A 55,860-nucleotide genomic window follows, 5' to 3' on the forward strand; every position below is an offset into this window, starting at 1 on the left:
TTGGTTTTTCCCCCCGCTTGTCCAGCCGTTGTCGGCCGGGCATGCAGAGAAGATTCCGGTCTGCGCGGTGCACCCCCAGGTCCCGAACAGGTGCCACCCGGTTGCGGACGGCCCGAACAGCGCGACTTGAGGATTTCGCCGCTCGAAAACCTCGCCATACAGGTGATACCGGACACGAAACGGGGCGCTTGGCCGGGCGACGCGGTCAGTCAGACCGCGGCGTCCCGCGCCGGCAGAAGCACCCGCGCGCCAGGCACCGGGGGGTTAGGTCAGTTCGCCTTCCAGCAGGCCCATCGTGTATTTGTCGTACCAGCGGCCGTCGCGGCGGAAGACCTCGCGCAGCCGGCCCTCCTCCACGAAGCCCACCTTCTTGTACACCTGCCGAGCCGCGTGGTTGTCCGCCACCACCGTCAGCGTGATCTTGTGGAGGCGCATCTTGTCGAAGCCGTACCGGCACGCCCGGCGGACCGCGTCCGTGGCGTAGCCCTTGCCCCAGCAGTCCTTCTCGCCGAGATAGATGTCCAGGTCGGCGTTGCCGGTCTCGGGCTCGGCGCCGTGCAGCCGGACCAGGCCGACGAGCCTGCCGTCGGCTATCGCCTCGATGCCGAGGAGCACGTCGCCGTAGTCGTTGGCCGGCCGCTCCTGCAGGAACGCCCGCACCCGGGTCAGCGGCTGCGCGTAGTTGTCGTTCATCCAGCGCATGACCTCGGGATCGTGGTTCCACCGCCAGAGCGCGTCGGCGTCGGACGGCTCCATCGCCCGCAGTTTCACCAGGTCACCCACGACGAACAAGGACTGCCTCCGATCGGTGTTACGGACCCCGCCAGTATCAGCACGGGTTCAAGGCCGCGATCCGCGGGTAGGGACAGGTGGTGAAGATAGGCCTGCGGCTCACCACGGCGGCCATCCTCGCGCTTCTCGCGCTGGTGCCGTTCGCGCTGCTCGCGGTCCTCGTCGCCCGCGGCTGGACGCCGCTGCACGACCTCGACGTGGCCGTCACCGACACCCTGCACGAATGGGCGCTGGGCCACCCCGGCTGGACCCGCGCGACCCGGTGGTGGACGACGATCTTCTCACCCAACCCGCTGCGGCTGGCGGCGCTCATCCTGGTGATCTGGCTGGTCCGGCGCCGCTCCCGCCGGCTTGCGCTGTGGGTGGCGATCACGATGGTGGTCGGCGGGGTGCTCGGCCCGTTGCTCAAGCTGCTGGTCGGCCGGATCCGGCCCGAGTTGCTCGACCCGGTGGCCCGCGCGGCCGGCCAGTCGTTCCCGTCCGGGCACGCCCTCAACGCGACCCTGACCGCCGGCGTGTTCGTGCTGGTGCTGCTTCCGATGGTCCGGGAGGGCAGGCGGTGGCTGCTCTGGGGTGCGGCGATCGTGCTGGCCGTGCTGACCGGTCTCACCCGCGTCGTGCTCGGCGTGCACTGGACCAGCGACGTCGTGGCGGGCTGGCTGCTCGGGGTGGCGGTGGTCGCGGCGACCGCGGCGGCGTTCACCCCGCTGCGGCCCGGCACGGTGGTCGAGGAGGGCCTTGATCCTCAGCTGGCCGGCACGGACGGCGAGCCGCCGCGCCGGTGATGCCGGCGCGGCGGCCCGGGGTCAGTTGCGCCTGCCGATCATGCCGTGTGGGTCGAGCACGTATTTGCGTGCCGCGCCCTGGTCGAAGTCGCGGTAGCCCTGGGGTGCCTGGTCGAGCGGGATCGGCGTCGCGTTGACGTTCTTCGCGATCTGGACCCGGTCGTGCAGGATCGCCATCATGAGCGCCCGGTTGTACTTCATCACCGGGCACTGGCCCGTGACGAACGAGTGCGACTTGGCCCAGCCGAGGCCGAGCCGGATGGACAGCGAGCCCACCTTCGCCGCCTCGTCGACCCCGCCGGGGTCGCCGGTGACGTAGAGGCCGGGAACCCCGATCGCGCCGCCGGCCCTGGTGAGGTCCATCAGCGAGTTCAGGACGGTCGCCGGCATCTCGGTCTCGGCGTTCGCGCCGTGGCCGCGCGCCTCGAATCCGACCGCGTCGACGGCCGCGTCGACCAGGGGCTGGCCGATCGCCGGCGCCGACCGGCCGAGGATCTGCTGCACCTGCTCCGCCGGGTCGGCCTGGGCGACGTTGACGGTCTCGCAGCCGAAGCTGCGCGCCTGTTCCAGCCGCTGTTCGTTGAGGTCGCCGACGATGACGACGGCGGCGCCGAGCAGGAAGGCCGAGGTCGCGGCGGCGAGGCCGACCGGGCCCGCGCCGGCGATGTACACGGTGGATCCGGTCGTGACGCCGGCGCTGACGCACCCGTGGTATCCGGTGGGGAAGATGTCCGTCAGCATGGCAAGGTCGAGGATCTTCTCCAGGGCCTGGTCCCGGTCGGGGAATCTCAGCAGGTTCCAGTCCGCGTACGGCACCATGACGTACTCGGACTGGCCGCCGACCCAGCCGCCCATGTCGACGTAGCCGTACGCCGAGCCGGGCCGGTCCGGGTTCACGTTGAGGCAGACGCCGGTCCTGCCTTCCTTGCAGTTGCGGCACCGCCCGCAGGAGATGTTGAACGGCACCGAGCAGATGTCGCCGACCTTGATGTACTCCACGTCCGGGCCGGTGTCGACGACCTCCCCGGTGATCTCGTGCCCGAGCACGAGCCCCTCGGGGGCGGTGGTGCGCCCGCGGACCATGTGCTGGTCGCTGCCGCAGATATTGGTGGCGACGGTCTTGAGAATCACGCCGTGCGGCGTCCTGCGGCCGACGTTGGCCTTGTTGACGCCGGGGCCGTCCTTCATTTCGTAGGTCGGATAATCACTGTCTCGGACTTCGACGTCGCCCGGGCCCCGATAGACAACCGCTTTGTTGCCTGTCATCTCGTTGCGCTCCATTCCTGATCGAACTCGACTGTGGCCGGGTTTTTTCGGTCAGGCGCGTCACCTCCTCTCGACCGCAGGGTGACTGCGGGCGGGGCAGGCGAGCGATCGGGTCGCGGGGCTACGGTTGCCGGACACCGCCGATGAACGGATGCGGGTCTACGACGGGATTGCCACACCGCCTCCCTCGCCATGTTTCCCGGGACGCAGGGGAAAGAAAACCATCGATACTGACAAGACGCGTCGATAGTCGCATTACTGGCATACCGGGGCGCGGGCTACCGGGTCCTGGCCAGGCGGGCGACGGCGCGTTGCCTGAGCGCGAAGCCCTCCTTCGCCACGTCGCGCAGGCGCGCGACCATCGGCGAACGGGAGCGGCGTGCCCACGGCACCGGCACCTCCGTGGTGCCGTACTTGGCCTTGTAGGAATTGCCGCCGACGAAGTCGAACTCGGTGACGCCCCGGCCCTTGGCCCAGCGCAGCGCGTGCCAGATGAGTGCCTCGTTGGGGCGCAGATGCTGGTGTTCCCGGTAGCTCGCGCCGCCCCAGAAATACATGGTGCGGTGATACCAGGGCAGGACCGCGGTGGCGATGCACCGGCCCTCGCCGTCGCGGGCCCGCAACAGCAGAATGCTGCCGGCCGGGGCGAGATTCCGGATCAGTGAGCGGACCCGCTCGATCGAATAGGTGGGCACCAGATTCTGCTTGGCGAATACGTCGCGTAATTGATCGTAGAATTCATCGGCGAATGTCGGATCGTCGCCGGACGCCTCTTCGATGACCACTCCGGATTTTCCGGCCTTGCGGATGTTGCGGCGGCAGGCGCTCGCCATGGCGCCGAAGAGGTCGTCCTCGGCCGGGCTCAGATCGATCACCGCGGTCGGCGCGGCGGCCCAGCGCAGGCCGAGCCCCTCGAGGTCCGCCTCGGTGAGGCCGCGGTCGCGGATCTCCAGGTGCGCGGCGCCGAGATCGCCGAACGCGAACGGCATCAGGGCCTCCAGCGCGGCGCGGCGCGGAATCGACGATTCCAGGTTGAAGCCCACGTAGGAGGTGGTCCAGCCGGCCATCGGGCTGCCCAGGATGCGCAGGCCGTACCGCTTGGTGAGCAGGCCGGTGAAGTGCCCGACGGTGCCGGTGCCGTCGGTGATCGTGGCGAGGACCGGCTCGGCGCGTTGCGACTGCGCCACGAACCGCAGCCACGGCTCGGTGTGAAAGATCAACCGGTCCGGATAGGTGGCCCGGTCGGACCAGAGCGCGGGCGTCGGCTCGACCCGTTGTAGTCGAAGCATGTAATCCTCCCTTGTGGCGGATGATGCCCCGCGGGAAGCTCATTCCGCAAGGACCGTTCAGGCCCTTCTCGAATTGACGTGAGCATTCCTCATGTTCCCTATGACAATTGCTACTGACGCCACCCACCATCCATTTGCAAGAGTGAGTTGGTCGACAAAGCAGACGAGCGGAGGGGTGCCCAGCGTGGAGTCGCAGACCCGCATCAAGCGCCGCCTGAACGAGTTGGGGCTGCGCAGCCGGCTCCGGGCCCGGCCGCGGGCACAGGGCCGGGTGCTGGCGCCGGCCGGGATGTTTCGCCGCCTGCCGACCACCGCGGGGCTCTACTTCCCCTTCTACCACGACGTGCCGGCGGGCTACGCCGGCGACCTGCGCCGGCACCTGCGGACCTTCAAGCGGCTCGGGCCGATGGTCTCCTGGGACGAGGCGCTTGACGTCCTGGCCGGCCGGCGCGAGCTCAACGGGCCGATGTTCTGCCTCTCCTTCGACGACTGCCACCCCACCTGGCTCGACGTGGCCGCGCCGATCCTGCGCGACCTCGGCGTGCCGGCCACCTTCTTCCTGACCACCGGCATGGTCGGCAGGCCCGGCAACCTCACCTGGCAGGACTGCCGCGACCTGCTCGCGCAGGGATACCACTTCGGCTCGCACACGATCACCCACCAGCGCCTGTCCGATCAGGACGACGGCGCCGCGCTCCGCGAGATCCGCGACTCGAAGCACGAGATCGAGGACAGGCTCGGCGCGACGGTGCGCGACTTCGCGGCCCCTTACGGCAGCCTCGTCGACTTCGGCGACCGCGAGCTCGACGCCGTACGCGAGGCCGGTTATCGCAGCTTCGCCACGACGCTGCGGGCACCGATGCACCCGGGTGACTCGCCGATGTTCATCCAGCGTCAGGGCCTGCACCCGGCCTGGCCGATCTGGGCCGTCAGGACGCGCGTCCATGACTGACGCCCGCATCTACCTGTCACCGCCGGACGTCAGCGGCATCGAGCGCAAGCTTCTGCTGGAGGCGTTCGACTCCAACTGGGTGGCGCCCGTCGGCCCGGACCTCGACGCGTTCGAGGCTCAGGTGGCCGGCCTGCTCGGCGTGCGGCACGCGGTGGCGCTCAGCAGCGGCACCGCGGCGCTGCACCTGGCGCTGGTCGCCGCCGGCGTGCGCCGCGGCGACACCGTGCTCGTCCCGTCGTTCACGTTCGCCGCGACCGCGAACGCGGTGATGTACCTCGGCGCCCGGCCGATCTTCCTCGACAGCACGCCGGAGAGCTGGAACGTCGACCCCGGCCTGGTCGCCGGCGAGCTGCGCGACCGGGCGGTCCGCGGCCAGGTGCCCCGGGCGGTCGTCACCGTCGACATGTACGGCCAGTGCGCCGACTACGAGCCGCTGCTCGAGGCGTGCGACCGCTACGGCGTCGCGCTGATCGAGGACGCGGCCGAGGCGCTCGGCGCGTCGTACCGGGGCCGCCCGGCGGGCTCGTTCGGCCTGGCCGGGGTGCTCTCCTTCAACGGCAACAAGATCGTCACCACTGGCGGCGGCGGGATGCTGGTCACCGACGACGACCGGGTCGCGGCGCAGACCCGGCACCTCGCCACCCAGGCCCGCGAGCCGGTGGCGCACTACGAGCACCGCACGGTCGGCTACAACTACCGGCTGAGCAACCTGCTCGCGGCCGTCGGACGCGGCCAGGTGCAGCGCCTCGACGACCTGGTCGCCGCCCGCGCGGCGACGGCCCGCTACTACCGCGCCGCGCTGGGCGACCTGCCCGGGCTGACCTTCATGCCGGTCGCGGAGTACGGCAAGCCCAACTGGTGGCTCACCTGCCTGCTGGTCGACGCCGGCGAGTTCGGCGCCGACCGCGACCGGATCCTCGCGCACCTCGCCACGCTCAACATCGAGGCGCGCCCCACCTGGAAGCCGATGCACCTGCAGCCGGTGTTCCGCGACTGCGCGATGCGCGGCGGCGAGGTCAGCGCCGACCTGTTCCGGCGTGGCCTGTGCCTGCCGAGCGGATCCGCACTCACCGACGACGACCGGCAGCGCGTGGCGGACGCCGTCCGCGCGGTGATCCGGTGACGGCCGAGCAGGAGGGTGACGGCGGGATGCGCATCGTCTACATACACCAGTACTACTGCAACCCGCGGATGACCGGCGGCATCAGGTCCTACGAGCAGGCGCGCAGGCTCGTCGCCCGCGGGCACGAGGTGCACGTCATCACCACCGACATCACCCCCGGCAAGCGCTCGCTCGGCTGGCGGCAGACCGACGACGACGGGGTACGGGTGCACTGGTTCTCGGTGCCGTACTCCAACAACATGTCCTATGCCCGGCGGCTGCGCGCCTTCGCCGAGTTCATGGCGCTGGCGGCGGCGAAGGCCGCCGGGCTGAAGGCCGACCTGGTCTTCGCCACCAGCACCCCGCTGACCGTCGCCGTCCCCGGCATCATCGCGGCCCGGCTGCGCCGCGTGCCGTTCGTCTTCGAGGTCCGCGACCTCTGGCCCGAGGTGCCCATCGAGATGGGCGCGCTGCGCAACCCGGTGCTGCGCGGCCTCGCCGGCGCCCTGGCGAACCTCGCCTACCGCAACGCGGCGGAGGTCGTCGCCCTCTCCCCCGGCATGGCCGCCGGCGTCACCGCCCGCCGCCCGGGCACCAGCACCACGGTGATCCCCAACGCCGCCGACCTGGACCTGTTCGAGGTGCGGCCCGAGGCCGTGCGGCGCTTCCGCGACGAGCACCGCTGGCTCGGCGACCGGCCCCTGATCGTCTACACCGGCGCCCTCGGCGCCGTGAACGGCGTCGACTACCTGGTCCGGGCCGCCCTGCGGATGCGCGACATCGACCCGGACGTGCAGGTCCTGATCGTGGGCCACGGCAAGGAGTGGGAGGACACCCGGCAGCTCGCGGCCGGGCACGGCCTGCTCGACGCGAGCGTGCACATGTGGGAGAAGGTGCCCAAGGCCGACCTGCCGGTGATCCTCGGCGCGGCCACCATGTCGACGAGCTTCGTCCGGCCCATCCCCGCCCTCTGGGAGAACTCGGCGAACAAGTTCTTCGACGCGCTCGCCGCCTCCCGGCCCATCGCCATCAACTACGGCGGCTGGCAGAGCGAGCTGTTGCGCGAGACCGGCGCGGGTCTGGTGCTCGACCCCTACGACGCCGACGCGGCGGCCGGCCTGCTCGCCGGGCACGTCCGCGACGAGCCCTGGCTCAAACAGGCGCGCGAGGCCGCGCACCGGCTCGCGGTGGAGCAGTTCTCCCGCGACCTGCTCTTCGCACGCTTCGAGGCCGTGCTCAACCGTGCGGCGGCCACCGGGCGACGGGGCCGGGCCGCCGCCCGTGCGGCCCTGTCCGAGCAGTCGTGACGATCGGGAGAGGGCAGACGTGGAACTGCGGGAGTACGTACGGGCCTGCCGGCGCCGTTGGGTGTGGATCGTCGTGCCGGTGCTGCTCGCCGCCGGTGTCGCCGCGGGCCTGACGCTCACCGGGAAACCCGCGTACCGGTCGTCCATGATCTTGTTTGTCACCACCGGCGCCGGCGACCCGGACGCCAAGGCCAGCCGGCTCAACTCCTACATCGCCCTGCTCACCGGGCCGCGGGTGGCCGAGAGCGTGGTCAAGGACCTGGGCCCGGAGTTGAGCGCCGCGCAGGTGCAGAAGAGCCTCTCCGCGCAGGTGCAGGAGGGCACCGACCTGCTGGTCGTCTCCGCGACCGACTCGTCGGCCGAGCGCAGCAAGTCGATCGTCACCACCGCTACCGCCGTCCTGATCGGCCTGGCCCGGCAGCTGGATCCGCCGGTCGCCGGCGAGGGCCCGCGGCCGTCCGTGTCGATCGCCCAGAACCCGGTCACGGTCCGCCAGCCCGGCAACCTGTCCCGCAACATCGGCTTCTCGGCGGTGCTCGGGCTGCTGATCGGCGCGGCCGCGGTCGCGGTGCGCGAGGCGACCCGCAGGACCGTCACCGACGAGGACGACCTGCGCCGCCTCGGCCTCGGCACGGTCGGCGTCATCTCGATCGGCGGCCGGTCCGGCCGGGGCGGCTCCCCGGACGAGGCGCTCGCCGAGGCGTTCCGGCGGCTGCGGAGCCTGCTGCCGGACATCGCCGGCTTCAAACGCCCCGGCGCGCGCGGCACCTCCCTGCTGCTCACCGGCTCCAACGAGAAGGAGGGCACCACCGCCGTCGCCTGCGGCCTGGCCATCGCCATGGCCGAGACCGGCGCCCGGGTGGTGCTCGTCGACGCCAACCTGCGCGCCCCGGCCCTCGGCCGGTACCTGTCGCTGGACACCAGCCGCGGGCTGGCCGACGTGCTGACCGGCGCGGCCCGGGTGCCCGACGTGCTGCAGGATTCGCTGGACGGCCGGCTGACCGTGCTGCCCTCGGGCGACCCGTCGCCCGACCCGGGCGTGATCCTGGCCTCGCCGACCCTGGGCGCCACCCTGCGCAGCCTCACCGAGCGCTTCGACATCGTGCTGGTGGACGCGCCGCCGCTGCACGCCGTCGCGGACGCCGCCGTGCTGAGCAAGGTGACCGACAGCGCCCTGCTCGTGGTGCGGGCCAACCGCACCCGCACGGCGGACGTCGAACGCTCGACCGACCTGCTGCAGCGGGTGGGTGCCCGGCTCGCCGGCGCCGTGCTCAACGCGCTGCCGCGCAAGCTGCCGACGAGCGGGACCTGGCACCGGGAGAATTCGCTGGCGCAGCCGCACGATCCGGAGCTGGTGGCCCGCCTCTTCGGCGAGGGGAAGGGCCCCGACGAGGGCGCCGCGTCCGACGAGACCATCACCTTCCCCGCGTACGGCGGGCCGGTCCGGGGCCGGGCCCAGGTGGTCAAGGCCACCATCGGCACCGGCGAGGACGAGCCGAAGCCCGCCGAGCCCGCGCCCGAGCCCGCCCTCGAACCGGCGCCCGAGCCCAAACCCGAGCCCAAGCCCAAGCCCGAGGGTGGCGCCGCCGCGCGGGGGCAGGCCCGGGTCGTCGTCAACGAGGTGCCCGCCGCGGGCGCGGAGCAGCCGAAGCTTCCCATCCAGCGCGGCACCGACGAAAAGCCGCAGCCCGGTGAGTGAGCTGCAGGCCGAGCAATCGGCCGCGGCGCCGACGCGACGCGGCGCGTCGGCCGGCTGGGCCCGCAACCAGCTGCGCGAGCCGTACCTGCAGCTGCTGGCCTCGCAGGTGCTGACCGGCGGAGTCGCCCTGGCCGCCAACATCCTCATGGTCCGCGCCCTGAGCCCGTCCGGCCGCGGCGAGGTCGCCCTGATGCTGCAGGTCGTCTACCTCACCACCCAGGTGCTGCTGCTCGGCACCGAGCGCAGCTTCGTCGCCAGTTACCACGACGCCGCGCCCGCGGTCGCCGTCCGGGCGTACGGGCGGTTGCTGCTGGTGCCGTGTCTGCTCGGCGCGGCCGCGGCCGTCGTGTTCACCTCGGTGGCGCCGGAGCGGCTCGATCCGGGCACCGACATCGTCGCCATGCTCGGCGCCTACGCGCTCGTCGAGACGGCGATCCTCGCGACCCGGGCGGTCGCCATCGCCACCGGCCGGATGGCCGACTTCCTCTACGCCCGGGTCATCGAGTCGCTGCTGTTGCTGGCGCTGCTGGTCACCCTCTTCGTCGCCGACGTCTCGCACCCCGTCGTGTGGATCCTCGCCTACCTGCTCTCCGGCGCCGTGCCCACCTGCACCTTCCTGACCATCTGGCTGCGGCAGCCGGTCCGGACCGCGGCCGCGGTGCCACCCGGCCAGAACCGCCGGGTACGCAAGGAGGGGCTCGCCCTCTTCCCCGCCGCGCTGTCCAACATGGCGATGCTGCGGGCGGACCGCCTGGCCCTGCCGGCGCTCGCGTCCACCTCCGCCCTCGGCCTGTACGCCAGCGTGGCGACGATGACGGAACTGCTGGCCTGGCCGCTGCGCGCGTACGCGGACTCGCGCCTCGGCAGGTGGCGGGCGACGCACCGCGACGGCGGGCTGAACGCCCGGCCCATCGTGGTCACCGCCGCCGTCTACGCCCTGGTCGTCGCCCCGCTCGTGGCCGGCGGCCTGTACCTGCTCATCGTGCCGGTGTTCGGCGACCAGTACGCCCCGGCCAAGGTCGTCGTGCTGCCCCTGGTCGCCGCCGCCGGCCTGTACGCGGTGTCGCGGATCAGCCTGGGCCTGCTCATCGCGAAGGGACACAACGCGCTGGTCTCCGCCGCGGAGATCACCGGATTCGTGGTCAGCTTCGCCGCGTACCTGCTGCTGATCCCGCGGTACGGCCTCCTCGGCGCGGCGTACGGCTCGCTGCTGGGCTACGGCTCCTGCCTGATCTTCGCCCTGGTGACGAGCCGGCTGGTCCGGGACCGGGCGGTGGCGCCGTGAACACCCTGGGCTGGCTGCGCACCCCGCGGGTCTTCCTGGCACCCGGCCTGGTGCTGACCCTGGTCGCCATCGGCGGCCGGTTCACCCTCGACCGCGCCGGGTTCGTCGACCTGGCCTGGGTGGACCTGCGGGTGATCGGCCTGATCGTCGCCCTGGTGGTGCTCACGGTCGACGGGGCGCGCCGGCCGCACGCGCTCGCGGCGCCTCGCCGGGAGGGCTGGCTGGTGGTGACCATGCTCTTCTTCCTCTTCCAGATCGCCTCCGGATTGTGGGCACCGAGCGCGTCCCGGGCCGGCCCGCAGACGCTCGACCTGGTCCTGATGGCCGTGCTGACCCTGGCCTACTACTTCTACACGGTCGGCGACCCGGCGGCCGTCGCCCGCACCACGTTCCTGCTGTTCTTCGTCGCGGCGATCGTCTTCGCGCTCGCCGCGCTGTTCATCAACGGTCCCGGCGAGCAGGGCCGCTACTCCGCCTTCGGCGGCGGCCCCAACGTGTTCGTGCGCATCGAGATCATCGGCGTGATCAGCGCGGTCGCCCTCTACCTCTCCACCAGGCGGATCCTGCCGCTGCTGGTCATCCCGCTGTTCCTGCTGGCGGCGGTCCTGTCCGGCTCGCGCGCCGGCCTGCTGGCCGGCGTCGCGGTCGGCGTCGCCGGGCTCTGGCGGATCCGGCGCCGGCTGCACGCCGGCTTCACCGTGGCGGCCGGCGCCGTGCTGGTCGCGGCGACGGGCGTCATCTGGGCGTTCGCGCCGCCCGCCTTCACCGACCTGTTCCAGGAACGCTTCGTCGAGCAGACCGTCCAGCAGCACTACCTGTCGGACCGCACCGACATCTGGGCGGCCGCGTGGCGCCTCGCCGTCGAGCATCCGCTCGTCGGCTCCGGCCTGGACGGCTTCTACGGCCTCATCGGCGTCAACCAGGCCGTCGAGTACCCGCACAACTACCTGCTCGCGGTCGCCGCCGAGGGCGGGCTGGCCGGGATCGGGCTGCTCACCGCCGCGATCGTCCTGTGGGCCCGGACGATCCGCGGCGGCGGGCACCCGCAGGCGACCGCCCTCGCCGCGTCATCGGCCGTGTTCGTGGCCCTGAGCAGCCTGTTCTCCGGCGACTACTACGACGCCCGGCTCGCCTGGATGTTCGCCGCGCTGGCCGCCGGCGCGGCGGTGACCCCGCCCGCGCCGGTCGCGTCCGAGCCGCCGGTGCGGCTGCGAGAGCCGGTGACCCGGTGAGCGAACGCGCGAGGGTCTGCCGCCGCAGCGTGCTGCTGCTCGGCCTGGTCTCGCTGACCGCCGCCAGCGCCCCGCCGAGCAACGAGGTGACGCCGGTCATGACCCCGCTGCCCGTCGCGGCGGCCGCGGCGCCCGGCTCGATCAGGCTCAGGTCCGTCGCGCACTGGACCACGGTGTTCGAGCAGAGCTGGGACTACCAGACCCGAACCAGCCTGCCGATGAGCCGGTCGACGGACAGCTGGGACCACTACGACCTGTCCTACTCGCTCGACGCCTGCACAGCGATGTTCCGGGCCACGGACGAGCGCCGCTACCTCGACCGCGCCCTCGAGATCGTCGAGAACGTCGCCGGATCCGCCGTCGCCTCGTCCTCGCTGCCCAGCAGCCGGTTCAAGGACCGCTACCGCGGCTGGGCCTCGTCGGCCTCCGGGCAGGGCGGCGAGGAGGTTCCGCTCTACGAGAGCTACTTCTGGCGGTACGCGACCGCGCTGCTGGTCGCCGTGCGGGAGTCGCCGGCGGTCTACCGCGACGCCGGATACCGCGGGCGTTACGAGCGGCTGCTGAGCTTCGCCGAGGAGCACATCTTCGACAAGTGGAACGCCCGCGGCGCCGGCGAGAACATCTACCGCGAGCGGACACACATGGCCGCGCACTGGGCGCTGATCTCGATGAACCTGGCGCGGATCACCGCGGACCCGGCACGCCGGGCGCGGTACCGCCAGGTCGTCGACAACATCGATCAGCACGTGCCCGGCACCCGCTCGGGCCTGCGTGCCCAGCTGCGGCGAAACCCGGCGGAGGCCACCGCCTACTTCTGGAGCGACGTCTGGGGATCGGCGCGGCGGCCGGGGCAGGACGTGAGCCACGGCAACGGCGTCATGGCGTACGTCGTCGAGGCCCGCGACCACGGCCGGTTCTGGACCGGCGCCGACATGGCGGCCTTCTCCCAACTGCTGACCAAGGTGATCTGGCCGGGGGCGACGACCTACCGCGAGTTCGTGGACGGCACCGGCGCCGACAACGGCTGGTTCTCCGACGGTTTCGTGAAGCTGGGTCGCTTCGACCCGGCCGTGCAACGGCGGCTCGAGGACCACCGGGTGGTCAACGATCAGTTCGCCGCGAACATGGCGTTCAACGCCCGGGTGCTGGGGTCGTAACCGGGCTGGAAGGAAAGGCGACAAGATGACGGCATCGCCGCGCGCTGCACTGCTGGATCCGTCCGCACGGGAGTGGAAGGAGGCCCTGCAACGAGCCGAGCACGACATGTACCACGAGAGCGAATACGTCGTGCTCGACGCACGGCTGTACGGCGGCAGGCCGATCGCGTTCTCGTACTCCGAGGACGGGCACCGGCTGCTGATGCCGCTGATCGTGCGCGACATACCCGGCTCGGACCTGCGCGACGCGCTGTCCCCGTACGGGTATCCGGGCCCGGTCAGCGACGCGCCGGCCGACGTCGGGTTCTGGGAGCGGGCCTGCACCGCGATGATCTCGACGCTGCGTGCCGAGGGCATCGTGTCGGTCTTCGTCCGGATGCACCCGCTGCTGCGGGCGCCGCTGGAGACGCTCGGCGGCTTCGGCGCGATGGTCCGGCACGGCGAGACGGTGTCGATGGACCTGACCGTCAGCCTCGAGGAGATGTGGCGGCAGACCCGCAGCGACCACCGCAACCACATCAACCGGGCCCGCCGCGACGGCACCCGGATCGTGTTCGACGACTGGGACCGCCTCGGCGAGTGGGTCGACGTCTACCACGACAACATGCGCCGGGTCGGCGCCACCTCGTACTACTTCTTCACCCGCGAGCACCTCGCGGCGATGCACGACGCGGTCGGCGACCGCATGCATCTCGCGGTCGCCCTCGAGGGCGACGAGGTGGTCGGCGGCAACACGTTCTTCGAACACGAGGGCATCGCCACCGGCTACGTCTCGTCCACCCGGCGCGCTCCCCGCCGGTACGCCGACGAGTTGCTGTACGACGAGGTCCGGCGCTGGTGCAAGAGCCGCGGCGACACCGTGTTCCACCTCGGCGGCGGCAAGGGCGGGTGCAACGACTCGCTCTTCTCGTACAAGGCGGGCTTCTCGCCGAGCCGGCACCCGTTCCACACCTGGCGCGTGGTGACCGATCGGCCCGCGTACCGGGAACTGGTCCGGCAGCGCACGCCGGAGGCCGACCCGGAAGACCTGTCCGCCACCTTCCCGTCCTACCGTTAGGAGTTCGGCATGCGCATCAACTGCGTCGGCGGGGGACCCGCCGGCCTGTACTTCGCGGTACTGGCGAAGCTGGCCGACCCCACCCACGAGGTGACGGTCCTGGAACGCAACCCGGCCGGCGTCACCTACGGCTGGGGTGTCGTCTTCTGGGACGACCTGCTCGACGACCTGTTCCGCTACGACCCGGTCAGCGCCCGCCGGATCTGGGACGCGTCCTGCCAATGGGACGAGTACGAGGTGCGCGCCGCAGGCAAGGCGGTGACGCACCTGGCCGGCTACGGCTTCAGCCTGGGCCGCAAGATCCTCCTCGACATCCTGACCCAGCGGGCGACCGAACTCGGCGTCGACGTCCGGCACCGCGACGAGTTGAGCCCGCAGGACGGCCTGCCGGACGCCGACCTGGTGGTGGCCTGCGACGGCGCCGGCAGCCGGATCCGCGAGCAGTACGCCGAGCACTTCGGCGCCGACATCGAGGTCGGCCGCAACAAGTACATCTGGCTCGGCACCCCGCACGTCTTCGAGACGTTCACCTTCGGCTTCGAGCAGACCGCGGCCGGCTGGATCTGGTACCACGCGTACCCGTTCAACACCGAGACCAGCACCTTCATCGTCGAGTGCGCCCCCGAGACCTGGACGGCGCTGGGGTTCGGCCGCCTCGACGCCCGGGAGGGCACCGCGCTGCTGCAGGAGATCTTCGCGGCGCACCTCGGCGGCCGGCCGCTTGTCGACCATCGCGCAGAGGTCGGCGGCACCGGCTGGCTCAACTTCCGCCGGCTCACCAATCAGCGCTGGGACCACGGAAACGTCGTGCTGATGGGCGATGCCGCGCACACCACGCATTTCGCGATCGGCTCGGGCACGAAGCTGGCGATGCAGGACGCGATGGCGCTGGCCGACGCATTGTCCTCAGGGGACGAACCCGCCGTCGCGCTGGAACGATACGAGCATCGCCGAAAGGCGGCCCTGGCGCCGCTGCAACGTGCCGCAAAGGCCAGTAGTGAATGGTTCGAACGGGTGCAAGACTATGTGAACCTGCCCGCGAAACAGTTCTCCTATGCGCTGTCCGACCGGCGGGGCGAATATCCGATGTGGAGATATCTGCTGCACGTCGTGACGCAGAATGCGATCCCCCGCACACTGTTGCGCTGGATGCTCAGCGCACGCCGGTGGAGCCGAGCCCGGCGCAGGCCCGGCATCTCGCGCACCGCGCCGGCCGGGCGCCCGCCGCAGCGTTACGAGGTACGAGCAAGACCAGCAAAGGGGTGACCGAATGGCCGAAGCCGCCCTGCTCGATCCCGGCGACGCCGCGTGGACCGACGCGCTGAGCCGGATCAGGCACGACGTCTACCACCTTCCCGAGTACGTGCGCATGGACGCCGGGCTCTCAGGTGGCGCTCCGGCCGCCCTCCGATACGACGAAGCGGGGCACGTCCTGCTGCTCCCCCTCGTGCTGCGCGCCGTGCCGGACACCGACCTGCGCGACGCGATCTCCCCGTACGGTTACCCCGGCCCGGTGGGTGACACCGCCGACCCGGCCCTCTGGTCGCGCGCCGCGGCGGCGATGGCCGAGACGCTGGGCGCCCGCGGCATCGTCACGGCCTTCGTCCGGCTGCATCCGCTGCTGGCGGCCCCCGCGGCGGCGCTCGCGGGGACGGGCACGCTCGTGCGGCACGGCGAGACGGTCTCGGTGGACCTCACGCTGACGCCGGAGGAGATCTGGCAGCAGACCCACCGCTCGCACCGCAATCAGATCAACAAGGCCCGCCGGGCCGGCGTCTCGATCGTCTTCGACGACTGGGACCGATTCGACGACTGGATCGGCACCTACCACGCCACCATGCAGCGGGTCGGCGCGACGGACTTCTACTTCTTCACCTCGGATCACTTCCACCGGCTGCGCGCGGCGCTGGGCGATCGGATGCACCTGGCGGTGGCGCTGTCCGCGGACGGCGAGGTGCTCGGCGGCAACCTGTTCTTCGAGTACGGCGGGATCATGCACACCCACCTGCAGTCGACCCGGGACGGCGGCGTCCACTACGCGGACAAGCTGCTCTACGACGAGGTACGCGGCTGGGGCCGGGAGCGGGGCAACACGATCCACCACCTCGGGGGCGGGCTCGGCGGGGCGGCCGACTCGCTGTTCGCGTACAAGGCGGCGTTCGGCGCGGGCCGGCACACCTTCCGCACCTGGCGGGTGGTCACGGACCCGGAGGCCTACGAGAAGCTGGCCGGCCCGCCGACGCCGGAGGCGATGGCGGGCCGCTTCCCGCCCTACCGCTAGGGCGCGGACCGGCTGCCGCCGTGCGAGCCGACCAGGGCGTCCGCCACCTCCGCGGCATCCGCCTCGGCGACGTCGGCGGGATACTCCGGCAGGAGGTCGTCCCAGACGACCAGCCAGGATCCGAGGAACTGCGTCTGGCCCTCCGGCCGGGCGAAGAACCAGACGTGCAGATGCGCGGCGCCGTCGCCGAGGCGGTAGACGTGCGCCCGCGAGATGTGCGGCAGGGCCTGCACGTGCCGGACGATGCGCGTGGTCAGCAGCCCCAGCTCCGCGGCGAGCTCGTCGGGGAGCTCCGCCATGTCGTAGTGGTCGCGCGGATACAGCATGAGCGCCAGCGGCACGCCGACCCCCGGCACCCGGGCCAGCCGCCAGCGCTCGTTGAACCAGATCCCCTCGTCGCGCTCCCTGCAGATGTTGCAGTTCGCCGGGTCCTCGCCGTGCCGGTCGGGCTCGGGAAGCACCGGCGGGCGCAGCGGCGTGACACGCAACCCGTCCTGCTCGAACGGGCTGATCTCCCACCCCGTCATGCGTGACAGCGGAAGCCGCCGCTCGCCGTCCGCGGCGGCGACCGCACGGTCGTGGAACTGATCCGGACGCAAAGCCATGACGCGAAGACTATTACGCCCCGGCAAATGGTTTGATGTGTCCGGTGAGCAACCTTTGGGATGAGGAGTTCTCCCCCTCGACCGCCGCCCGGAACACCCTGCGCTGGGCGCACGAGATGGGCGCGGTAACGCTGGGCGAGGCGTACGACATGCTCGATCAGCTGGAGCTCAGCAACGACGTGCCCGAGGTGCTCGGCGAGGACGACACGGTCGAGGGCGTGCGGGAGGAACTCGAGTTCGGCATCGAGAACGCCGGGCCGGACACCCCGCTGTCGACTCTGCTGTAGTCCTACGCCTTGACCACGCCGCGGTCGTCGCCGGACGGCGACCACGGCTCACCGCCCCGGTAGGTCTCGATCTTGCCGCGGATCTGTTCCAGGTGGCCCTGCAGCCGGAGGATCTGATCCTCGACGCGCCGCCCGTGCGCCGTCAGAACCTCGGCCCGCTCGGTCGTGGTCCCCGCACCACCGCTCATGAGCTGCACGAACCGCAGCATCTCCGCGATCGGCATGCCGGTGTCGCGCAGGCAGCGCAACAACCCCAGCCACTTCAGGTCGATCTCGCTGAAGACGCGGCGCCCGGTCGCGGTGCGGCTGACCCGCGGCAGCAGGCCGATCCGTTCGTAATAGCGCAGGGTGTCCAGGCTGAATCCGCTGATCATGGCGGCCTGCTTCGGGGTGTGAGACACGCTCCGAGTCAACCACGGGCCCGCGATCGCCCTTGACCGGGAGCGCACTCCAGGATGCAGGGTTGGCCGGGCCGACCACGAAAGGCGGGCGCCCATGGCCACGACCGGCCTCGACCACTATTTCCTGCTCGGCTCGAGCGGACTGCGCGTCTCTGCGCTGGGCCTGGGCACGATGACCTTCGGAAGCGGCGGCTGGCACGCCGGCGAGGAGGCGTCGCGAGCCATCTTCCACCGCTATCTCGAACGCGGCGGCAACTTCGTCGACACCGCCGACATCTACGGCGGGGGCGCCGCCGAGGAGCTCCTGGGCAGGCTCGTCCGGGAGACCGGCGACCGGGACCGGCTGGTCCTCGCCACCAAGTTCGGCGGCCCGACCCACCCGGACGACCCCAACGGCCGGGGCAACGGCCGCAAGCACATCCTCGCCGCCGTCGACGCGTCGCTGCGCCGCCTGAACACCGACTACATCGACCTCTACTGGCTGCACCTCTGGGACCGGGTCACCGACTGCGACGAGGTGATGTCCACCTTCGACTCGCTGGTACGCGGCGGAAAGATCCGTGCCGTCGGGCTGAGCAACGTCCCGGCGTGGTGGGCGGCCAAGGCGCAGACGCTGGCCCACCATCGCGGCTGGGAGCCGGTCGCGGCGCTGCAGCTGGAGTACTCCCTCGCCGAGCGGAGCATCGAGTGGGAACACCTGCCCGCGGCCCGGAACCTCGGCATGGCGGTGGTGCCCTGGTCACCGCTCGCCAACGGCTTCCTCACCGGCAAGTACCGCCCGAACCCGGCGCCGGCCTCCGGTGCGGGGCGACTCGCCGAGGACCAGGGGTGGCCCGTCGCGGTCACCCTGACCGACCGGCATTGGCGCATCCTGGACGCCCTGACCGCGGTTGCCGCCGACGCCGGCGCGACGCCGGCGCAGGTCGCGCTCGGCTGGGTCGCCGGGCGGCCTGGAGTCGTCGGCACCCTGGTCGGCGCCACCACCGTCGCTCAGCTCGACGCCAACCTTTCCGCGCTGGAGCTCGACCTGACCGCCGGCCACCTGGCCACGCTCGACGCCGCGAGTCGTTCGACGCCGGCCATGACGCCGCATTCGCTGTACGCCCGGTTCCCCGATCGCCCGCCGTACATTCGGCGAACGGGCTGAGTCGTTGTGCGTGGCCGGTACCTTGTCGTCGTGAGAACGGTCTGTGTCACGGCACCCGAGGGCATCCCGTGGAACGTCCGCGTCGTGTGGGCGCCGCGCTGGCGGGCCCTCGCGCGCCGCTTCGGCGGCTGGCGGTCCAAGCGCTCCGGCTCCGGCGACGCGTTCGACGGCGCCCTTCAGCTCGGCGGCGACCTCCCGACGTCCGGGGGCGGGGGCGGGGGCGGCGGCGGGGGCGGCTTCGACCTGGGCGACGAGATCGCGGCGATCGCCATCATCCTCGTCGTGTTCGTCGTGGGTGTGGCGCTGTTCTGGTGGGTGCTGCTGCCGCTGCTCCTGGTGGTGCTCGACATCGTCATCGTGCTGATCCTCCTGGCGATGTCGATCGTGGCGCGCGTGCTGTTGCGGCGCCCGTGGACCGTCGAGGCGACCGCGCCCGGCCAGGGCCGGATCACCAACCACGTGGTCGGCTGGCGGGCCGCCCTGCGCCGCCGCGACGAGATCGCCGATTCCCTGCGCCACGGACTGCGCCCCGAGGCCTTGCCCAACCCCGTCCAGCACTGACCTGGGGCCGGCGCGTGTGCTTATCTTCTCAGGTGGCGCATCCCATCATGTTCGACGAGGCGGACCCGCTGCTGGGCCGGCTCCGCGAGCTTGCCCTGGCCTTTCCGGACGCGGCCGAGAAGATCTCCCACGGCCATCCCGCCTTCTTCACCACCAAGGTCTTCGCCTACTTCGGGGGCAGCGTGAAGGTCGACGGCGTCCACCGGCAGCACGAGCGGTCGGTCCTGGTGCTTGTCGATCCCGACGAGCGGGCGGTGCTATCCCAGGACCGGCGCTGCTACGTGCCGGCCTACCTCGGCGCCTACGGGTGGATCGGACTGGACCTCACGGACGACACCGACTGGGACGAGGTGGGCGAGTTGCTCGACGCCAGCTACCGGCGCACCGCCGGCCGGCGCCGGGTCGCGGCGCTCGACTCGAGGCGGCCCGAGTGAAGGTCATCGGTCTGGTCGGCGCCGGCCACATGGGCTCCGGGCTCGGCTGGGCGTTGCGCGAGGGCGGGCACGACGTCGTCACCTCGTTGTCCGGCCGGTCGGAGCGTACGGCCGGCCTGGCGGCGGACGCCGGGCTGCGCGTCGTCCCGCGCCCGGCCGACGTGCTGGCGCAGGCGGACGTGATTCTCGTGGTCACCCCGCCCGGCGCCGCGGTCGACGCCGCCACCGGGATCGCCGCGCTGGCCGGCGGCGGGTCCGCCCGGCCCCTCGTGGTGGACCTGAACGCCGTCTCGCCGACGACGGCCGGCGCCGCCGCCGAGGTGATCACCGCCGCCGGCCTGGAATTCGTGGACGGCTCCATCTCGGGACCGCCGCCGACGGTACGGCCCGGAGCGTCGATCTACCTCTCCGGCCCCCGCGCCGCCGAGGTCGCCGGGTTGAACTGGCGGCACGTCCGGCCCGTGGTCGTCTCCGGCCGCGTCGGCGCCGCGAGCGCGGTGAAGATGTCCACCGCGTCGGTCTACAAGGGCCTGATGGGGCTGATGGCGCAGGCGATCCGCTCCGCCGCCGAGTACGACGTCCTGGAGCCGGTCATGGCCGACCTGGGCGAGAGCTTCGGCACCCCGTACGAGGTGGCCCTGGCCTCGACCAAGGCGCACCGCTACGTCGCCGAGATGCATGAGATCGCGCGGTCGCAGGCCGCGGCCGGGCTCACGCCCGCGCTGTTCGAGGCGTTCGCGGCCGTGTGGGCCGACGTCGCGGGCCGGCCGCTGGCCGGCGGCCGGCCCGAAACCCTTCCGCGCGACTTCACCGCCCGTCAGGTGGCCGACGGGCTCAGCCCTTGAGCTGGGTGAAGCGGATGTGGTTGCCGAACGGGTCACGCAGGCCGCAGTCGATTCCGTAGGGGCGCTCGGTGGGCTCCTCGGTGAACTCGACGCCGAGGCCGAGCAGCGTCTCGTAGGTCTTGCGGCAGTCGTCCGTACTGAAGATCAGGCTCCCGCCCATGGCGCCCTTGGTCACCAGCTCGCGGACCTGCTGGGCCGTCTCCTCGGACATCTGCGGGCCGCCCGGCTTCTGCAGCAGGATCTGCCGGTCCGGGTGACCGGGGACGCTGACGGTCAGCCAGCGCATGAAGCCCATGTCGACGTCGCCGTTGACCTCGAGGCCGAGCTTGCCGACGTAGAAGTCGAGGGCCTCGTCCTGGTCGAGGACGTAAATCTGTGAGTGTGTGATCGCGGTGAACATGCTCGTCACGCTACTGGCCGGGGCGGGGGAAAACTTATCCAAAACGCTCAGCCACCCGGCGCCGCGGTCAGTCGCTCGGCCGCGTCCACGCCATCGTGAAGCAGGTCGGCACGCCCGAGGCCGCCGACTGCCGGCGGTACGCCCTCGGCGAGACGCCGACGATGTCGTGGAACGTGCGGCTGAAGGTGCCCGGGCTGCCGAAGCCGACCTGGAAGCAGATGTCCGTCACGCTGACGCCGGTCTCCCGGAGCAGGAACATCGCCCGCTCGACCCGGCGGCGCTGCAGGTAGCGGTGCGGCGTCTCGCCGAAGGTGGCCCGGAAGGTGCGGGTGAAGTGGGCCGGCGACACGTGGGCGATCCGGGCCAGGGCCGCTACGTCCAGCGGCTGCCCGTAGGCGCGGTCCATCGCGTCCCGGGCACGGAGCATGCGCCGGTTGGTCTCCTCGACGGCGCTGCCCACAGCGCCATCACATCACGTCCGCGCGGCCGGCGGCGGGCGGCCGTGAGGATCAGGCTCATCGGACCGCCCCCGAGGCCGGTGCGAACGCGGCCAGCACGCCGGCGGTCCGGCGGATCTCGTCCGGCCCGCATCGGTGGTCGACCGGCACGGTCAGCATCCGCTCGGCGAGGTCCGCCGCCTCCTCGTCGCCGCTCCACAGGCCGGTGCGGTCCTGGCGCCAGTGCACGGGCGCGAAGATGCCGTGGCCGGCCAGGCGGTCGCGCAGCGCGTCGCGGGTCTCCTCGGACGGGCACACGAGCTGCACCCGGAACGGCGCCGCGCCGGCCGGGCCGCCGGTCAGGACCCGCCAGGCGGGGCTGTGCTCGGGCAGGGCCGCGAGCAGCGCCTCGACGTTGCCGGTGCTCGCCGCCCGGAGCCCCGCCACGTTCAGGATCGGCAGCGTCGCCGCGGTGACGGCGCTGGCCGGGCCGGTGCTGCCGAGCAGGGCGTGCTCGCCCTGCTGCTGCAGCGCGCGGAAGCCCTCCTTGCCGATCGGCCGGCCGCCGAGCCAGGCCGACTTCAGCAGCATCGCGGCCAGCTTGAGGTGGGCGCCCGGGCTCTCCTCGCCGCGCGGCCGGGGCAGGTCGAGCCCCTGCGGTGACCAGAGCAGGCCGCCGTCGGGCAGCGGCAGCGTCTTGCGCAGCGAGGCGACGACGTACCCGGCGGTGCTCTCGCGCGCCCAGGTGCCGAACGGATCGTGCGAGTGGTCCTCCACGACCGCGACGCCGGGGTGTTCCTCCCGCCACGCGTCCCACGGCTCGCGGACGTCCCGCCCGAACAGGTTCTGGGCGAGCACCACGTCGCCGGGCTCGGCGAGCAGCGTCGCCCAGCGGGGGCCGTCGCCGTCCGGCAGGTGCCGGTACCAGGCGATCGGGACCTCCGCCGAGAGCGCCTCGACGACGCCCATGCAGAAGTAGGACGGCACGTGCAGCCGGCCGGCGGGTGCCAGCAGGCGCAGCACGGCGAGGAGCGCGCCGCAGCCGGTGGCGAACAGCGCGTGCCGGTCCGGCACCCATCGCGGCAGGCCGCCGCCCTGCTCGGCACCGAGCAGCGCGGCGGGATCCCAGTGGAACTCCGAACCGACCTCGCGGGGCGGTTCAGGCGGCACGGCGCACGTCCGCATCCGCATCCTGGGCCCTGCGGATGTTGAGCTCGTCGACGTGCACGGGCGCCTCGTCGCGCCGCAGGGTGGCGACCGTGCGCCAGAGGATCCGCAGGTCCAGCGCCGGCGACCAGTGGTCCACGTACCACCGGTCCAGCGCGAAGCGCTCCGGCCAGTCGATGTCGTCGCGCCCGTTGACCTGTGCCCATCCGGTGATGCCCGGCTTGACCTCCAGGCGGCGCCGGTCCTCGGCGGAGTAGTTGGCGGCCTGCGGCAGCACGTCCGGGCGGGGACCGACGAGCATCATCTGCCCGCGTACCACGTTGACGAGCTGCGGCAGCTCGTCGAGGCTGGTGCGGCGCAGGAACCGGCCGCAGCGGGTGATCCTCGGGTCGTTCTCCACCAGGCCGAACGGGTCGCTGATGCCGAGCTTCGCGCTGAGCGCGACGGAGTCGTGCACCATCGAGCGGAACTTCAGCATCCGGAACGGCACGCCGTCGCGGCCGGCCCGGTCCTGGACGAACAGGATTCCCTTGCCGTCCGCGATCCTGATCCAGATGGCGACGGCGAGGATCACCGGTGACAACAGCGCCAGGGCGAGGGCCGCGGCCAGGCGATTCAGGCAGTCCCAGAGCAGGCGTACGGGTTCCACGGCGCACTCCTTCGGCTAGAGCGACTCGACGATGGGTCCGGTCAGGCGGTGACGGGTGTCCAGCACGTAGCGGGCGTGGCGCACGACCAGGTCCAGGTCGAACGCGTCGTGGTCGGCGAGCAGCACCACGGCGTCGGCCGCGGCGATCTGCTCCTCGGTCAGCGCGACCCGCACGACCCGCTGGTCGACGTGCGCGTCCTCGACCACGTGCGGGTCGGCGGCGCGGACCTCGGCGCCCATGTCCAGCAGCAGCGACGCGATCCGCCGCGCCGGCGATTCGCGGGCGTCACCGGTGTTCTTCTTGTACGCCAGCCCGAGCAGCAGCACGGCCGAGCCGTTGACCGCCTTGCGCTGCCGGTTGAGCGCGGCGACCAGGCGCCGCACCACGTAGTCCGGCATGTGGTTGTTGATGTCGTTGGCGAGCTCGACGAAGCGGAAGCTCTGCCCGAGGGTCCGCTGCACCCGCCAGGACAGGTAGGACGGGTCGATCGGCAGGCAGTGGCCGCCGACTCCCGGGCCGGGCACGAACTTCTGGTAGCCGAAGGGCTTCGACGACGCGGCCTCGATCGCCTCCCAGACGTCGATGCCGAGGTCGTGCGCGAACACCGCCAGCTCGTTGACCAGCGCGATGTTGACGTGCCGGAAGGTGTTCTCGAGCAGCTTCGCCAGCTCCGCGACCTTGCAGTCGGAGACCGGAACGGTCTGCTCGACGACCGAGCCGTAGAAGGCCTGCATCCGGCCCAGCGAGGCCTCGTTGATGCCGGAGACCACCTTCGGGGTGGTGACGAGGTTCCACTGCCGGTTGCCCGGGTCGATGCGCTCGGGGCTGTAGCCGAGGAAGAAGTCGGCGCCGGCGATGAGGCCGGATCCCTCCTCGAGCAGCGGCGCGACCAGGTCGGCGGTGGTGCCGGGGTAGGTGGTCGACTCGAGCGCGACGGTGGCGCCGGGCCGCAGGTAGCGGGCCAGGGTCCGGGCGGACTCCTCGATGTACGCGAGGTCCGGGGTGCCCTCGCGCAGCGGGGTGGGCACCGCGATGACGGCGACGTCGAAGCCCGCGCACGAGCGCGGATCCGAGGACGGCTGGAAGGCGCCGCTGTCGAGGATCTCCTGCAGCTCGGCCGAGGACACGTCGTCCACGTACGACTCGCCTGCCGCGAGCCGCTTGATCCGCTCGTCGTCGACGTCGAAGCCGACGACCGTGTGGCCCACCTGGGCGGCGCGGACGGCCAGCGGCAGCCCCACGTATCCCTGACCGACGATGACGACCCGCATGGGCCTGCTCCCCTTCTGTGACCGGGCGCTCACGGCTGCCGCCCCGGCCGTACGGTGAATTCGGGCTGGCGCGGCGGCGGCGCCGTCCGGTTGCGCCCGTTGGCGCGGCTGCGCGCGGGCCGCGACACCACGGCCGGCGGGTTCGCCTCGCGGGCGGCCGACAGCGCCGGGCTCTCGGCGAGCCAGCGCAGGACGGCGATCAGGTCGGTGCGCGGCACCGTGGGGTCGAGCAGCGACAGCACGGCGCCGTCCAGCGGCGGCACCGGGGCCTGCGAGATCAGCGGGTGGTTCGGCCGGTGATCGGGTTCGTCGGGGCCGAGCAGGATCTCCTGCAGCTTCTCCCCCGGGCGCAGTCCGGTGTAGACGATCTGGATGTGCCGGTCGGCCGTCTCGGCGAGCCGGCGTGCGACGTCGGCGATGCGCACCGGCTCGCCCATGTCGAGGACCAGCACCTCGCCCGCGCTGTCGAGGGCACCGGCCTGGATGACCAGGCGCACGGCCTCCTGCACGGTCATGAAGAACCGCGTGACCTCGGGGTCGGTGACGGTGATCGGGCCACCCGACTCGACCTGCGCGGTGAACGCCGTGAGCACCGAGCCGCGGCTGCCGAGCACGTTGCCGAACCGGACGCTGCAGTAGGTGCCGGGTGCGGACTCGTCGGCGGCCGCGGTGAGCCGCTCGGTGATCCGCTTGGAGTAGCCGAGCACGCTGGTCGGCTCGGCGGCCTTGTCGGTCGAGATGTTCACCAGCCGGTCGACGCCGTGGCGCAGCGCGGTCTGCAGGATCTGGTACGTGCCAATGATGTTGGTCTTGAGCGCCTCGGAGGGGTGCATCTCCAGCAGCGGCAGGTGCTTGAGCGCCGCCGCGTGGAACACCACCTGCGGCCGGTGCTCGGCGAACACCTCGTCGAGGCGCTGCTGGTCCCGGATGTCGGCGACGACCAGGTTGCGGTCGTCGAGCATCGCGCGACCGTCCATGGACAGCTGCACGGCGTGCAGACCGGACTCGTCGCGGTCCAGCATGACCAGGCGGGCCGGGTGGAAGCGGGCGACCTGGCGGCACAGCTCGGAGCCGATCGAGCCGCCCGCGCCGGTGACGAGCACCCGGCGCCCCTCGAGATAGCCGGCGACCGCGGCCAGGTCGATGCCGACCTCCCGCCGGCCGAGCAGGTCCGCGTGGCTGACCGGGCGGATGTCCTCGACGCTGACGGTGCGGCCGAACAGTTCGACGACCGGCGGCACGACCTTCAGGTCGACGTTGAGCGGCTGGGCGAGCTCGGTCAGCTCCCGGACGACGTCGGCGCTCGCGCTCGGGATCGCGATGAGCACCGCGTCGGCGCGGAACCGCCGGACGACCTCGGCCATGGCGTGCCGGTTGCCGGACACGGGCACGCCCATCAGCCGCAGGGTGCGCTTGGCGGGATCGTCGTCGAGCAGCGCGACCGGGATGTAAGGGCTGAACGGGCTGCGCAGCATCGCGCGGATGACCTGCGCCGAGCCCTCGCCGGCGCCCATCACCACGACGCGGGTGCCGTGCTCCGGCGAGGGACGCAGCCGGTGGTCGTGCAGCAGCCGGGCGGAGTAGCGCACGCCGGCCGCCAGGACCAGGGCGATCAGGCCGGCCCCGATGATGGCCGAGCGCGGCACGAGCCGCCCGACCAGGGTGTCCAGGATGAACACCACAGGGGTGGTGAGCGCCGCGGTCTTCGCCAGCGCGGCGATCTCCTCGAAGCAGCCGTAGGACCAGCGGCCGGTGTACAGACCGAACTGCAGGCCGACGACGGTGTGCACGACCGCGGCCAGCGAGGCCAGCACCAGCAGCCCGGTGGCGTCGACCGCGGCGAGGTCACCGTCGTGGCGCAGCAGCGTGGCGATCAGCAACGCCACGGCCAGCGCCAGCGCGTCGGCGGCGGCACGGGCGGCCCGGAGCGGCAGCGCCGCGAGCAGCCACGGCGGTGGTGAGCCGGCTGGGGCGCCCGTGATGTCACTCGGCGTCGCTCGCCGTACCCGCATGAATTCCTCCCCGTTCGAACGTTGGTGTCGACAAGGAAAATCGAGCGGCACGCAATGCATAATGGAGATCAGGAAATGCATTGCGCCCGCTCGCCGAACGTCGCTATCAGCGCCTACGAATAGAGCGTGCCAGCCGTGCGGTAGCGGCCACAGTAGTAATTGTCATGCCCTACATGAGAATTATTCGTCTTCTGTACGCGCGGCCGACGGAGGCGCTCGATCGCCACCCTGACAAGCACTTTCCGCCAAAGGGGCGACGTCCGTTCGGTCAATAATCGGGCGCCCACGTTCGGTGAGTACGCTTCACGTTCAACATGACATTTGCAACTATCATTGGTCATCCATGCTCTGGCAGCGTCTTTATGGCGGGTGTCAAACAGGAGACAAAATGAAAAAGTTCCGCGCGCGGGCCGGAGCCGGGCCATGAGGGTTCTGCACATCATCAGCACATTGGCTGAGGGCGGCGCCGAGCATCAGCTCCGGCTGTTGGTGAGCCGGCTGCCGCAGGACTGCGAGGTCGTGACGCTGTCGCGGCCGGGTGCCGTCGCCGCCGCCATGCGCGCCGACGGCACGACCGTGCACGAGGTGATCACCACCCGCGACCACGACCTGTCCGCGGTGATCAAGCTGCGCCGCCTGATCCGGCTCGGCCGGTTCGACGTGGTGCACACCCATCTCTACCGGGCCTGCCTGCAGGGCCGGTTCGCGGCGCGGCTGGCCGGCGTGCGGCACGTGGTCGCCACCGAGTACCACCTGAGCGACGACGGCGGCGCCCGGGCGCTCTACCTGATCGGCGAGCGGTTCGGCCGGCTCACGATCGCGGCGTCCGAGCCGATCGCCGACCGGCTCCGCGCCGACGGCGTGCCGGATGCCCGGATCACGGTCATCCCCAAGGCGATCGACGCGGCCGAGTTCCGCTACGACCCGGCGCTGCGCGCCGCGGCCCGCAAGCGCCTGGGCATCGGGCCGGAGGTGCGGGTGATCGGCGGCGTCGGCCGGCTGGAGCCGGGCAAGCGGTTCGACCGGCTGATCCGGGCCGTCGGCGAGGTGCCGGAGGCGATCCTGCTGCTGGTCGGCGACGGATCGGCGCGGCCTGCGCTGGAGCGGCTCGCCGCGATCGAGGGCGTCGCCGATCGGGTGACCTTCGCCGGGGCGGTCGGCCACGCGCGGGAGATGCTCTGCGCGATGGACGTCTTCGCGTCACCGTCGGACGAGGACACCTTCGGCCTGGTGGTGCTCGAGGCGCTCGCCTGCGGCCTCCCCGCGCTGTACGCGGTCTGCCCGCCCCTGCGGGAGCGCGCCGTCGAGGGCGCCGAGCGGCTCTCGCCGCACGATCCGGAATCGCTGCCGCGCAAACTCCGTACCGAATTGCTGTGTTTCGAGGAGCGGCACGGCGACCGGCTGCCCGCCCGCTCGACCGGCGACCGCTACGACGCCGCGGCGCTGGCCGACTCGGTCGGGCAGCTCTACGAACGGATGGCCGGCGGCCGCTCGCCGCTGCGGCAGGGCACCAGGGAGCAGTCCTCCATCGCGCGCCGGAACGACGCGAAGCGCAGGAGGCGGCGCAGCACGAGGTAGCCGAGCAGGGCGCCCAGCGTGTTGGACATCAGGTCGTTGACGTCCGCCCACCGGTCGCCGTGCAGGGTGAGGTCGAGGATCGCCTGCGTGAGCTCGATGGACGCACTGAGCAGGAAGCCCACGAGCACGACCCGGGCCCTGTCCCGGATCCCGAACACCAGGCGCAGCAGCGCGGCGAGCGGGAGCGTCATGACGATGTTCAGCAGGAAGTCGTCCACCCGCATCGTGGTCAGCGGAATCAGGATGATGCGGTAGAGCTCGGGCTCGCCGGCGTTCACGCCCCAGGCCAGCCGCAGCGGCAGCATGGTCGCGCCGAGCACCGCGACCAGATACCACCCCGCGGCCCACGCGGTGAGCAGCCGCCGGGCCGTCAGCAGCCCTCGCCGGCGCAGCACCGCCCAGGACACGACCATGAGGACGGCACCCAGCGGGAGCAGGATCGGCAGTGCCGGCAGGTCGAGCTGATCAGTTGGCATCCGGGCCAAGAATACCGAGGCGGGCGCCCGATCCTCAGCGAAGCCAGCCGCCCTTACGGGCGATCCGGATCGCGTCGAGGCGGTTGCGCGCGCCGGTCTTCGTGATGACGGCCGACAGGTAGTTGCGCACGGTTCCGCCGGAGAGATAGAGCCGGCCCGCGATCTCCCGCACCGACTCGCCCTCCGCAGCGAGCCCGAGCACCTCGAGCTCCCGGGTGCTGAGCCCGCGGTCGGTGTTCAGCGAGGCGGCCTGGAGCATCGGGGACACGACGCGCTCACCGGCCGCGAGCCGGCGGATGGAGTCCGCGAGCACGGCGTCGGAGGCGTCCTTGAGGACGAAGTTCAGCCGGCCGGACCAGCGGCGCGGCGGGAGCATTCCGCGCTTGGCCGGGTCGCACAGCAGCAGCATCGAGCAGGACGGGATGGACGCGTGCAGTTCCTCGGCGAGGGGTAGCACCTGGCTGACCATGTATTCGGTGTCGATCACGATCACGTTGGGCCACAGCTCGGCGGCACGTGCCGACAGGTCACTGCTCAGCGACAGGGTGCCGACGTAGTGAATGTCAGGTTTGGCCTCTAGCAGTGTTCGTACCGGGACCCCGAAGTATCCCTCGTCTCTCACCACCACAACCCGGATCATCACACCACCTAGTCTGTCAGCCGGGATCCCTGTTTCTCCACCTGTCTACTTGGGAGATGCCAGTCCCACCGGATCGGCTATTTGTGCGAGAACATCGGTACAGATGATCTTTATTCGCTATTGTTTACGCAGCTCAACGATCATTTGTGCCATTCAACTGGCGGCACACCAGCGCCTACTCAACGTACCGGTAACCACACGCTTCGAACACACGCCTAGCCGATCGACTGAGCGAGAAGTACCGGATCTTCGCAAAGTGCCCACCGAACCGTCGGCGAAACGCGCCGTAATAAACTTGAAAAAATCGAATGTCCATAGTTACCGCTTTTCGCCTGACATAGCGACCGAGGTTCGGCACCGGGCCGAACTGGGTACTGCCCGATTCATGGCGGAATTTACGACCGAGGTGCTCAAACGCGTGCTGATTCCGATCGGCGCGCTGCTCGCAGTCATGATCGCAATAGGAATGCTCATCACGAGGGTGATGACGCACCTGTGGCCGCTGACCGTCGAGGACTCGGTCAATCGTGAACTCGAGCGCGACCGGACCCACGACATCAGCCTCGTGTCCCTGATCTTCAGCACCCTCGCCAGCACCCCGGCGATCATCGCGGTGACGATCATCGCGGCCGTCGTGTTCCGGCTGACCCTCGGGCGCTGGCGGGAATCGCTCTTCCTGTGCGCGGCGGTCTGCGCCCAGGCGCTGGTCTTCTTCCTGACCACGCTGATGATCGACCGGCCGCGCCCCGGCGTCGACCACATGGACACCTCCCCGCCGACCTCGAGCTTCCCGTCCGGCCACACCTCGGCGTCGGTCGCGCTCTACCTCGGACTGGCGGTGATCCTGGTACGGCTGACCGACCGCACCGGGCTCAAGGCGGCCTGCTGGCTGCTGCTGCTCGTGCCGGTCGGCGTGGCGCTGGGCCGGATGTACCGGGGCATGCACCACCCCAGCGACGTGCTCGCGTCGTTCCTCAACGGCGGGATCTGCGTGTGGGTCATGGCCCGGGCCATCCTCGACCGCGACCCGGCCCGTACCCCCGAGCTCGCCGCCGGGCACCGCACCGCCCGATCATCCGGCTGACGGCTGCCACCAGCGCCACGCCCGCCGCCGCCGCGCGGCGGGCCGGTCGGTGCGCGCGCGATCCGCGCCAGTTAGGCTTTCCTAACTCGAGAGGGGGGTGGGGCGTGGCCGAACCGGAATCTCTGGCCGATCTGCTGGGTGGCCGGCGGGCCGCGCTGGACGCGACCGTTCCCCCGGTGATCTTCGTGGTGGCCTGGCTCGCCGGCGGCCGCTCGATCTGGGTCGGCGCCGGCGCCGCGGTGGTCGCGGCCCTGGCGGTCTCCGCCTGGCGGCTGCGGCAGGGCGACAAGCCCCGGGCCGTCCTGATCGGCCTGCTCGGCGTCTGCGTCGCCGCGCTGATCGCCCTGCGCACGGGCCGCGCCGAGGACTTCTTTCTGCTGCAGATCGTGACCAACGCCGCCAGCGCGCTGGCGTGGGCGGTCAGCATCGTGATCCGCTGGCCGCTGCTCGGCGTCATCGTCGGTGCGGTGCTCGGCCAGAAGACCCGGTGGCGCCGCGATCCCGCGCTGCTGCGGGCGTACTGCCTGGGCAGTTGGGTCTGGGTCGGTCAGTACCTGGTCCGCCTCGCCGTGTTCGTCCCGCTCTGGGCGGCGCACGCGGTCGTGGCGCTCGGCGTCGCGCGCGGCGTGCTCACCTGGCCGCTGATCGCCGCCTGCCTCGCGATCAGCTGGTGGGTGATCCGCCGCAGCCTGCCGCCGGGGCACCCCGGCCTGCGGCAGCCGCGGTCAGCGGTCGACGCCCACGCCGACCGTCTCGGGTGATTCGACCACCGTGTCGAAGCCCTCGCGGTGCATCGTGCCCCACTGCGCCCGTCGCCCGTGCAGCGCGCCGAGCGCGCCGGCGACCTGCCAGCCCGCGAGGATCTGCCGGTAGCCGAAGTTCTCGCCGAGCGCGGCCAGCACCCCGCGCGCCAGGTCGCCCCAGCGCGGGTACCGGTGGAACGAGACCTCCTCGATGAACAGGGCGACCAGGCTGACCAGCAGGCCGTAGCCGTAGGCGACCAGCACGAAGCGCCAGAAGAACGCGACGTCGACGGCGCCGATCAGCAGGCCGAGCGGCAACAGCACCAGGGCGGCGAGCTCGACGAACGGCGCCAGCAGTTCGAAGACCAGGTAGTACGGCAGCGAGAGCAGGCCGATGCGGCCGTACCGGGGATTGAGGATCATGCCGCGGTGCTTGCGCAGGATCTCCGCGATGCCGCGGTGCCAGCGCCGCCGCTGCCGGCCGAGCACCCGCAGGCTCGACGGGGCCTCGCTCCAGCTCACCGGCTCGGCCACGAAGACCACGCGGTAGTCCGCCCGGAGCCCGCGCAGGTGGCGGTGCAGCCGGACGACCAGCTCGGCGTCCTCGCCGATGGTGTCCGTCGCCATGCCGCCGATCCGCACCACCAGGTCGCGGCGGAAGAGGCCGAACGCGCCGGAGATGACCACCAGCCCGCCCAGGCGGGACCAGCCGGTGCGGCCCAGCAGGAACGCGCGCAGGTACTCGACCACCTGGATGCGGCCCAGCCAAAGCCTGGGCATCCGCACGTCGACGACCCGGCCGCCGAGCACCTTGCAGCCGTTGGCGATGCGCACGACGCCGCCGCAGGCCACCACCCGCAGCGGGTCGTCGGCGAAGGGCTTGGCCACCGACAGCAGCGCGTCCGGGTCCAGCACCGAGTCGGCGTCGACCATGCAGATCAGCGGGTGCCGGCTTAGGTTGATGCCGACGTTGAGGGCATCGGCCTTGCCGCCGTTGGTCTTGCGGACCACGGTCAGCGTCTCCGGGTTGGCGCGGGCCACGTGCACGGAGAGCACCTCGGACCGGTACGGGACCTCGCCCGGCACCACCCGCGGCACCTCGACCAGGTCGAAGTGGGCGCGGAGCCGCTCGAACGTGTCGTCGGTCGAGCCGTCGTCGACGACCACCACCTCGTAGCGCGGATAGCGCAGCGAGGTCATCGCGGTCACCGCGGCGACGATCCCCGCGCCCTCGTTGTGCGCGGGCACGATCGCCGAGACGGGCAGCGTCAGCGGGCTGCGGAACATGTCGTCGGTGCCGGCGAACGGCGCGCGCCGCAGATGCTTGCCGAACTCGAGCCCGGCCAGCGCCATGAGCACCAGGTAGCTGCTGTTGAGCCCGACGAAGTAGGTGAAGATCGCGACGTCGGTGTAGCGCAGGATCTCGCGGACGGCCTCGGTCACGCCGCGACCCCCACCGGCCCGGAGCCGACCCGGGACAACGCCAGCGCCTCCCGGGCGTGGCTCACCGAGGCGCCGTCGGACGCGGACGGCCGGGCGTGCGCTCCGGCACCCGCGCTCCGCTCGGCCGCGACCGCCGCGATCAGCGCCTCGATGCCGGGCCGGCCGAGCCGGCGCAGCGCGTGCGCCGCCTCGTGTGCCACCTGGAACTCGTCGTCGTCGAGCAGTTCCGCCAGCGTCGGCACCGCGGACGGCGCGCCCAGCACGCCGAGCGCCCGGGCCGCGGTGGCGCGCAGCGGCGCCGGCCGGAACGAGCGCAGCGCCAGGGTGAGCGGCTCGAGCGCGGCGCGCGTGCCGAGCCGGCCGAGGTTCACCGCGGCGGCGACCCGCACGTCGAGGACGGTGTCGTCGCGCAGCACCCGGGCGACGCGAGGCATCGAGCCGGTGGCGCCGAGCAGGCCGAGCGCGTCCAGGCACACCACGCGGACGCGGGCGTGCGGGTGGTCGAGCGCGGCGGAGAGGGTCACCTCGGCCTCGGCGCCGAGTTGCGCGAGGGCGTGGGTGGCCAGCAGCGACGGCAGCGGGTCGGGCCGGTCCAGGCTGGCGATGATCCGCCAGGCGGCGGCCGGGTCGCGGATGCGGCCCAGCGCGCGGACGGTGACGACGCGTACCTCCGGATGCCGGTCGGTGAGCAGCCGGCACAGCTCGGGCACGGCCTGGCGCAGCGCGAGGTCGCCGAGCACCTGCGCGGCGCGGGCCCGCTTGACCCGGCTGCGCGAGCGCAGGTCGCGCAGCGCGGCACGGGCGGCACCCCGGCGCAGGAAGACGGAGACGAGTCCGAGGTGTGCCTCGCCGCGGAGCTTGCCGAGCAGGGCGAGCGCGGTGGGCTCGACGGCGCGCCAGGCGTCGTCGGGGATGGCGACGAGGTCGTGGCTGCCCTCCTCGCCGTTGTCCGCGACGAAGGCCAGCAGCGCCCGGCGCGGACCGGCGGCGAGCGCGGCCCGCTTGCGCCGGCGAATGCCGCGGACCACCCGGACGATGATGATGGCGAGCGCGGTCACGGCGACGATGCCGGCCAGGATCGCGATGACGACGGTGAACAGCCCGAGCATCAGCTGCCCACCCGGGCCAGCGCGGCCTCGACGCGTTCCCGCAGTTCGGCCGGGCTGAACGGCTTGATGATGTGGCCGGTCGCGCCGGCGGCGTACCCCTGATCGAGGTCCTGCTGCCGCAACCGCGCGGTGAGCATGATGATCGGGACGGACGCGGCCAGCGGGCCGGCCCGCAGCTCGCGGCAGACGTCGATGCCGGACAGCGCCGGCATCCGCACGGCGAGCAGCACGAGATCGGGCGGGCGTTCGCGGGCGGCGTTCAGGGCGGCGGGCCCGTCGGCGGCGCCGACCACGTCGAAGCCGGCGTCGGTCAGCCGGCCCGCGACGAGGTGACGGATGTCCGGATCGTCCTCGACCAGGAGGATCGTGCTCATCGTCGCCTTCCCGCCGCCGTGGACCACGCCGTGCGGTGCCGAATATATCCGTTATGTGAGCATCGTTCGCGGCGAACGGCGGCAATGCCGTCCACCCCGTGGACCTTGTCCTTGCCGAGTCGGCGCGCCTCCGGCAGGCCATAGGCTGCAGGCATGGTGGAGCAGGCGAACAGGCTCAAGAATGTCCGTTACGACATCCGCGGGCCGGTGCTGCGCCGCGCACAGGAGCTCGAGGCCGCGGGCCACCGCATCCTCAAGCTCAACCTGGGCAACCCGGCGCCGTGGGGGCTGAGCACGCCGGAGCCGATCGTCACCGACATGGTGCACAACCTCGGCGAGGCGGAGGGATACAGCGACGCCCGGGGCATCTACTCCGCCCGCGTCGCCGTCGCGCAGTATTACCAGACCCTCGGCGTCGAGAACGTGCAGCCCGACGACGTCTTCCTCGGCAACGGCGTCTCCGAGCTCATCGTGATGTCGCTGCAGGCGCTGCTCAACACCGGCGACGAGGTGCTGGTGCCCAGCCCGGACTATCCGCTGTGGACGGGCGCGGTGACGCTGTGCGGCGGGCAGCCCGTGCACTACCGCTGCGACGAGAACGAGGGCTGGGCGCCCGACCTCGAGCACGTCGCCGCGCGGGTCACCGCGAACACCCGGGCCATCGTCATCATCAATCCCAACAATCCGACCGGCGCGGTCTATTCGCGGGAGACCCTGCTGGGCCTGCTGGAGATCGCCCGCCGGCACGACCTGATCGTGCTCGCGGACGAGATCTACGACAAGATCCTGTACGACGGCGCGAAGCACGAGTGCGCCGCGGCGCTCGCACCGGACCTGCTGGTGCTCACCATGAGCGGGCTGTCGAAGGCGTACCGGGCTGCGGGCTTCCGCTCGGGCTGGATGGCGATCAGCGGGCCGACCACCCACGCGACCGAATACCTCGAGGGCGTGCAATTGCTGGCCAACATGCGGCTGTGCCCGAACGTGCCGGCGCAGCACGCGGTGCAGACGGCCCTGGGCGGCTACCAGAGCATCAACAACCTGATCCGGCCGGGCGGCCGCCTGTACGAGCAGCGCAACCACGCCTGGGACAAGTTCAACGAGATCCCGGGCGTCACCTGCGTGAAGCCGCAGGGCGCGCTGTACCTCTTCGCCCGCCTGGACCCCGCGGTACACAAGATTCACGACGACCAGAAGATGATCATCGATCTCCTGGAGCAGCAGTTGATGCTGCTGTCGCACGGAACCGGCTTCAACCTGCCGACCCCGGACCACCTGCGGATGGTGTTCCTGGCCCCGGTCGACGTCCTCGACGACGCCACCGACCGCCTGCGCCGCTTCCTGGAGACCTACCGTCAGTAGTGCACCCATCCGGGGTTTGCGGCGGCGATGTACCGTCTGCGGGCCGGTCGGATCGGAGATCATCTCTGTCCCGTACGGGCACACGGATGATCGTCTGATGGGAGAACCGGTGTACGTACGCAGACTGCTCACCGGCACGGGTGTGTCGCTGGCTGTCATCGCCCTGGCCGGTTGCACCTCGTCCGGCCCGGGCGAGGAGACGCCGGGGCTCGAGCCGCGCGGCACGGTGCTCACCACGGTCAAGCCGACCCGGCAGGACCTCACCAACCGGATCAGCCTGGCCGGCAAGGTGACCATCAACCCGGTCTTCGGGATCGTCGCGCCCAAGAGCGGCGAGCTGCGGTACCTGCAGCGGCCGCCGTCGACGACGCCGTACGACCGCGAGACCTGGGTCGCCACGATCTGGCGCAAGGGCAAGCCCTACTCGGTCGAGATCCCGGCGGGCGCCGCCATGGCGGGCCGGCTGATGGAGGACCGGGCCGACGTCACCGCCGGCATGCCGGTCGTGTCCGCCCGCCAGATCGGGTACGGCATCGTCGCCGACATCGACAGCGCGATGGCCTACCGGATCTCCGGCGCGGCGAAGTCCGTGGAGGGGCAGATCAAGAACGGGCCGGGCCCGTTCAAGTGCAAGCCGCTCGGCACGATCGCGGCGCTGCCGGCCGGCACCGTCCCCGCGCCGCCCCCGCCCTCGCCCACACCGGACGCCACCGGCAACGCGCCCCAGCCGGAGCCCGAGGCGCCGGCCGGCGGCGAGGGCTCGGAGCCGACCGGGCTGCAACTCGTCTGCACCGCTCCGTCCGGCGTCAAGCTGATCAACGGCGCCGCGGTCACCCTGAACCTGATCACCGGCCGGGCCGACAACGTGCTGGTGCTGCCGGTTGAGGCGATCGCCGGCACCCAGGGCAAGGGCAAGGTCGACGTGGTCGGCCCGGATCGGGTACGCAAGACCGTCGACGTGGTCCTCGGGCTCACCGACGGCAAGGTTGTGGAGATCAAGTCGGGCCTGAAGGGCACCGAGACCGTCGCCGTCCCGGGGCCGAACCTGCCGACCGCCGACGCCCGCCCCGACGACCAGCCGTCCGGATTCAACGGATGACCGCGCTGATCGAGATGACGGGCATCACCAAGGTCCTCAAGGGCCAGCAGCAGGCCCGCACGATCCTGGGCGGGGTCGACCTGAGCGTGCACGCGGGCGAGAGCGTCGCGATCGTGGGCCGCTCCGGCTCCGGCAAGAGCACCCTGCTCAGCGTCGTCGGCCTCTTCGACCGGCCGGACGAGGGCAGCTACCTGCTCGGCGGCCAGGAGATCAGCCGGCTGAAGGAGCGCCGGGCCGCCAAGCTGCGCAGCTCGCACTTCGGGTTCGTGTTCCAGCGGTTCTTCCTGCTCAAGCACCTGACCGCCGCCCAGAACGTGGCCATGGCGCTGGTCAACGGGCAGGGCTGGCTGCCCCGCCGCGACCGCCGGGCCCGGGTCATGGAGGCGCTCGACCAGGTCGGCGTCGCGCACCTGGCCAAGAGCCGGCCGCCCCGGATGTCCGGCGGCGAGCAGCAGCGGGTGGCCATCGCCCGCGCCCTGGTACGCCGCCCCGAGGTGCTGCTCGCCGACGAGCCCACCGGCGCGCTCGACACCGAGACCGGCGCACTGGTCATCGACGCCCTGCTCGGGGCGACCGACCGCGGCTGCGGCCTGATCCTGGTCACCCACGACCGCGACCACGCGGCTCGGATGGGCCGAACGCTGGACCTGGTCAACGGCGAACTCACGGAACGGGTGGCGGCATGAGGCGCCTTTCCGGGCGGTTTCGGTCCGCGCTGATCATCGGGCTGCAGGGCATCCGCGCCCGCAAGCTGCGCACCGTGCTGTCGATGGTGAGCCTCTTCCTCGGCGTGCTCGCCGTGGTGGTCGTGCAGGCCGGCGCCACCATCGCCGAGCGCGCGCTGTTCGCCGGCGTCGAGCTCAGCAACGGCATCGACGGCACGAAGGTGATAGAGGTGTCGATGCAGCCGCAGACCGCGGAGATCGTCCTCGACACCGTGCAAGGCCGCTCCGACGCGATGGCCATGCTCAGCGTCTCGGCGATCATCGGCGAGCCCGGCGTCGCGCCCGTCAACGAGGGCGGCTCGCCCTTCGACGAGGACTGGGGCGGGGGCTGCTCCCCGAGTGAGGGCTGCGGGTCGACCGAGGTCGCGCCGCCCGGTCAGGCCATTCAGGTGATGCTGACCGCCATGACCGCCGACATCCGGCCGTTCCGGCCGTACCGGCCCAAGACCGGCGAGTGGCTCGACTTCACGACCGTGCCCGCGATGGCACCGCGGATCGTCATCAACCTCGAGGCCGCCAAGGGCTTCAAGCGCTACAAGGTACCCGCCGAGATGCGCGTCGGTGGCGCGGCGGTGAACCTCACCCCGCAGGTCGTCGGCGTCGTCGACGACGGCGGCTACGAGCCCCACGCCTACGTCCGGCTGGACGAGCTCTCCACCTGGCTGCCGCCGACCGGCCTGGCCGACCCGAACACCGGCGGCGGGATAACGGTGCTGCTGACCGGCTCGACGCCGGTCGAACAGGTGCTGACGACGAAGCTGAAGGGAGCCGGCGCGGAGACCTACGTCACCACCGTCGACTCCCGCGAACAGGGTCAGAACGAGATCCGGCTGCTGCGCCTGGTCTTCCTCGCCATGGCCGGCCTGGTCCTGCTGATCGGCGTCGCCGGCATCCTCAACGTCGGCCTCGCCACGGTCGGCGAACGGATCGAGGAGTTCGCCCTGCGCCGGGCGGTCGGCACCCCGCGTTCGCTGCTGGCCGGGATCGTGCTCGCCGAGACCCTGCTCACCGGGCTGCTGACCGCGGCGGCGGCGATCGGCGTCAGCGTGGTCGCGCTCCAGGCGGTGTCCGCGTTTGTCGGCGAGTCCGAACCGTACCTGCGCGACCTGCAGTTCCCCTGGGACGCCGGGGTGGCGGGCATCATCGCCGGCCTCGTCGCCGGCATCCTGGGCGGCTTCGTGCCGGCGCTGCGTGCCGCCCGCATCCCGATCGCGACGGTCATGCGCGCCTGACGCCACGGCCCCGGCACCTTGGCCACCCGTTCTCCCCATCCAGACAGGACACGTATCGCATGCCTCGACACGGGCCGGATCGGGCACCGCGGCCCCGCCGGGCGATCTCGGGTGGCACGGTGCCGCATCGGGGCGGCAGCCGATGCAGATGACCGACCAGGCACTTCGAGCGCTCGTGCTGGCGGCGGAAGCCGCTCACACCCTGCACGACAAGCCGGTCAGCAGCTACCACCTGTTACTCGGCCTCGCCGAGGCCGAGGGCGGCGCGCGGCATGTGCTCGGCCTGGGCTCCGCACGGCTGCACGACGCACCGGCGGATGACGCACGGCCTCCCTTCGCGACCGCCAGGGAGGTCGTCGACCGGGCCATCGAGCAGGCGCCCGCGTTCGGTCATGACCGGGCGACCACCGCTGATCTGCTCTGCGCCGTCCTCGGCTCGCAGGACGGTCCCGAGGCGTCGCTGCTGCGCGCCTCGGGCGCCGACCCGGCGACGATCCGTGCGGCCCTGGCCGAGGGCGACCATGGCGACTGCTGTCAGGAGACGGGCATCAGCGATGTCCGGCCGATCCTGGCGGAGATGGGCTCACAGGCGAACCGCCTCCCCGGTCGCGGGTATACCGTCGCCCGGCTGGCGGGCGGCCTCATTCCGCACCTGCTGCTGTATGCCGCGGTGCTGGCCGTCACCTGGGACACCTCCGGCCCCGAGCTGATCGTGGCCGTGGGAGCCGGGGCGCTGCTGGTCTACCTGCTGCTCAGTCCGTTCCCTCTCCGCCGGCGAACCCGGCAGGCCGTCGCACGCGTCCCAAGGACCCTGATCGTGCCCGAGGACATCCGGCCGCTGCTGGACCGCCTCGGCCTGGATCAGCTCGAGGTACGCGTCAAGCCGGGGTTCGCCCGGGACGAGTGCTACCGGCTGGGCCGGCGAGCCTGGATCGTCATCTCGGCGCATACCGAGGAAGCGGATTGGTCGCGTTTCATTCTGTGGCACGAGATGGCACACCTCGCCCGCCGCGACCACACGGTGCGGTGGGTGCGCGCCTGTGCGAGCGCCAGCCTGATCGTCGCCGCCTGCCTCAGCTTCGACCTCCGCGCGCTGGCGATCGCCGGCGCCGGGACCGCGGTGTTGAGCGTCGCCACTCGCTGGTGGTCGGAGGCGGCATGCGATCGTCTCGCCGTCCGGCAGGCCGGTTCGGAGGCGTTGCACGCCTGGGCGGCGGAACAACGGGAGGAATCGACCCGCTCGGAGCGGGCCTGCGGTCTGCTCACCCACCCTCCACTCGCGCTGCGCACGGCCCTGCACCCGGACACGGGTCAGGGTCTCCGGAGCAAAAACGACGATCTGGTGAAGACCGCCTGACATCGAGCTCACCCGGTGGTCGAAGGCCGTGGTGATCGTCGCCTGACCACCGGCCGCGGGCACTCAGCGTGCCTGGCGCAGGCCCGGGTGGACGCCCGGCGGGTTCTCGGTGTGGTCGGCGAGCCGTTGCAGGACGGTGACCAGCTCGTCGCGGTCAGCGCCGCGCCGGTCGGCCCGGTGGCCGACGGGGAGAGCTTCATCAACCGCCGCATCCTGCTACCCGGCATCGGCGCCCTGCTCAGGGACCTCTACGCGGACCTGGCCGCCATGGAGGACGCCATGGCCGGCTCCGCCGCGCAGTGGACGGTCATGTGGCCGCCGAAGCTGGTGAACAAGCCGCTGACCGGCCGTTACCGCACCGTCGTCGGCGGCAACGTCGCCCGCGGTTACTCGATCTCCCGGGCCGATGTGGCCCACGCCATGCTCGACGCGGCCGGAGATCCCGCGACGATCCGCCGGCCGATCGGCATCGCGTACTGACCGCACGTCGTCAACCGCGCCGGGCCCGGGCCGGCGACCGGGTGGTGGTGTCCGGCGCCTGGCGACCACGCCGGGCGCCGCGGACAAGGTCGTGGTCACACCCGAACGACTCAGCGCGCGTCCGCGAGCCAGGCGTACCAGGAGTCCAGGTTGTCGCCCGTGGTCGCGGAGACGGCAAGCACGCGCGCGCCGGGGTTCACCGCCTTGACGTGCGCGCGGCAGGCGGCGAGGTCGAAGTCGACGTACGGGAGCAGGTCCGTCTTGTTCACGATCACCAGGTCGGCCGCGGCGAACATGTAGGGGTACTTCAGGGGCTTGTCGGTGCCCTCCGTCACCGAGACGATGACGACCTTGCCGTTCTCGCCGAGGTCGAACAGCGCCGGGCAGACCAGGTTGCCGACGTTCTCGATGAACAGCAGCGAGCCCGGCGCCGGGTCCAGCGCGTCCAGCGCGTCGCCGACCATCCCGGCCTCGAGGTGGCAGCCCGCGCCGGTGTTCACCTGCACGACCGGGCAGCCGGTGCGCCGGATCCGGTCCGCGTCGAGCGGCGTCTCCTGGTCGCCCTCGATCACCGCGACGCCCCGGCGGCCGGCCGTGTCGCGGATGGTGCGCTCCAGCAGGGTGGTCTTGCCCGAGCCCGGTGAGCTCATCAGGTTGACGGCGAGGACGCCGAGGCCGGCGAGCCGCGCCCGGTTGGCCGCCGCCAGCGCGTCGTTCTTCGCGAGCACCTTCTGCTCGAGGGTAATGGTCTCGGTTGAATTGATCTCTTGCGCGTGATCATTCTCGTGCGGGTGATTGTGTGTCTCGCCGCAGCCGCAGGTGGTACACATTTCTCAGCCCACTTCCATGGAGAGGATCCGCAATTCCCGCCCGGCCGTCACGTGGACGTCGGCACTGCCGCACGGGCACAGCAGAATAAGATCATCGAGGGTGATGTCGGCGTCGCAGTCCCCACAGTGGGCGGTGCCCCGGCGGGGTTCGATTTCCAGGCGTGCGCCCTGCGCCACGGTGCCCTCGGCCACCAGATCGAAACAGAACAACATGGCCTCCGGCACGACCGCCGTCAACGCTCCCACCTCGACCTTCACGCTGTGGACGGTGCGGCCGGCGGCTCGCTCGCAGACCGCGTCGACGACGCTCTGGGTGATCGACAATTCATGCATTGTGGCCTCGTCCCGGCCTGAATGATTCATTTACGCGTTGACATAATTGCACGCTGGGCCACTAGGGTGTCAGGTACGTCACACAGGCGGGCCGAGTGTCGACTCCAGTGTCGCAGGGGTCCCTTCCGGGGCTCCGGAAAGCGGTCTCCATGCCTTCAGCGGAAGCACTGAAAGCGGCTGACACGCTGATCCACGTATTGTGGATCAACGCGGGTCTCAGTTGCGACGGCGATTCCGTCGCGCTGACCGCCGCGACCCAGCCCAGCATCGAGGAGATCGCGCTCGGCGCGCTGCCCGGCCTGCCCCAGGTCGCGGTGCACTGGCCGCTGATCGACTTCGAGTGCGGGCCGAACGGCGGCGCCGACGACTTCCTCGAGTGGTTCTTCCGGGCCGACCGCGGCGAGCTGGAGCCCTTCGTCCTGGTCGTCGAGGGATCGATACCCAACGAGAAGCTGCACGACGAGGGCTACTGGTGCGGCTTCGGCAACGATCCCGCCACCGGGCAGCCGATGACCACCAGCGAGTGGCTCGACCGGCTCGCGCCGAAGGCCACGGCGGTCGTCGCCGTCGGCACCTGCGCGACCTACGGCGGCATCCACGCCATGGCCGGCAACCCGACCGGGGCGATGGGCGTGCCCGACTACCTCGGCTGGGAGTGGAAGTCCAAGGCCGGCATCCCGATCGTCTGCGTGCCTGGCTGCCCGATCCAGCCCGACAACCTCTCGGAGACGCTGACCTACCTGCTCTACATGGCGACCGGCCAGGCCCCGATGATCCCGCTCGACGACGCGCTGCGCCCGACCTGGCTGTTCGGCCAGACGGTGCACGAGGGCTGTGACCGCGCCGGCTACTACGAGCAGGCCGACTTCGCCACCGAGTACGGCTCCCCGAAGTGCATCGTCAAGCTGGGCTGCTGGGGTCCGGTCGTCAAGTGCAACGTGCCCAAGCGCGGCTGGATGAACGGGATCGGCGGCTGCCCCAACGTCGGCGGCATCTGCATCGGCTGCACCATGCCCGGCTTCCCCGACAAGTTCATGCCGTTCATGGACGAGCCGCCCGGCGGCAAATTCTCCACCACCGTCACCGGCCCGTACGGGGCGACCATGCGCCGCCTCCGCAAGATCACGACACACACCCTCGACCGGGAGCCCAAGTGGCGCCGCCCCGGCCGGACGCTGACCACCGGCGCCAAGCGCACCTGGTAATGGCCCACCTGCCACGGCCATCGGACTACTGAGAGGCGGCGTCATGACGGCGACGCAGGACCGGCGTGGCCCCACCGGCCAGAACACCGAACTCGTCGACATGGCGTGGGATCCGATCACCCGCATCGTCGGCAGCCTCGGCATCTACACGAAGATCGACTTCAAGCAGCGGATCGTCGCGGAGTGCAAGAGCACCAGTTCCATCTTCCGCGGCTACTCGATCTTCATGAAGGGCAAGGATCCGCGCGACGCGCACTTCATCACCAGCCGGATCTGCGGCATCTGCGGCGACAACCACGCGACCTGCTCCTGCTACGCGCAGAACATGGCGTACGGGGTGAAGCCGCCACACCTCGGCGAGTGGATCGTGAATCTCGGCGAGGCCGCGGAGTACATGTTCGACCACAACATCTTCCAGGAGAACCTGGTCGGGGTGGACTACTGCGAGAAGATGGTCGCCGAGACCAACCCCGGCGTGCTGGAGATGGCCAACCGCACCGAGTCCCCGCACGCGGGCGAGCACGGCTACCGCACCATCGGCGACATCATGCGCTCGCTGAACCCGTTCACCGGCGAGTTCTACCGCGAGGCGCTGCAGGTCAGCCGCATGACGCGGGAGATGTTCTGCCTGATGGAGGGCCGCCACGTGCACCCCTCCACGCTGTACCCGGGCGGCGTCGGCACCGTCGCCACGATCCAGCTGATGACCGACTACCTGAGCCGGCTGATGCGCTACGTCGAGTTCATGAAGAAGGTCGTGCCGATGCACGACGACCTGTTCGACTTCTTCTACCAGGCGCTGCCCGGTTACGAGGAGGTCGGCAACCGGCGCATCCTGCTCGCCTGCTGGGGCTCGTTCCAGGATCCCGAGCACTGCAACTTCAAGTACGCCGACATGACCGACTGGGGACGCAAGATGTACGTCACCCCGGGCATCGTCGTCGACGGGAAGCTCATCACCACCGACCTGGTCAAGATCAATCTGGGCATCCGGATCCTGCTCGGCTCGTCGTACTACGACGACTGGGAGGACCAGGAGATGTTCGTGACGAACGACCCGCTGGGCAACCCCGTCGACCGGCGGCACCCGTGGAACCAGCACACCAACCCCAAGCCGCAGAAGCGCGACCTGGACGACAAGTACAGCTGGGTCATGTCGCCGCGCTGGTTCGACGGCAAGGACTACCTCGCCCTCGACACCGGCGGCGGCCCGCTGGCCCGGCTCTGGTCCACCGCGCTCGCCGGGCTCGTCGACATCGGCTACATCCGGTCGACCGGCAGCAGTGTGAAGATCAACCTGCCGAAGACCGCGCTCAAGGGCCCGGTCGAGTTCGAGTGGAAGATCCCGCGCTGGAGCAACACCATCGAACGCAACCGGGCGCGCACCTACTTCCAGGCGTACGCCGCGGCGTGCGCGCTGCACTTCGCGGAGAAGGCCCTGGTGGAGATCCGGGCCGGGCGCACGAAGACGTGGGAGAGCTTCGAGGTGCCCGACGAGGGCATCGGCTGCGGCTTCACCGAGGCCGTGCGCGGCGTCCTCTCGCACCACCTGGTGATCCGGGACGGCAAGATCGCGAATTACCACCCGTACCCGCCGACGCCGTGGAACGCCAACCCGCGTGACAGCTTCGGCACGCCCGGGCCCTACGAGGACGCCGTACAGGGCCAGCCCATCTTCGAGGAGAACGACCGGGAGCACTTCAAGGGCATCGACATCATGCGTACGGTGCGCAGCTTCGACCCGTGCCTGCCGTGCGGGGTGCACATGTACCTCGGCGGCGGCAGGAAGCTGGAGCTGCTGCACTCGCCGACGCAGTCCGCCGGCGCATCGTGAGCGAAGCGGACTGGCGCGCCGCCGGGGACCGCGTCGAGACACTGATCGCCGCCAGCGCCGCCGGCGGCACGGTCGCCCGCGAGCGCGCCGAGGAGCTGGTCCGGCTGGTCGCCGACCTGTACGGCGCCGGCCTGGAGCGGCTGCTCGACATCGCGCACGAGCACGGCGCGCTGAGCGATGACCTCCTCGCCGCGCTCGCCGGCGACGACCTGGTGTCGAGCCTGCTGCTCGTGCACGGCCTGCACCCGTACTCGGTGGAGACCCGGATCGAGCAGGCGCTGGCCGAGGTCCGCCCGTACCTCGGATCGCACGGCGGCGACGTGGAGCTGCTCGCCGTCAGCGCCGACGGCGTGGTCCGGCTGCGGATGCTCGGCAGCTGCGACGGCTGCCCGTCGTCGGCGGTGACCCTGAAGCTGGCCGTGGAGGGCGCCATCGAGGGCGCCGCCCCCGAGGTCAGCGCGATCGAGGTCGAGGAGCCCGCCGCCGCGGCCAAGGGCGGGTCGGTGATCCCGGTCTCCGCGCTCTTCTCCCGCATCGCCGACGGCGCCGGGACCGACGGCGGCGCAAGCTGGCAGGAGGTGCCGGAGCTCGCCGGCCTGGCGCCCGGCGCGGTCGGCCGGGTGCTGGCCGGGACGGTCGCGGTGGTGGCCTGCCGGATCGGCACCGACCTGTACGCCTTCCGCGACGGCTGCGCCCGCTGCGGGCAGTCGCTGCAGGGCGCCGCGCTGTCCCGCCGCCTGGGCGGCGCCGCCGGCGACGCGGTCCTGCGCTGCCCCGGCTGCCGCGCGCACTACGAGGTGCGGCGGGCCGGCGCCTGCCTCGACGACGACGCGCTGCACCTGTCGCCGCTGCCGCTGCTCACCGACGGCGCGACGGTGTCGGTCGCCGTGCCCGCGCCGGTCGCGTCATGACGGCGGCACGGCGCGGCGGCGTGCCGCTGTCCGCGCTGCGCCGGGTCACCCGGACCCGGCCGGTGCCCGCCGACGGGGAACGCTGCGAGATGTGCGCGAAGCCGATAGCGGCGGCGCACTCGCACGTGGTCGACCTGCAGAGCCGGTCGCTGATGTGCGCCTGCCGGCCCTGCTATCTGCTCTTCACGGACGTGCACGCCACCCTGCACTACCGGTCGGTGCCGGAGCGGTACCTCGCCCTCGCCGGCACCGCCGTCGACGGCCGGACCTGGGACGAGCTGGAGATCCCGGTGGGCCTCGCCTTTCTGTTCCGAAACTCCGTGCAGCAGCGGATGGTCGCCTTCTATCCCGGCCCGGCCGGCGCCACCGAGTCCGACCTGCCGCTGGCCGCCTGGGACCGGATCGTCGCGCAGAGCCCGCAGCTCGCCGTGCTGCGGCCGGACGTCGAGGCGCTGCTGGTCCGACGCCCCGGCGAGGACTGCTTCGTCGTGCCGATCGACGCCTGCTACCAACTGGTCGGGCAGCTGCGCAGGCTGTGGCGGGGCTTCGACGGCGGGTCCGAGGCGCACGCGCTGATCGACACGTTCTTCGCCGGGATCCGGCAACGCAGCCGGCCCGCGCCGCGGGTGGGCCCGACGTGAGCGCCTTCGAGTTCTCCGTGCTCGACGTGTTCGCCGAGCCGTACGCCGCCGCGCCGCAGCTGACCGCGCGGCTGCGCATCGCCGAGGGCACCGGCCGGCGCATCCATGCGATAGCGCTGCGCTGCCAGGTGCGCATCGAGCCGCAGCACCGCCGCTACGACGAGGGCGAGCAGCGGGACCTGCGCGGGCTGTTCGGCGAGCGGGCCCGCTGGGCCGAGACCCTGAAGCCGTTCCTGTGGATGCAGTGCAACACCACCGTGCAGGGCTTCGCCGGCCACACCGAGACCGACCTCGCGCTGCCCTGCACCTACGACCTCGACGTGATCGGCGCGCAGTACCTGCACGCGCTGGACGCCGGCGACGTGCCGCTCACCCTGCTCTTCTCGGGCACCGTCTTCACCCGCGGCAGCACCGGGTTCGGCGTCGAGCAGATTCCGTGGGACTGCGAGGCCCGCCACGACATGCCGGTCGACGTGTGGCGGCAGATGATGGCGATGTACTTCCCCAACACCGGCTGGCTGCGGCTCGACGCCGAGGTGCTGGCCCGGCTCGCCGGCTACCGGGCCCGGCACGGCATGACGAGCTGGGAGGAGACCGTGGGGAAGCTGCTCGGCGGGGCGCCGTCATGAGCCTCGACGCGGTGCGCACGATCGCCGACGCGGTGCTCTACGAGGGATACCTGCTGTACCCCTACCGCAGGAGCTCGTCGAAGAACCGGTCCCGCTGGCAGTTCGGGGTCCTCGGCCCGCCTCGGGCGACCGCGGCGTCCTACGCAGAGGCGCCCGACATGGCGATGCAGTGCCTGCTCTCCCCCGGCGACGCGGCCGGCGTCCGGATCCACCTGCGCTTCCTGCAGTTGCAGGCGCGCGAGGTGCAGCGCCTCGAACCTGACGGCTCGCACACCCCCGTAGGCGAGCTGACCGTCGCCGGCACGGAGCTGCTGAGCTGGGACGAGGCCGTCGAACGGGAGATCACCGTCGCGGCGGCGCCGCTGGATCAGGCGGCGGATTTCGCGATCGAGATCCCCGGCGGATGCGACACGGAACAGGTCACCGCGCCGGACGGCTCCCCCGCCGGCCGGATCGTGCGGCGCCGGTGGCCGCTGACCGCGCGGCTGCGCACCCGGGTCGACGCCGACGACGGATACGTGCGGCTGAGCGTCGAGGTGCGCAACGAGCACCCGGAGACGGTCGCCGGCAAGGACGCCGCGATCCGGTCCTCGCTGATCGGCGCACACCTGCTGATCGAGGCGTACGACGGCGCCTTCGTCTCGCTGCTGGAGCCGCCCCCGGCCGCGGCGGCGGCGGCGGGGCGCTGCCGGCAGCGCCGCTGCTGGCCGGTCCTCGCCGGACCCGGGGGCTCGCACGACGTCGTGCTGGGCGCGCCGATCATCCTGTACGACCACCCGCAGGTCGCCGAGCAGAGCCCGGGCGCGCTGTTCGACTCCACCGAGATCGACGAGATCCTCACCCTGCGGGTGATGACCATGACCGACGCGGAGAAGGCCGAGGCCCGCTCGACCGACCCGCGGGCCGCCGCGATCATCGACCGCTGCGACGCCATGTCGCCGGCCGACCTGCAGCGGTTGCACGGCATCCTGCGCGACCCGGAACCGTGGTGGGATCCCGCGGCCGACGCCCGGGCCGACCCGGACACCGACGCGGTGATGATCGACGGGGTGCCGGTCGCCAAGGGCAGCCTGGTCCGGGTGCACCCGTCGCGGCGGGCCGACGCGCAGGACCTGTTCTTCGCCGGCCAGGTGGCGCGGGTGACCGCGGTGCTCGGCGACGTCGACGGCGGCGTGCACGTCGCCCTGGTGCTCGTCGACGACCCCGCCGCCGACCTGCACGACTGGTACGGCCGCTACTTCTATTTCGCACCCGAGGAACTCGAACCGTTGAAGGAGTACAGATCATGAGGACCATCGGCATCATCACCACGGTCGTGGGCACGGCCGTCGCCGTGTTCGCCGCCGTCGTGGTCGTCCGGTCGACGCCCGACATCCAGCGGTACCTGAAGATTCGCTCGATGTAGGAAGAGCGAGGAGCTGACTCTCATGACCGACACACCAGGCCGGCACCTCGACGAGGAGCCGCAGGAGGAACGCGGCCCGCAGGGCTCCCGCGACACCGGCTCCGACGAGCCGGGCGCCGGCCCCGCCGACCGACCGGAGGGCACCGCGGATGCCGACGCCGACACCTCGGTGCGGCCGTCTGCGCCCGAGGACCCGGACGCGCCCAAGCTCCAGGCCGGAGGGTGACCCATGACCAGCGATCCGAACGACCCCGACACCGGCGGCCGCGCGGTGCCGCCCTACGAGGGCCGCCGCACGAGCGCCGACGTGGGCGGACCGGACGAGACACGTCGCGACGGGGCGAACGTCGGCGGCGCGACCGGCCCCGTCGAGGACGACGAGTTCACGTCGCCGAATCCACGTCAGACACCCGGCGGCGCGACCGCCACGCCCGCCGGCGAGCAGCCCGCGGCCGCCGCACCGGGCACCGGCCCGGACGACGGGACCGGTCCCGCGCATCAGGCCGGCACGCCCCGCGCGGAAGATCAAGGCTGACATGACGGCGCGCGTCCTGGTGGCCGGCATCGGCAACTTCTTCCTCGGCGACGACGGCTTCGGTCCCGAGGTCGTGCGCCGGCTGGCCGGGGCGCGCACCCTGCCGCCCGAGGTGCGGGTCGCCGACTACGGCATCCGCGGCATGCACCTGGCCTACGACCTGCTCGACTCCTACGACACCCTGGTGCTCGTCGACGCCCTGCCGCCCGACGGCGCGCCGGGACAGGTCCTGGTGCTCGAGGTGACGGCGAGCGACCTCGGCAACGGCGAGTACGACGCGCACGGCATGCACCCCGCGGCCATGCTCGCCAACCTCGAACGCCTCGGCGGCCACCTGCCGACCACCTACGTGGTGGGCTGCCGGGCCGGCACCGTCGAGGAGGGCATCGGCCTGAGCGAGCCGGTCGCCGCCGCCGTCGACGAGGCCGTCACCCGGGTACGCGACCTCGTCGGCGACGTGCTCGCCCGCGACACCACCCGGAGGTCCTAGCCATGTGCCTCGGAATCCCCGGCCGGGTCGTCGAGCTCGTGCCCGGCTACGCCGATCAACTGGCGCTCGTCGACGTCATGGGCGCGCGCCGCCAGGTCAACGTGGGCATGCTCGAGCAGGCGCCGGAGCCGGGCGACTGGATCCTGATCCACATGGGCTTCGCGCTGGAGGTCATCGACGAGGAGACCGCCGAGCGGGCCATGTCCGGCCTGGAGCTGATGGGCCAGGCCCGCGCGGACACCGAACCGGCCGGCCGGGTCCGCCGGCGCTTCACCGTCGCCGGTCTCGTGCAGGGCGTGGGCTACCGGCCCTTCGCGTACGCGACCGCGGCGGACCTCGCCCTGACCGGGTCGGTGGCGAACACCGCCGACGGCGTGGTGATCGAGGCCGAGGGTCCCGCCGAGGCGGTGCGGGAGTACGCCCGCCGGCTCCGGGCCGACGCGCCGCCGCTCGCGATGGTCACCGCCGTGCACACCACGGACCTCGCGCCCGTCGGCGGCACCGGATTCACCATTGGGTCGAGCGCCGGCGGCCCGGCGCGGACGCTGGCCTCGCCCGACGTGGCGACCTGCGACGACTGCCTCGCCGAGCTGCGCGATCCCGCCGACCGCCGCTACCGGCACCCGTTCATCAGCTGCACCAACTGCGGCCCCCGCTTCACGATCATCACCGGCCTGCCGTACGACCGGGCCGCCACGACGATGGCCGGGTTCGCGATGTGTGCCGCCTGCCGCGCCGAGTACGAGGACCCGGCCGACCGGCGCTTCCACGCCCAGCCGATCGCCTGCCCCGACTGCGGTCCCCGGCTGGAGCTGCACACCGCCGGCGGCGAGGAGCACCCGGACCCGCTGCGCGGCGCGCGGGAGCTGCTCGCCGCCGGGCGGATCGTCGCCGTCAAGGGCCTCGGCGGCTACCACCTGGCCTGCGACGCCCGCAATCCGGCCGCCGTCGCCGAGCTGCGCGCACGCAAGCAGCGCGGCGGCAAGCCGTTCGCCGTGATGGTCGCCGACCTCGGCACCGCCCGGCGGCTGGTGACGATGACCGACGACGAGCAGCGGCTGCTGACCGGCATCCGCCACCCCATCGTGCTGCTGCCCCGGCGGGCCGGCTCCGGCGTCGCCGCCGAGGTGGCGCCGGGCAACCCCGACCTCGGGATCATGCTGCCCTACACGCCGCTGCACGTGCTGCTCTTCGGCCTGCCGGGCGACCCGGCCGGGCCGGACGCCCTGGTGATGACCTCGGGCAACCTGGCCGGCGAGCCGATCGCCCACGACGACGCGGACGCCGCCCGGCGGCTGGCGACGCTCGCCGACGCGCTGCTGCGGCACGACCGGGCGATCCGGGTGCCCTGCGACGACTCGGTCAGCCGGCACGCCGCCGGCGCGGAGCTGCCGATCCGCCGGTCCCGCGGCCACGCCCCGATGCCTATCGCCTTGCCCTTCGAGGTGCCGCCGACCCTGGCGGCCGGCGCGGACCTGAAGAACACCTGCGCGCTCGGCGGCGGCCGGTACGCCTGGGTCAGCCAGCACGTCGGCGACATGGGCGACCTGAGCACCATCGACGCGCTGCGGCGCACCGAGGCGCACCTCGAACTGCTCACCGGGGTCCGGCCCGAGGTGCTGGTGGCGGACCTGCACCCCGGCTACCGCTCCACGGCCTGGGCCCGCGACCACGCCGCCGGCCGCCCGGTACGCCTGGTCCAGCACCACCACGCGCACATCGCCTCGGTCATGGCCGAGCACGGCATCGGCGCCGACGAGCGGGTGATCGGGGTGGCGTTCGACGGCACCGGCTACGGCACCGACGGCGCCGTGTGGGGCGGCGAGGTGCTGATCGCCGACTACAAGTCCTACGACCGGGCGGCACACCTCGGCTACGTGCCGCTCGCCGGCGGGGACGCGAGCGTGCTGCGCCCGTACCGGATGGGGCTGGCGCATCTGCGGGCCGCCGGCGTGCCGTGGCATCCGGAGCTGGCCTGCGTCGCGGCCTGCCCGCCGACCGAGCGTGAGGTGCTCGCCCACCAGCTGGCGACGGGGTTCGGCTGCGTGCCCACCTCCAGCATGGGCCGGCTGTTCGACGCGGTCGCGTCGCTGACCGGCGCCTGCCACGTGGTGGAGTACGAGGCCGAGGCGGCGATCATCCTCCAGGGACTGGCGGCCTCGGCCGGACCGGCCGGCGACGGCTACCGGTTCGGGCCGCCCGCCGACCCCGGCCCGGTGATCCGCGCGGTGGCCGCCGACCTCCTCGCCGGCGTACCGGCCGCGGTGGTGGCCGCGAGGTTCCACGCGGCGGTCGCCGAGCTGATCGCCGGCCTCGCCGGACTCTGCCGCGAGCGGACCGGCCTCGACGTCGTCGCGCTCGGCGGCGGGGTTTTCCAGAACACGTTGCTGCTCGAGGCGGCCCGGCGCTTACTGCAGGAGCGGGGATTCACCGTGTTGTGTCCCCGGCTGCTGCCTCCCAACGACGGCGGCCTGGCCCTCGGCCAGCTGGTGATCGGCGCCTGCAGCTGAACATCGAGAGAGGAGACCCCGCATGTGCCTGGCCGTTCCCGGACGCGTCCTGAGCATCGCCGAGGTCGACGGCACCCTGATGGCCGAGGTCGACTTCGGCGGCGTGCACAAGAACGTCTGCCTGCAGTACATCCCCGACGCCGCGATCGGCGAATACGTCGTGGTGCACGTCGGATTCGCCATCCAGCGGCTCGACGAGAAGTCCGCGCAGGAGACGCTTGCCAACTTCGAGCGCCTCGGAATACTCGACGAAGAGTTCGGCGACGGGTTGACCCGCGCGGCCGAGCAGGCGGGAGCCGATCAGTGAAATACCTCGACGAGTTCAGCAACCCCGATCTGGCCCGGAGGCTCCTCGACCAGATACACGCGGCCGCGACCCGGCCCTGGGCGCTGATGGAGGTCTGCGGCGGGCAGACCCACTCGATCATCCGGCACGGCATCGACCAGCTGCTGCCCGAGGGCATCGAGATGATCCACGGCCCCGGCTGCCCGGTCTGCGTCACCCCGCTCGAGATCATCGACCGGGCCCTGGCCATCGCCGCGCAGCCCGGCGTGATCTTCTGCTCGTTCGGCGACATGCTCCGGGTGCCCGGCAGCGGCCGGGACCTGTTCGGCGTCAAGAGCGCCGGCGCGGACGTGCGCGTCGTCTACTCGCCGCTGGACGCGCTCACCATCGCCCGGGAGAATCCGGAGCGCCAGGTGGTGTTCTTCGGCATCGGCTTCGAGACCACCGCGCCGGCCAACGCGATGACCGTCTACCAGGCCAAGCGGCTCGGCATCACGAACTTCTCGCTGCTGGTCTCGCACGTGCTGGTGCCGCCGGCGATCGCCGCCATCATGGAGTCCCCGCGCTGCCGGGTGCAGGCCTTCCTGGCCGCCGGCCACGTCTGCAGCGTCATGGGCACCGGCGAATACCCGCCCCTGGCCGAGAAGTACCGGGTCCCGATCGTGGTGACCGGCTTCGAGCCGCTGGACATCCTCGAGGGCATCCGCCAGACCGTCGTCCAGCTCGAGGCCGGCCGCCACGAGCTGCAGAACGCCTACCCCCGGGCCGTGCGCGCGGAGGGCAACCTGCCCGCGGTGGCGATGCTGCGCGACGTGTTCGAGGTGACCGACCGGACCTGGCGCGGCATCGGCATGATCCCGGCCAGCGGCTGGCGGCTCTCGTCGCGATACTCGGACTTCGACGCGGAACGCCGCTTCGACGTCGGCGGCATCAGCACCAGCGAGTCGCCGCTGTGCCGCTCCGGCGAGGTCCTGCAGGGCCTGCTCAAGCCCAACGAGTGCGCGGCGTTCGGCAAGCAGTGCACGCCGCGCAACCCGCTCGGCGCGACCATGGTGTCCTCCGAGGGGGCGTGCGCCGCTTATTACGCGTACCGCCGGCTCGATCTGGTGCAGATCTCATGACGGCGGAGCTGGACTTCGAGAACTGGACCTGTCCGCTGCCGCTGCGCGACACCCCCACGGTCGTGATGGGGCACGGCGGCGGCGGGGCCATGTCGGGCGAGCTCGTCGAGCACCTGTTCCTGCCGGGATTCGGGGCCGCCGCCCGCGGCGTCCAGCTCGGCGACTCCGCCGTGGTCACCGTCGGCGGCGCGCGCCTCGCCCTCTCCACCGACTCGTACGTGGTGAAGCCGATGTTCTTCCCCGGCGGCTCGATCGGCGACCTGGCGGTCAACGGCACCGTCAACGACCTGGCCATGTCCGGCGCGACCCCGCTGTACCTGTCGACCGCCTTCATCCTGCAGGAGGGCACCGCCCTGGCCGACCTGGCCCGGATCGCCGAGGCGATGGGGGCCGCCGCGCAGGCGGCCGGGGTGCGGCTGGTCACCGGCGACACCAAGGTCGTGGACAGCGGCAGCGGCGACGGCGTCTACATCAACACCACCGGCGTCGGCGTCGTCGCGGGCGGCGTGGACATCGCGGCGCACCGGGCGGCGGTCGGTGACGCGGTGCTGATCAGCGGCGACATCGGCGAGCACGGGGTGGCCGTCATGAGCTGCCGCGAGGGCCTCGAGTTCGGCACCGCGATGCGCAGCGACACCGCCCCGCTGCACGACCTGGTCGCCGCGATGATCGCGACCGGCGCCGACCTGCACGCGCTGCGCGACCCGACCCGGGGCGGCGTCTCGGCGTCGCTGAACGAGATCGCCCGGGCCGCCGGGGTCGGCGTCGAGCTGGTCGAGCGGGACCTGCCCGTGCCGGCGGGGGTCCGCGACGCGTGCAGCCTGCTCGGCCTCGATCCGCTGCAGGTCGCCAACGAGGGCAAGCTGCTGGCCTTCGTGCCCGCCGGGCGGGCCGGCGACGTCCTGGCCGCCATGCGGGCGCATCCGCGGGGCGAGGGCGCCTGCCGGATCGGCACCGTCGTGGCCGAGCACCCGGGCATGGTCGTGGCGCGCACCGCGCTCGGCGGCACCCGGGTCGTCAACCTGCCCATCGGCGAGCAGCTCCCCCGGATCTGCTGATGAGCGTGCCGGGGACGCTGCTGTTCGCCAGGTATGCGTACCCGCCGAACGAGCTGGGCTACTGCGGGCCGCAGGGTGCCGCGGCGCTGCTGCGCCCGGACGCGCCCGCGGAGATCGCCCGGCGGGCCCGCGGCTTCGAGGGCGCCTGGAGCTATCTGGAGTTCATCGCCGCGTCGGCCGGCATCGCCGATCCGCTCGACGAGGCGGTGGTCGAGGCGTACTGGATCGGCAACGACCTGCTCGACGGCGTCTCGCCGCCGGACCTGGTGGCGTGGCTGGGCGAGCGCTTCCACGGCCAGCCCGGCGGCACCTGGCGTACGGCGTCCGAGCGGGCCGTGCCGCACCACAGCTTCCAGGTGTTCGAGGTCTATCCGTGGGCCGGGCTGCTGACCGCGAAGGCCGGGCCGGTCGCGGTGTCGGTGCTCGACCGCTGCCGTATCCGCGCCGGCGTCGTCCTGGACGTGCACGGCGAGTCCGCGACCGTGCGGTCCAAACCGCTGGTGTGGGACGGCGCCGAGCTGACTCCGGGACCGCCGCGCGACGAGGTCGCCGCCTGGTCCGTCGGCGGGAGATCACTGCTCGGCCGGCTGGCACCCGGCGACCGGGTGGCGCTGCACTGGGACTGGGTCTGCGACGTCATCACCGGCACCCAGCAGGAGCGCATCGAGTCTCTGGAGACCCGCACCGGGTGAGGGCCGGGCCGTCAGCGGCCGGGTCAGACCGCCCACCAGATGGTGGTGTCCGCCGGGATCTCCACCTCGGCGCCGTCGAGCTCGACCGGGCCGCTGGTCAGCAGCGCCTTGCCCGGCATGGCGATCCGGATCGGCTCCGCGGTCATGTTGACGGTGCACCGGAAGTGCGGCGTGCGGTCGAAGACCAGCAGGCCCTCCGGCGCCTCGCGCCAGGTCAGGTTCTTGCCCGAGCCGAGCGCCGGGTCCGACCTGCGCAGCGCCAGCGCGGCCCGGTAGAGCTCCAGGGTGGAGCCGGGGCGGCCCTGCTGCGCGGCGACGCTCAGCTGCGCCCAGCTGTCGGGCTGCGGCAGCCAGCTGCGGCCGCCGGCCGGGCCGAAGCCGTACGGTGCCTCGTCGCCGCCCCACGGGATCGGCACCCGGCAGCCGTCGCGGTAGCCGTCCTGGCCGTTCGCGCGGTGGAACGCCGGGTCCTGGCGCACCTCCGGCGGCAGGTCGACGACCTCGGGCAGCCCCAGCTCCTCGCCCTGGTACAGGTACGCCGAGCCGGGCAGCGCGAGCAGCAGCAGCGTCGCGGCGCGCGCCCGGCGCAGCCCCGCCGCCGGGTCCACGTCGATCGGCCGGCGCCCGGCGACCTCGTCGCCGTCGTTGGGCTGCAGCATGCGGGTGGTGTGCCGGACGACGTCGTGGTTGGACAGCGTCCAGGTGGCCGGCGCGCCGACCTTGCCCATCGCCTCGAGCGAATCGTCGATGACCTTGCGCTGGGCGGTCGCGTCCCACTCGGTGCCGAGGTAGCTGAAGTTGAACGCCTGGTGCAGCTCGTCGGGGCGCACGTAGTTGGCCACCCGCTCATGGGTCGGTGCCCAGGCCTCGGCGACGGCGATGCGCTCGCCCGGGTACTCGTCGAGGATCCGGCGCCAGCTGCGGTAGATCTCGTGCACGCCGTCGCGGTCGAAGCACGGGTTGACCCCCGCGTCGAGCAGGTGCCACTCCACCGAGTCGTCCACGTCCGGCAGGCCCTCGGCCTTGACCATGCCGTGCGCCACGTCGATCCGGAAGCCGTCGACGCCGAGGTCCAGCCAGAACCGCAGGATGGTGCGGAACTCGTCGGCGACCGCCGGGTGCTCCCAGTTGAAGTCCGGCTGCTCCGGCGCGAACAGGTGCAGGTACCAGTCGCCGGGGGTGCCGTCCGGGTCGGTGGTCCGGGTCCAGGCGGGGCCGCCGAAGATCGACTTCCAGTTGTTCGGCGGCAGCTCACCG

Annotated in this window: 58 protein-coding genes (1 of these 58 only partly in view); 39 read left to right on the forward strand and 19 right to left on the reverse strand. The window is 72.0% G+C overall.

Going from position 1 to position 55,860, the window contains the following annotated elements; genetic code table 11:
• Window positions 1-264: 264 nt before the first annotated feature.
• The gene (locus tag AB0F10_RS12115; RefSeq protein WP_360623014.1) at window positions 265-783 is read right to left on the reverse strand and encodes a GNAT family protein; all 519 of its coding nucleotides are present in this window, start codon (window positions 781-783) and stop codon (window positions 265-267) included.
• A gap of 89 nt (window positions 784-872) precedes the next feature.
• Between AB0F10_RS12115 and AB0F10_RS12120 the strand changes: the two genes are divergently transcribed.
• Window positions 873-1,577 (forward strand): phosphatase PAP2 family protein, encoded by a 705-nt coding sequence (locus AB0F10_RS12120; protein WP_360622885.1) that lies wholly within the window; start codon window positions 873-875, stop codon window positions 1,575-1,577.
• 21 nt (window positions 1,578-1,598) lie between these two features.
• Here the strand turns inward: AB0F10_RS12120 and fdhA are convergent, their stop codons facing one another.
• Window positions 1,599-2,858 (reverse strand): formaldehyde dehydrogenase, glutathione-independent, encoded by a 1,260-nt coding sequence (fdhA, locus tag AB0F10_RS12125; protein ID WP_360622887.1) that lies wholly within the window; start codon window positions 2,856-2,858, stop codon window positions 1,599-1,601.
• Between the two features lie 263 nt (window positions 2,859-3,121).
• Window positions 3,122-4,132: a GNAT family N-acetyltransferase gene (locus AB0F10_RS12130; RefSeq protein WP_360622889.1), complete on the reverse strand. Its 1,011-nt coding sequence runs from the start codon at window positions 4,130-4,132 to the stop codon at window positions 3,122-3,124.
• A 184-nt stretch (window positions 4,133-4,316) separates the two neighbouring features.
• Between AB0F10_RS12130 and AB0F10_RS12135 the strand changes: the two genes are divergently transcribed.
• The 10 genes from AB0F10_RS12135 to AB0F10_RS12180 are packed head-to-tail and all read left to right on the forward strand — an operon-like array spanning window position 4,317 to window position 16,204.
• On the forward strand, window positions 4,317-5,084 hold the full coding sequence (locus tag AB0F10_RS12135; RefSeq protein ID WP_360622891.1) for a polysaccharide deacetylase family protein: 768 nt from the start codon (window positions 4,317-4,319) through the stop codon (window positions 5,082-5,084).
• The gene (locus tag AB0F10_RS12140) at window positions 5,077-6,207 is read left to right on the forward strand and encodes an aminotransferase class I/II-fold pyridoxal phosphate-dependent enzyme (RefSeq protein WP_360622893.1); all 1,131 of its coding nucleotides are present in this window, start codon (window positions 5,077-5,079) and stop codon (window positions 6,205-6,207) included. The genes AB0F10_RS12135 and AB0F10_RS12140 overlap by 8 nt, the downstream gene beginning before the upstream one ends.
• Window positions 6,204-7,493, forward strand: a complete 1,290-nt coding sequence (locus AB0F10_RS12145) for a glycosyltransferase family 4 protein (RefSeq protein WP_360622895.1) — start codon at window positions 6,204-6,206, stop codon at window positions 7,491-7,493. The genes AB0F10_RS12140 and AB0F10_RS12145 overlap by 4 nt, the downstream gene beginning before the upstream one ends.
• Before the next feature lie 19 nt (window positions 7,494-7,512).
• Window positions 7,513-9,192, forward strand: a complete 1,680-nt coding sequence (locus tag AB0F10_RS12150) for a polysaccharide biosynthesis tyrosine autokinase (RefSeq protein WP_360622897.1) — start codon at window positions 7,513-7,515, stop codon at window positions 9,190-9,192.
• The gene (locus AB0F10_RS12155) at window positions 9,185-10,477 is read left to right on the forward strand and encodes an NAD(P)H-quinone oxidoreductase (protein ID WP_360622899.1); all 1,293 of its coding nucleotides are present in this window, start codon (window positions 9,185-9,187) and stop codon (window positions 10,475-10,477) included. Before AB0F10_RS12150 ends, AB0F10_RS12155 begins: the two co-directional genes overlap by 8 nt.
• Window positions 10,474-11,709 (forward strand): O-antigen ligase family protein, encoded by a 1,236-nt coding sequence (locus AB0F10_RS12160; protein WP_360622901.1) that lies wholly within the window; start codon window positions 10,474-10,476, stop codon window positions 11,707-11,709. Before AB0F10_RS12155 ends, AB0F10_RS12160 begins: the two co-directional genes overlap by 4 nt.
• The gene (locus AB0F10_RS12165; RefSeq protein WP_360622903.1) at window positions 11,706-12,866 is read left to right on the forward strand and encodes a hypothetical protein; all 1,161 of its coding nucleotides are present in this window, start codon (window positions 11,706-11,708) and stop codon (window positions 12,864-12,866) included. The genes AB0F10_RS12160 and AB0F10_RS12165 overlap by 4 nt, the downstream gene beginning before the upstream one ends.
• A gap of 25 nt (window positions 12,867-12,891) precedes the next feature.
• On the forward strand, window positions 12,892-13,923 hold the full coding sequence (locus AB0F10_RS12170; protein ID WP_360622905.1) for a GNAT family N-acetyltransferase: 1,032 nt from the start codon (window positions 12,892-12,894) through the stop codon (window positions 13,921-13,923).
• 9 nt (window positions 13,924-13,932) lie between these two features.
• Entirely contained in the window at window positions 13,933-15,189 is a 1,257-nt protein-coding gene (locus AB0F10_RS12175; protein ID WP_360622907.1) for an FAD-dependent monooxygenase, read from the forward strand.
• Window positions 15,190-15,193: 4 nt separating this feature from the next.
• On the forward strand, window positions 15,194-16,204 hold the full coding sequence (locus tag AB0F10_RS12180; RefSeq protein WP_360622909.1) for a GNAT family N-acetyltransferase: 1,011 nt from the start codon (window positions 15,194-15,196) through the stop codon (window positions 16,202-16,204).
• On the opposite strand, the gene AB0F10_RS12185 is transcribed toward AB0F10_RS12180, so the two are convergent.
• Window positions 16,201-16,809, reverse strand: a complete 609-nt coding sequence (locus AB0F10_RS12185; protein WP_360622911.1) for a hypothetical protein — start codon at window positions 16,807-16,809, stop codon at window positions 16,201-16,203. The two genes, AB0F10_RS12180 and AB0F10_RS12185, sit on opposite strands and share 4 nt — an antisense overlap.
• Window positions 16,810-16,844: 35 nt before the next feature.
• Between AB0F10_RS12185 and AB0F10_RS12190 the strand changes: the two genes are divergently transcribed.
• Window positions 16,845-17,096 (forward strand): hypothetical protein, encoded by a 252-nt coding sequence (locus AB0F10_RS12190; protein WP_360622913.1) that lies wholly within the window; start codon window positions 16,845-16,847, stop codon window positions 17,094-17,096.
• A gap of 2 nt (window positions 17,097-17,098) precedes the next feature.
• Here AB0F10_RS12190 and AB0F10_RS12195 read toward each other — a convergent pair whose 3' ends face one another.
• On the reverse strand, window positions 17,099-17,497 hold the full coding sequence (locus AB0F10_RS12195; RefSeq protein WP_360622915.1) for a MerR family transcriptional regulator: 399 nt from the start codon (window positions 17,495-17,497) through the stop codon (window positions 17,099-17,101).
• A gap of 94 nt (window positions 17,498-17,591) precedes the next feature.
• On the opposite strand from AB0F10_RS12195, the gene AB0F10_RS12200 reads away from it, so the two are divergent.
• From AB0F10_RS12200 to AB0F10_RS12215, 4 genes are read left to right on the forward strand one after another with little or no spacing between them, the layout of a single operon-like run.
• Window positions 17,592-18,644 (forward strand): aldo/keto reductase, encoded by a 1,053-nt coding sequence (locus AB0F10_RS12200; RefSeq protein ID WP_360622917.1) that lies wholly within the window; start codon window positions 17,592-17,594, stop codon window positions 18,642-18,644.
• 30 nt (window positions 18,645-18,674) lie between these two features.
• Complete coding sequence (locus AB0F10_RS12205) at window positions 18,675-19,205, forward strand: hypothetical protein (protein WP_360622919.1); 531 nt, start codon at window positions 18,675-18,677, stop codon at window positions 19,203-19,205.
• A 32-nt stretch (window positions 19,206-19,237) separates the two neighbouring features.
• Window positions 19,238-19,639 carry an MmcQ/YjbR family DNA-binding protein gene (locus tag AB0F10_RS12210; RefSeq protein ID WP_360622921.1) on the forward strand — a complete coding sequence of 134 codons (402 nt, stop codon included), beginning with the start codon at window positions 19,238-19,240 and terminating at the stop codon, window positions 19,637-19,639.
• Window positions 19,636-20,484 (forward strand): NAD(P)-binding domain-containing protein, encoded by an 849-nt coding sequence (locus tag AB0F10_RS12215; protein WP_360622923.1) that lies wholly within the window; start codon window positions 19,636-19,638, stop codon window positions 20,482-20,484. The genes AB0F10_RS12210 and AB0F10_RS12215 overlap by 4 nt, the downstream gene beginning before the upstream one ends.
• On the opposite strand, the gene AB0F10_RS12220 is transcribed toward AB0F10_RS12215, so the two are convergent.
• From AB0F10_RS12220 to AB0F10_RS12245, 6 genes are all read right to left on the reverse strand, one after another.
• Window positions 20,474-20,884 (reverse strand): VOC family protein, encoded by a 411-nt coding sequence (locus AB0F10_RS12220; protein WP_360622925.1) that lies wholly within the window; start codon window positions 20,882-20,884, stop codon window positions 20,474-20,476. The genes AB0F10_RS12215 and AB0F10_RS12220 overlap by 11 nt on opposite strands.
• Window positions 20,885-20,951: 67 nt before the next feature.
• The gene (locus tag AB0F10_RS12225) at window positions 20,952-21,344 is read right to left on the reverse strand and encodes an AraC family transcriptional regulator (protein WP_360622926.1); all 393 of its coding nucleotides are present in this window, start codon (window positions 21,342-21,344) and stop codon (window positions 20,952-20,954) included.
• 55 nt (window positions 21,345-21,399) lie between these two features.
• Window positions 21,400-22,491, reverse strand: a complete 1,092-nt coding sequence (locus tag AB0F10_RS12230) for a hypothetical protein (RefSeq protein WP_360622928.1) — start codon at window positions 22,489-22,491, stop codon at window positions 21,400-21,402.
• A complete protein-coding gene (locus tag AB0F10_RS12235) occupies window positions 22,481-23,137 on the reverse strand; it encodes a sugar transferase (protein WP_360622930.1) in 657 nt (218 codons plus the stop codon). The genes AB0F10_RS12230 and AB0F10_RS12235 overlap by 11 nt, the downstream gene beginning before the upstream one ends.
• Before the next feature lie 15 nt (window positions 23,138-23,152).
• Window positions 23,153-24,409, reverse strand: coding sequence for a nucleotide sugar dehydrogenase (locus AB0F10_RS12240; RefSeq protein WP_360622932.1), 1,257 nt, complete (start codon window positions 24,407-24,409; stop codon window positions 23,153-23,155).
• Between the two features lie 29 nt (window positions 24,410-24,438).
• Window positions 24,439-26,421, reverse strand: a complete 1,983-nt coding sequence (locus tag AB0F10_RS12245; RefSeq protein ID WP_360622934.1) for a nucleoside-diphosphate sugar epimerase/dehydratase — start codon at window positions 26,419-26,421, stop codon at window positions 24,439-24,441.
• Window positions 26,422-26,844: 423 nt separating this feature from the next.
• On the opposite strand from AB0F10_RS12245, the gene AB0F10_RS12250 reads away from it, so the two are divergent.
• Window positions 26,845-27,999: a glycosyltransferase gene (locus tag AB0F10_RS12250; protein WP_360622936.1), complete on the forward strand. Its 1,155-nt coding sequence runs from the start codon at window positions 26,845-26,847 to the stop codon at window positions 27,997-27,999.
• Here the strand turns inward: AB0F10_RS12250 and AB0F10_RS12255 are convergent.
• Both AB0F10_RS12255 and AB0F10_RS12260 read right to left on the reverse strand, forming a co-directional pair.
• Entirely contained in the window at window positions 27,888-28,475 is a 588-nt protein-coding gene (locus tag AB0F10_RS12255; RefSeq protein WP_360622938.1) for a VanZ family protein, read from the reverse strand. The two genes, AB0F10_RS12250 and AB0F10_RS12255, sit on opposite strands and share 112 nt — an antisense overlap.
• A gap of 34 nt (window positions 28,476-28,509) precedes the next feature.
• Window positions 28,510-29,097, reverse strand: a complete 588-nt coding sequence (locus AB0F10_RS12260; protein ID WP_360622940.1) for a response regulator transcription factor — start codon at window positions 29,095-29,097, stop codon at window positions 28,510-28,512.
• Between the two features lie 403 nt (window positions 29,098-29,500).
• Between AB0F10_RS12260 and AB0F10_RS12265 the strand changes: the two genes are divergently transcribed.
• Together AB0F10_RS12265 and AB0F10_RS12270 are read left to right on the forward strand one after the other, a co-directional pair.
• On the forward strand, window positions 29,501-30,199 hold the full coding sequence (locus AB0F10_RS12265; protein ID WP_360622943.1) for a phosphatase PAP2 family protein: 699 nt from the start codon (window positions 29,501-29,503) through the stop codon (window positions 30,197-30,199).
• Window positions 30,200-30,303: 104 nt separating this feature from the next.
• A complete protein-coding gene (locus tag AB0F10_RS12270) occupies window positions 30,304-30,960 on the forward strand; it encodes a DUF3159 domain-containing protein (protein ID WP_360622945.1) in 657 nt (218 codons plus the stop codon).
• Here AB0F10_RS12270 and AB0F10_RS12275 read toward each other — a convergent pair.
• The 3 genes from AB0F10_RS12275 to AB0F10_RS12285 are packed head-to-tail and all read right to left on the reverse strand — an operon-like array spanning window position 30,925 to window position 33,868.
• A complete protein-coding gene (locus AB0F10_RS12275) occupies window positions 30,925-32,385 on the reverse strand; it encodes a glycosyltransferase (RefSeq protein WP_360622947.1) in 1,461 nt (486 codons plus the stop codon). The genes AB0F10_RS12270 and AB0F10_RS12275 overlap by 36 nt on opposite strands.
• Window positions 32,382-33,494 carry a HEAT repeat domain-containing protein gene (locus AB0F10_RS12280; protein ID WP_360622949.1) on the reverse strand — a complete coding sequence of 371 codons (1,113 nt, stop codon included), beginning with the start codon at window positions 33,492-33,494 and terminating at the stop codon, window positions 32,382-32,384. Before AB0F10_RS12280 ends, AB0F10_RS12275 begins: the two co-directional genes overlap by 4 nt.
• Window positions 33,494-33,868: a response regulator gene (locus tag AB0F10_RS12285; RefSeq protein WP_360622951.1), complete on the reverse strand. Its 375-nt coding sequence runs from the start codon at window positions 33,866-33,868 to the stop codon at window positions 33,494-33,496. The genes AB0F10_RS12280 and AB0F10_RS12285 overlap by 1 nt, the downstream gene beginning before the upstream one ends.
• Window positions 33,869-34,021: 153 nt before the next feature.
• Between AB0F10_RS12285 and AB0F10_RS12290 the strand changes: the two genes are divergently transcribed.
• From AB0F10_RS12290 to AB0F10_RS12315, 6 genes are all read left to right on the forward strand, one after another.
• Entirely contained in the window at window positions 34,022-35,230 is a 1,209-nt protein-coding gene (locus AB0F10_RS12290; protein WP_360622953.1) for a pyridoxal phosphate-dependent aminotransferase, read from the forward strand.
• A 97-nt stretch (window positions 35,231-35,327) separates the two neighbouring features.
• Window positions 35,328-36,329, forward strand: a complete 1,002-nt coding sequence (locus AB0F10_RS12295; protein ID WP_360622955.1) for an efflux RND transporter periplasmic adaptor subunit — start codon at window positions 35,328-35,330, stop codon at window positions 36,327-36,329.
• Window positions 36,326-37,015 (forward strand): ABC transporter ATP-binding protein, encoded by a 690-nt coding sequence (locus AB0F10_RS12300; protein WP_360622957.1) that lies wholly within the window; start codon window positions 36,326-36,328, stop codon window positions 37,013-37,015. The genes AB0F10_RS12295 and AB0F10_RS12300 overlap by 4 nt, the downstream gene beginning before the upstream one ends.
• Complete coding sequence (locus AB0F10_RS12305) at window positions 37,012-38,286, forward strand: ABC transporter permease (protein ID WP_360622960.1); 1,275 nt, start codon at window positions 37,012-37,014, stop codon at window positions 38,284-38,286. Before AB0F10_RS12300 ends, AB0F10_RS12305 begins: the two co-directional genes overlap by 4 nt.
• A 148-nt stretch (window positions 38,287-38,434) precedes the next feature.
• On the forward strand, window positions 38,435-39,643 hold the full coding sequence (locus AB0F10_RS12310; RefSeq protein WP_360622962.1) for a Clp protease N-terminal domain-containing protein: 1,209 nt from the start codon (window positions 38,435-38,437) through the stop codon (window positions 39,641-39,643).
• Window positions 39,644-39,658: 15 nt separating this feature from the next.
• Window positions 39,659-40,123 (forward strand): NAD(P)H-binding protein, encoded by a 465-nt coding sequence (locus AB0F10_RS12315; RefSeq protein WP_360622964.1) that lies wholly within the window; start codon window positions 39,659-39,661, stop codon window positions 40,121-40,123.
• Window positions 40,124-40,233: 110 nt separating this feature from the next.
• Here AB0F10_RS12315 and hypB read toward each other — a convergent pair whose 3' ends face one another.
• Both hypB and hypA read right to left on the reverse strand, forming a co-directional pair.
• Window positions 40,234-40,953, reverse strand: coding sequence for a hydrogenase nickel incorporation protein HypB (gene hypB / locus AB0F10_RS12320; protein ID WP_360622966.1), 720 nt, complete (start codon window positions 40,951-40,953; stop codon window positions 40,234-40,236).
• A 3-nt stretch (window positions 40,954-40,956) separates the two neighbouring features.
• Window positions 40,957-41,286 (reverse strand): hydrogenase maturation nickel metallochaperone HypA, encoded by a 330-nt coding sequence (gene hypA, locus AB0F10_RS12325; RefSeq protein WP_360622968.1) that lies wholly within the window; start codon window positions 41,284-41,286, stop codon window positions 40,957-40,959.
• Window positions 41,287-41,435: 149 nt separating this feature from the next.
• Here hypA and AB0F10_RS12330 point away from each other — a divergent pair, with 149 nt between their 5' ends.
• The 14 genes from AB0F10_RS12330 to AB0F10_RS12395 all read left to right on the forward strand — a co-directional run bounded on the left by AB0F10_RS12330 (window position 41,436) and on the right by AB0F10_RS12395 (window position 54,603).
• Window positions 41,436-42,491, forward strand: a complete 1,056-nt coding sequence (locus AB0F10_RS12330; protein ID WP_360622970.1) for a hydrogenase expression protein HypE — start codon at window positions 41,436-41,438, stop codon at window positions 42,489-42,491.
• Window positions 42,492-42,534: 43 nt separating this feature from the next.
• Window positions 42,535-44,325 (forward strand): nickel-dependent hydrogenase large subunit, encoded by a 1,791-nt coding sequence (locus tag AB0F10_RS12335; RefSeq protein ID WP_360622972.1) that lies wholly within the window; start codon window positions 42,535-42,537, stop codon window positions 44,323-44,325.
• Window positions 44,322-45,236, forward strand: coding sequence for a NifU family protein (locus tag AB0F10_RS12340; RefSeq protein ID WP_360622974.1), 915 nt, complete (start codon window positions 44,322-44,324; stop codon window positions 45,234-45,236). The genes AB0F10_RS12335 and AB0F10_RS12340 overlap by 4 nt, the downstream gene beginning before the upstream one ends.
• Window positions 45,233-45,877: a DUF5947 family protein gene (locus AB0F10_RS12345; RefSeq protein WP_360622976.1), complete on the forward strand. Its 645-nt coding sequence runs from the start codon at window positions 45,233-45,235 to the stop codon at window positions 45,875-45,877. The genes AB0F10_RS12340 and AB0F10_RS12345 overlap by 4 nt, the downstream gene beginning before the upstream one ends.
• Window positions 45,874-46,506: a DUF6084 family protein gene (locus AB0F10_RS12350; protein WP_360622978.1), complete on the forward strand. Its 633-nt coding sequence runs from the start codon at window positions 45,874-45,876 to the stop codon at window positions 46,504-46,506. The genes AB0F10_RS12345 and AB0F10_RS12350 overlap by 4 nt, the downstream gene beginning before the upstream one ends.
• Window positions 46,503-47,795: a hypothetical protein gene (locus tag AB0F10_RS12355; protein WP_360622980.1), complete on the forward strand. Its 1,293-nt coding sequence runs from the start codon at window positions 46,503-46,505 to the stop codon at window positions 47,793-47,795. Before AB0F10_RS12350 ends, AB0F10_RS12355 begins: the two co-directional genes overlap by 4 nt.
• A 138-nt stretch (window positions 47,796-47,933) precedes the next feature.
• Window positions 47,934-48,137, forward strand: a complete 204-nt coding sequence (locus AB0F10_RS12360) for a hypothetical protein (RefSeq protein WP_360622982.1) — start codon at window positions 47,934-47,936, stop codon at window positions 48,135-48,137.
• Window positions 48,138-48,140: 3 nt separating this feature from the next.
• A complete protein-coding gene (locus AB0F10_RS12365; RefSeq protein WP_360622984.1) occupies window positions 48,141-48,446 on the forward strand; it encodes a hypothetical protein in 306 nt (101 codons plus the stop codon).
• Window position 48,447: 1 nt separating this feature from the next.
• Entirely contained in the window at window positions 48,448-48,936 is a 489-nt protein-coding gene (locus AB0F10_RS12370) for a hydrogenase maturation protease (protein ID WP_360622986.1), read from the forward strand.
• A gap of 2 nt (window positions 48,937-48,938) precedes the next feature.
• A complete protein-coding gene (gene hypF / locus AB0F10_RS12375; protein ID WP_360622988.1) occupies window positions 48,939-51,446 on the forward strand; it encodes a carbamoyltransferase HypF in 2,508 nt (835 codons plus the stop codon).
• A 22-nt stretch (window positions 51,447-51,468) separates the two neighbouring features.
• Window positions 51,469-51,753, forward strand: a complete 285-nt coding sequence (locus tag AB0F10_RS12380) for a HypC/HybG/HupF family hydrogenase formation chaperone (RefSeq protein ID WP_360622990.1) — start codon at window positions 51,469-51,471, stop codon at window positions 51,751-51,753.
• Complete coding sequence (gene hypD, locus AB0F10_RS12385; RefSeq protein WP_360622992.1) at window positions 51,750-52,853, forward strand: hydrogenase formation protein HypD; 1,104 nt, start codon at window positions 51,750-51,752, stop codon at window positions 52,851-52,853. Before AB0F10_RS12380 ends, hypD begins: the two co-directional genes overlap by 4 nt.
• Complete coding sequence (hypE, locus tag AB0F10_RS12390; RefSeq protein WP_360622994.1) at window positions 52,850-53,911, forward strand: hydrogenase expression/formation protein HypE; 1,062 nt, start codon at window positions 52,850-52,852, stop codon at window positions 53,909-53,911. The genes hypD and hypE overlap by 4 nt, the downstream gene beginning before the upstream one ends.
• Window positions 53,911-54,603 (forward strand): DUF6390 family protein, encoded by a 693-nt coding sequence (locus AB0F10_RS12395; RefSeq protein WP_360622996.1) that lies wholly within the window; start codon window positions 53,911-53,913, stop codon window positions 54,601-54,603. The genes hypE and AB0F10_RS12395 overlap by 1 nt, the downstream gene beginning before the upstream one ends.
• A gap of 23 nt (window positions 54,604-54,626) precedes the next feature.
• On the opposite strand, the gene AB0F10_RS12400 is transcribed toward AB0F10_RS12395, so the two are convergent.
• Window positions 54,627-55,860 carry the 3' portion of a glycoside hydrolase family 13 protein gene (locus tag AB0F10_RS12400; protein ID WP_360622998.1) on the reverse strand. The gene runs 464 nt beyond the window's last position, so the window shows 1,234 of its 1,698 coding nt (coding positions 465-1,698); the start codon falls outside the window, past its right edge — the gene reads right to left on this strand; the stop codon is at window positions 54,627-54,629.

Origin of the sequence: Actinoplanes sp. NPDC026623 (assembly GCF_040638275.1) — a bacterium.
Lineage (GTDB): Bacteria > Actinomycetota > Actinomycetes > Mycobacteriales > Micromonosporaceae > Actinoplanes.

Coding starts and splice junctions, on each gene's coding strand:
- AB0F10_RS12130 (WP_360622889.1), bottom strand. CDS start 4,132: ATGCTTCGACTACAACGGGTCGAGCCGACGCCCGCGCTCTGGTCCGAC.
- AB0F10_RS12300 (WP_360622957.1), top strand. CDS start 36,326: ATGACCGCGCTGATCGAGATGACGGGCATCACCAAGGTCCTCAAGGGC.
- AB0F10_RS12355 (WP_360622980.1), top strand. CDS start 46,503: ATGAGCCTCGACGCGGTGCGCACGATCGCCGACGCGGTGCTCTACGAG.
- AB0F10_RS12305 (WP_360622960.1), top strand. CDS start 37,012: ATGAGGCGCCTTTCCGGGCGGTTTCGGTCCGCGCTGATCATCGGGCTG.
- fdhA (WP_360622887.1), bottom strand. CDS start 2,858: ATGGAGCGCAACGAGATGACAGGCAACAAAGCGGTTGTCTATCGGGGC.
- AB0F10_RS12200 (WP_360622917.1), top strand. CDS start 17,592: ATGGCCACGACCGGCCTCGACCACTATTTCCTGCTCGGCTCGAGCGGA.
- hypB (WP_360622966.1), bottom strand. CDS start 40,953: ATGTGTACCACCTGCGGCTGCGGCGAGACACACAATCACCCGCACGAG.
- AB0F10_RS12365 (WP_360622984.1), top strand. CDS start 48,141: ATGACCAGCGATCCGAACGACCCCGACACCGGCGGCCGCGCGGTGCCG.
- hypE (WP_360622994.1), top strand. CDS start 52,850: ATGACGGCGGAGCTGGACTTCGAGAACTGGACCTGTCCGCTGCCGCTG.
- AB0F10_RS12295 (WP_360622955.1), top strand. CDS start 35,328: ATGGGAGAACCGGTGTACGTACGCAGACTGCTCACCGGCACGGGTGTG.
- AB0F10_RS12255 (WP_360622938.1), bottom strand. CDS start 28,475: ATGCCAACTGATCAGCTCGACCTGCCGGCACTGCCGATCCTGCTCCCG.
- hypF (WP_360622988.1), top strand. CDS start 48,939: ATGTGCCTCGGAATCCCCGGCCGGGTCGTCGAGCTCGTGCCCGGCTAC.
- AB0F10_RS12140 (WP_360622893.1), top strand. CDS start 5,077: ATGACTGACGCCCGCATCTACCTGTCACCGCCGGACGTCAGCGGCATC.
- AB0F10_RS12180 (WP_360622909.1), top strand. CDS start 15,194: ATGGCCGAAGCCGCCCTGCTCGATCCCGGCGACGCCGCGTGGACCGAC.
- AB0F10_RS12170 (WP_360622905.1), top strand. CDS start 12,892: ATGACGGCATCGCCGCGCGCTGCACTGCTGGATCCGTCCGCACGGGAG.
- AB0F10_RS12360 (WP_360622982.1), top strand. CDS start 47,934: ATGACCGACACACCAGGCCGGCACCTCGACGAGGAGCCGCAGGAGGAA.
- AB0F10_RS12280 (WP_360622949.1), bottom strand. CDS start 33,494: ATGCTCGGGCTGTTCACCGTCGTCATCGCGATCCTGGCCGGCATCGTC.
- AB0F10_RS12290 (WP_360622953.1), top strand. CDS start 34,022: ATGGTGGAGCAGGCGAACAGGCTCAAGAATGTCCGTTACGACATCCGC.
- AB0F10_RS12185 (WP_360622911.1), bottom strand. CDS start 16,809: ATGGCTTTGCGTCCGGATCAGTTCCACGACCGTGCGGTCGCCGCCGCG.
- AB0F10_RS12335 (WP_360622972.1), top strand. CDS start 42,535: ATGACGGCGACGCAGGACCGGCGTGGCCCCACCGGCCAGAACACCGAA.
- AB0F10_RS12370 (WP_360622986.1), top strand. CDS start 48,448: ATGACGGCGCGCGTCCTGGTGGCCGGCATCGGCAACTTCTTCCTCGGC.
- AB0F10_RS12240 (WP_360622932.1), bottom strand. CDS start 24,409: ATGCGGGTCGTCATCGTCGGTCAGGGATACGTGGGGCTGCCGCTGGCC.
- hypA (WP_360622968.1), bottom strand. CDS start 41,286: ATGCATGAATTGTCGATCACCCAGAGCGTCGTCGACGCGGTCTGCGAG.
- AB0F10_RS12310 (WP_360622962.1), top strand. CDS start 38,435: ATGACCGACCAGGCACTTCGAGCGCTCGTGCTGGCGGCGGAAGCCGCT.
- AB0F10_RS12220 (WP_360622925.1), bottom strand. CDS start 20,884: ATGTTCACCGCGATCACACACTCACAGATTTACGTCCTCGACCAGGAC.
- AB0F10_RS12175 (WP_360622907.1), top strand. CDS start 13,933: ATGCGCATCAACTGCGTCGGCGGGGGACCCGCCGGCCTGTACTTCGCG.
- AB0F10_RS12345 (WP_360622976.1), top strand. CDS start 45,233: ATGACGGCGGCACGGCGCGGCGGCGTGCCGCTGTCCGCGCTGCGCCGG.
- AB0F10_RS12395 (WP_360622996.1), top strand. CDS start 53,911: ATGAGCGTGCCGGGGACGCTGCTGTTCGCCAGGTATGCGTACCCGCCG.
- AB0F10_RS12245 (WP_360622934.1), bottom strand. CDS start 26,421: ATGCGGGTACGGCGAGCGACGCCGAGTGACATCACGGGCGCCCCAGCC.
- AB0F10_RS12190 (WP_360622913.1), top strand. CDS start 16,845: ATGTGTCCGGTGAGCAACCTTTGGGATGAGGAGTTCTCCCCCTCGACC.
- AB0F10_RS12330 (WP_360622970.1), top strand. CDS start 41,436: ATGCCTTCAGCGGAAGCACTGAAAGCGGCTGACACGCTGATCCACGTA.
- AB0F10_RS12380 (WP_360622990.1), top strand. CDS start 51,469: ATGTGCCTGGCCGTTCCCGGACGCGTCCTGAGCATCGCCGAGGTCGAC.
- AB0F10_RS12250 (WP_360622936.1), top strand. CDS start 26,845: ATGAGGGTTCTGCACATCATCAGCACATTGGCTGAGGGCGGCGCCGAG.
- AB0F10_RS12265 (WP_360622943.1), top strand. CDS start 29,501: ATGGCGGAATTTACGACCGAGGTGCTCAAACGCGTGCTGATTCCGATC.
- AB0F10_RS12285 (WP_360622951.1), bottom strand. CDS start 33,868: ATGAGCACGATCCTCCTGGTCGAGGACGATCCGGACATCCGTCACCTC.